Origin of the sequence: Mesorhizobium sp. M1163 (assembly GCF_040318415.1) — a bacterium.
Taxonomy (GTDB): Bacteria; Pseudomonadota; Alphaproteobacteria; order Rhizobiales; family Rhizobiaceae; genus Mesorhizobium.
Map to the genome: position 1 here is coordinate 1 of NZ_JAMYMF010000014.1, position 57,534 is coordinate 57,534.

Below are 57,534 nucleotides of genomic sequence, written 5' to 3' on the forward strand. Positions count from 1 at the left end.
ACCACCGTGCCATGGCCGCTCGCCCTTCAGAGCAAGCGCCGTTCTCTCTCCAAAACTTTTTGCAGAACCTTCAGGACACTATCCCGCCATTTGCCGCCGCATACGGCGCACGCGCCGGCCAGAGCACGCCAGCCCCTTTTGAGGCGATGACGGCTCGGCCCTCATTTTGCGACATTGTGGGGTCTGGTCGCACGTAAGCGGACATCACACTTCGGCGCCCACGACACCCCAGCGATCGGCCTAGGATTCCAACGTGCCCGCCCAACGACTATCAGTCTGCATTGATTGGGTCTGCACCTTGTGGCCGTTGCGAGAGTTCAGCGATCAGATGGTCGGCAACGACCCTAACGGAGGGGAGCTGCCCGCGACGATGCGGCATCAGCAGAGTCGTCGCCACGCCACGCGCTGTCCAGTCCGGTAAGATGCGGACAAGCGCGCCGGACTCGATCAGCGGCGCACAGAAGCTGCCCGCCAGGCAAGCCACGCCGAGCCCGGCCCTCGCGGCTTCCCGCAAGGAGACGGTTTCGTTGGCGATATAGCGCGGAGATGGCGTGACCTCCGCAACGACGCCTTGCCCATCGTGAAGCGTCCAGACCCTCTCCGACGACGATGCCATAATCCCATCGAGCCCGTTCGCTTCCTCGGGTCGAGAAGGCATGCCGTTCTTCCGAATATAGTCGAGCGAGGCGACGAGCCAGGCGGGGTCGTAATCGATGCGACGTTGCACGAGTTCGGTATCCGGCAACGGGGCGAAGTGGTTGCGGATGGCGATGTCGAAACCTTCCTGCACGATGTCCACGAACCTGTCGGAGACGTCGAGCATGATGCGGACCTTCGGATAGCTCGCTGCGAGACGCGGGAGGATCGGCGCTAGACGGAACTGGGCGATCGGCAGCGATGCCGTGATCCGCACCGTTCCGCTCGGTTCCGCAAGGCGACCCTTGATCACATGCTCGGCCGCCTCCGCTTCGATCAGCATGGCGGCGGCATGACGATGAAAATCTCGGCCGATCTCGGTCACGGTGAAGCTGCGCGAGGTCCGCTGGACCAGACGCACGCCAATCGCCTTTTCCAGCTCGGAGAGCCGCTTGCTGAGAGTGGACTTGGGGATGCCCAGGGCACGCCCCGCCGCAGCGAAGCCGCCATGATCAACTACTTGAACGAAAACGAGGAGGTCGTTGAGATTCAGCATCCGGAGCTCTCATCGTTCCTAAATGTGGACGATAGGTCTATAGATAACCCACTACTGCTTCTGCGTCCAATATTGCATCTCTTTGTAGCCGCCGCCGTGGGGCGGGGCTGCAATTCGGAACGTAGAAGGACGCACGTACATGGCCAATATCTCGATCCTCGGCCTCGGGGCCATGGGGCAGGCGCTGACCGCCCGATTTCTTTCGCAGGGCCACACGGTCACGGTCTGGAACCGCACGCCGGGCAAGGCCGCATCACTGGTTGCCAAAGGCGCGCGCGAGGTGAAGTCCGCCGCCGACGCGACCGCCGCAAGTGACGTCACCGTGATGTGCGTGCTGGACTATGCCGCGTCGGATTCGGTGATCGATGATGCGGCATCGGCGCTCTCCGGGCGTTCGCTGGTCAATCTCACCAACGGCACGCCGGCACAGGCGCGCGCCACGGCCGAGCGGATTGCCAAGTTGGGCGCCGTCTATCTCGACGGCGGCATCATGGCGACGCCTCGGATGATCGGCGGCGAACATGCGCTTATCCTCTACAGCGGCTCCAAAGCTGCCTTCGATGCGCACGCCCGGACGCTTGAGGCGCTTGGCGCCGCGAACTATCTCGGCGGGGATGCCGGGCTGGCATCGCTGCACGACCTGGCCCTTCTTAGCGGCATGTATGGCCTTTTCGCCGGCTTCTTCCACGCTACCGCGCTCGTAGATTCCGAAGGCATCGGCGCGGGCGCTTTCCTCAAGCTCCTTGGCCCATGGATGACCGCGATGATGGGCGAGCTGCCGGGATATGCGGAGAAGATCGACAGCGGCAGGCATGGCGTGAATGTGGTGTCGAACCTCGGGATGCAGGCCGCCTCACTGGACAACATCCTCACAGCTACCCGGGAGCAGGGGGTCGCCACCGATCTGCTCAACCCCATGCTGGACCTGTTCCGCAAACGGGTGGGAAGCGGATTCGGAGATGAAGATATTTCAGGTGTTTTCGAGCTGATCCGGCGAAAGAGCGGGAAAGGCGGGTGAAGCCGTCGTGGATGGCGCCATATCCCTCGCCGCTGCCGACATTCTCGGCCTCCGGGGGAGGCGGTGCACCAGCGTCCAAAATGAATCCAGCTTCGGAGTTCGCTGCCCGCCGGCAAGCGGCTCGTCATCCTCTCCTCGCGCGGCGATGCAGGATACACTCCCGGCGTCGGCTGGAATCCGAGTTTTGCACGGAATGATGGCTGGAACACTCGGTCAGGTTCCGCTTGACCCGGACGACTTCCCTGCGTCCTCAATGACGTCGTAGTGGCATACACGCGGATCGAAGGAGAGCAGCTCGGCGACAGCGCCCGGCTCGACGACCGCCTTTTCGACATCTGACCCGGCAAATCTGCCGATGGCCTCCATCGATTGCCACCGGGTCTGCACCTGAAATTCGATTTCGGCATCAACTTTGCGCACGCTCAACTGCGCTCCGAGAAATCCGGCCGTCTGGAGCAGTGCCGGAAGGACACTGGTTCTGAAGTGCTTGGGATAACCGTGCGGATTGGACGCCGCGGCGCGAGCGCGCCATTGACGAATAACCATCTTGCTCTCCTCGATGCGTTGCCGCCAAGCAGCGGCATGTGGACCTCAAATATCTATGCACAACTCTGGCCGCGCTGAGCCAGGCTGGGCAACCACGTCGGCGACGTCAGCCAGCGTATCGTCGTCGACGCGGCGCATAGGCGTCGCGGAACTCGATCGGGCCGGGGGGCGCGCTGCTGAGCAGTTCTGGTTTCGTAGACGCGTCTAAGCATCGGCACAGCCTACATATTGACTTGTATGATGCAACCCATATGGCCCGTCGCAGGCTGTGCCGCCTCGCTTTTGCGCACCTGGTTGGGGAGCCGCGACGGCGGCTCCCCAATTCCTCATACCCCGACGTGCACCGGCGCAGGGGCCGGCGTTCTGTCCCGCGAAAGAAGGAGCAGCGCAAGCGTTGCACCGGTGGCGGCGATGATCACGCAGGCCCAAAAGCCCGCCGCATACCCTGCGGTCAGTGCTGCGGGGTATCCGACGTCCCCGTCATCGAGACGGCGACGGTGGCGGTGATGGCTACCCCCAGAGCAGCGCCAATCTGGAACATCGCGCTGTTTATCCCGGACGCGAGGCCTGCGTCGGCTTCCTTGACCTTCGAGAGAGCTGCAACGGAACCGGCAACGGCAGCCATTCCGATACCAGGCCCGAAGGCAATCAAGCCCGGAAGCAGATGCGCGAGGTAGGTGCCTTCGGGAACGATGAAGGTGAAGAGTGCGCACCCAGCGCCCATCAAGAGCATGGCGATCACGGCAATCGCACGCGCCCCGGCCCGACCGATCCATTTACCCGTCAGTGTTGAGGAGACGATCGACAGGATTGCATAGATCATCGTGCCAAGGCCAACGACAAGCGGCGAGTAGCCCAGGACCTTCTGGGCATAAAGCGACACCAAAAGTGCCATGCCGAATACGAGCGCCCCGGCCAAGAGCATGGTCAGGTTCCCGCCGACAAATGAGCGAGACCGAAAGATGGCAAGGGGAACAAGCGGGTTATTCACCCGCCTTTCGATCAGCACGAATGCGCCGAGCAGTCCCAGCGTTGCACCCAACAGGCCCAGGGTTTGCGGATGGGCCCAGCCAACGCTGGGAACCTCGGTGATCGCCAGTACGAATGCCACGAGCGCCGCGGTAATCGTCACGGCGCCGCCGAGGTCGAAGCCACCGCGGGTGCCGCTAGCACGGCTCTCGCGCAGCGTGAACGGGCTGAGCCCCAGGATCACGGCGCAGATGGGGACATTAATGAAGAACACCCAGCGCCAACCGAGCCAATCGGCAAGCGGTCCACCCACCAGCAGCGCGGCGGTAGCCCCGCCGGCTCCCATCGCGGACCATAGCCCCAGGGCCCGATTCCGTTCATTTCCCTCGAAGGTTGTCATGAGGATCGATAGGGCGCTGGGGGTCAATACGGCAGCGGCAATTCCTTGAACAACCCGGGCACCGATGAGAAATCCTGGATTGCCGGAAAGCCCGCACGCCAGCGAGGCGACAAGGAAAGCAGCTGTGCTCGCCATGAACAGGCGCCGTCGACCCAACAGATCCGATACTCGACCCCCGAGAAGAAGAAGCCCGCCCAGAGCCAGCATGTAGGCGCTCATCACCCACTGCACCGCGGATGGGGTGAAACCGAGTTGTGCCTCGATCGAGGGTAAGGCGAGGAGGACGATCTGTCCGTCAAGGCAAACCATAAAGAAGGCTACGCAAAGTACCGCCAATGCAATCCAGCGTCGTGGATCGGGTGCGGCGGAAAAATTCTTGGATGGGATATCCATGGGAAAGTCCTTTTGCTTGCCTGCGGCGCGATAACGCCACGAGGGAGGCGCAAGGTGATTGACTTACCGCCGTTTTGGCAAGTACCTACTATTTTGTAGGTACCTTATCGGAGCGATGTGATGGCAACGAACTTACCTGAAGCCTGCGGCCTGGGGCCGGCATTCCTTGTGATCAGCGGCAAGTGGAAAGGCACGATCCTCTGGCTTTGCCGGAAGCAGCCGCGGCGGTTTGGCGAGTTGCGTCGCCTCATTCCCGACATGAGCGAGAAGATGCTCATCCAGCATTTGCGAGAGATGGTGGCGGACGGACTCCTTGACCGACACGATTTTGGGGAGGTTCCGCCTCGCGTCGCATACTCGTTGACTGACCTGGGTCTGGAGCTGGACGACGCTCTTGCTCCGCTTGCGCACTGGGGTCTCAAGCATTCGGATCGACTGACACGGGATCGACCAATGTCGCTGGTCAAGGCGTAGCGCCTTAGGTGCGGCGGTGTGCTGTGCGCGAGTATCGTTCCGACCTTGTTTGGGCCGACCCTCGAACAGCCGATCTTCGCCGAAAATGAGAGCAACTGCTCGGCCATTGCGGAGTTGATGTGGGGTGCGGCCGTCGGCCAAGACGACTTCGTGCTCCTCAAGGTCGATCTGGGCGTCGGCGGGCCATTGTCCAGCACGGCCGGCTGGTGAGCGGCATCGCCGGCGGCGCCGGCGAATTCGGGCACATCAGCATCGATCCCGGCGGTGACCTTTGCCGGTGCGGCAATCGCGGATGCCTGGAGCTCTATGCCAGCTTTGCCCGGCCGCTCGAGCAGATTTCGCGCATCGTGCGGCGGCCGGTCACGATGGACGACGTGATCATGATGGCCGAGCAGGGCGACGTAAGGGCGCTGCGGATGATCGAGGGACACCGCCGAGTTCGCCGTGGGCTCGGCTTGATCGGTTCGGTGCTCAATCCGCCGCTCACTATCATCGGCGGCCGCATGGCCTTGGCGGGCGACATTCTCCTGGCGCCACTGATCGCGTCATATGAGCGCCACACGCTCATCAAGTCCCGCGATGTGGCGCCCGCGCTGCGCACGCGGATAATCGTTGGCAAGCACACGGAGAACGATGCATTGCTCGGCGCGGTCGGCCTCGTGCTGCGCCACAACAGCCGACTGCGATGATCCGGCTTCGCATCGATCGGTGCTTTGAGACTCGTTGTTTCACATCGGTGCGCACCCGCAACACGGCCAAGTCCCTCCGGCCGTTGGACTGGTTCACTCTGGCGCGTTAGAGCGTGGCTGATGATGAGCGTGCCGAGAGGTGTTATAAGGGTCGCGTGCGTTTATGGTGTTAACGGGCAAGCTTGGGAGCGGTTGTCAATGCCATATTGCTGCAGCAGGCCAAGCCCCACCCCTCGCCCGGCCGAGAAAACTGCAAGATGAAGCAGAGCGGAGTTGTCTTGCCGCACGGTGGTGGGCGGGTGGTGCCGGCTCTCGGGATCGACGTCCATGTGTGGCGGGTCGCCCTCGATGCTCCCCTTTCGCAGTCGGACCTGGCCGTGCTCAATCCAGCTGAATTGACCAGGGGCGGCCGGTTTGTTTTCGAGCAGGATCAGCGGCGCCATCTGGCAGCTCATGCCGGCTTACGCGGGGTGCTGTCCATTTACACCGGTCGGGCGCCGGGAGAGCTCGATCTGCGGCAGACCCCGCAGGGAAAGCCGTTCCTTGCTGACGGGCGCCTCTCCTTCAATCTTTCGCATTCGGGGGAGCTTGCCCTTGTGGCCGTGGCTGCCGCCGGGCAAGTCGGCGTGGATGTCGAACGCGTCGCCTCGAGGAGCGGGGAGATGTCCATTGCCCGTTCTCTGTTCGCGCCTGGCGAGATCGCACAACTTGAGTCGCTGGCGCCAGAGGCCCGCCGCCTCATGTTCTGCCGGCTTTGGACTTGTCGCGAAGCCGCGCTCAAGGCTGTCGGCGTCGGCCTCTCCGGAGAGGGACTCGAGATAGGGATGGACGGGAGCGGCGAAGCCTATATCCTCTCGCCGCCGCTGGAATTGGTTGAACCCCTCAGGCTCATTGAGTTCCGCCCAAGCGGGCACCACGTGGCCGCTGTCGCCTGGAGTGCACGCGGTCCTCAGGCCGTCGCACGCCGCTTCGATTTCGACTTGGGATTGCCTTGACGCTCCGGAACCGGATCTCGGTGACCCCTGTTATTGGCGACGAGGATCGAGCGGACGGGTCCTCTTCAAAAGCAATCAGATCGGCTTAATAACTAGTCAAATTAGCCTAAAAAGTAGTCAGATCGGCTTAAATGACACATTTTGCGACAAAAATGCTAGGCTGGTGAATTTTGCTCTTGGACCTTCCGTTGGGACATGCACTTAAATACGCCGTGACTTAAATGCGCCGGGGGTTGGGCAATCCACGGTGTATACTAGGCGGGGGTCTGGGCATGAACATTCATCGTGGGGGCGATGCCCCTCAGCAGGTCATTGAGTCAACACAGCCAATCGCAGTTATCGGGATTGGCTGTCGGTTCCCCGGAGGGATCCAGGACGCGGACTCGTATTGGAACTTTCTCCTGGAGAAGAACTGCGGCATCGTCGATATCCCGGCAGATCGCTGGAATGTCGATGCTTTCTATGATCCGGAGCCCGATGCCCGGGGAAAGATGCGGACGCGCTGGGGTGGTTTTCTTGCCAGCGACGTTTTCGGCTTCGACCCGAGTTTCTTCGACATGTCGCCCCGCGAGGTGACAACGATGGACCCGCAGCAGCGCCTGGCGTTGCAAGTGGCCTTCGAGGCCGTGCAGGATTCCGATCTCACATTGGCCGATCTGCGCCGTGGACGCACCGGCGTGTTCATCGGCATCTCGACCAACGATTTCGCGCAGAACCTGCGCCGCGGACGTGTTGGCGGCGGCGACATCTTTGCCGGCACCGGTTCGGCGTTCTCGATCGCGGCCAACCGAATATCCCACCGTTTCGATCTGAAGGGGCCGAGTATCGCCGTCGACACGGCGTGCTCGTCGGCGCTCGTTGCCATCGACCAGGCAGTGCGCCACCTGAGCACCGGCACCTGTGAAACGGCGCTCGCCGGCGGCGTCAACTGCATGCTCGATCCAGGGCCGTTCATCGCATTCTCCAGCGCCAACATGCTCTCGCCGACCGGCGGTATCTACACCTTCGACGAAAGGGCGGACGGGTTCGTGCGCGGCGAAGGCTGCGGGTTCGTGTTGCTGAAGCTTCTCGACCGGGCAATTGCCGACGGCGACCGGATCTATGGCGTGATCCGTCATTCGATGGTCAATCAGGACGGGTATACGCCGACCCTGACGTCTCCGAGCGGGGAAGCACAGCAAGCGATGCTGGAGGCGCTGGTGGAAGGCGCCTCCATCGATCCGGCCGATGTCGACTATGTCGAGGCCCATGGAACCGGCACGCCGGTCGGCGATCCAATCGAGGCGGCTGCTATCGGCCGCGTATTCGGTGTGAATTCACGCCCAAAACCGGCCTATGTCGGATCGTTCAAGCCCAATCTCGGCCACCTCGAATCGGCGTCCGGCATTGCGGGTTTCATCAAGACGGTGCTGACGGCGGGAAAGGGCATCGTGCTGCCGAACCGGAATTTCGAGCGCCCGAATCCGAGCATTCCGTTCGACGCGCTCAACATCGCTGTGGCAACGAAGCCGACGCCGATCGACCACCACGGCCGGCCGATCCTGGCCGTCGTCAACTCCTTCGGCTTTGGCGGTACCAATGCCTCCATCGCCGTGGAAGGATGGCGGGGGTTGTCCGCCAACGCCAACCGTGCGCCAAGGCCGGTGATAGCCGGCCATCCGATAGCCGTCCCGATCTCGGCCGGCAGCACGGCGGGACTGGAACTGTGGGCCGGCCGTCTAGCCGATGCGCTGGAGCAGGGAGGCTCCCTTGCGGAGACGCCGGTCGAAGACATCACCGCCCATTTGAGCAGCGCGCGCGATAACTTCGCCCAACGGGCTGCGCTCATCGTCGAGCCGGAGCGCGCCGCGCTCCAGACCCAACTGCGCGCATTGGCTAAGGGAGCCATCGAGCAAAGCGCGGAAGGGCCAACCATCATCACCGGCAGGGCATCCAACCGTCGGCTCGCCATCGCCTTCTCGGGCCAGGGCGGCCAGTGGTGGGCCATGGCGCGCCGCCTGTTGAAGGAAGACCGTGCGTTTCGCCGAACCGCCGAGATGTTCGACGAAGTGCTGCGTCCGATGGTCGGCTGGTCGACCGTCGAGGAGATGCTGCGGGACGAGAAAAAGACCCGCATCAACGATGCCGACGTCACCCAGGCATCCATCTTCACTACGCAGATATCCCTCTACGAACGCTGGATAAAGGCCGGCGTACGGCCTGAGCTTCTGATCGGCCACAGCTTCGGCGAGGTCGCGGCCACTTACGTTTCAGGTATCATCGATATCGAGACGGCGGCTCGCATCATCGCCAAACGCGGCCTCATACCGCTGAAGAGCGAGCGGCGCGGTGCAATGGCCACGATAGGGCTGACGGTTCAGCAACTCGAACCTTTGCTCCCCGGTGACGAAAGCGTCGTCATTGCCGCCTACAACGGCCCGATCGCGCAAACGATTTCCGGCATGGAGGACGCGGTGCTTGGCGTACTGGCCAAGGTCGCGGAAGCCTATCCCGATGCGACGGCCCGCCGGATGACCATGGATTTCGGATGGCACAGCGCGCATCTGGAAGACTGCAAGGAATGGTTCCTCGGCGAACTGGGTCCGGTCGGCTGGAAAGAAGGCCGTCTGCCGATCATCTCGACCGTCACCGGCATATTCGAGACGAAATTCGACGCCGACTACTGGTGGGCCAATTTGCGCCAACCCGTCAGCTTTACCAAGGCATTGGATTTCACCCTCGATTTCGGCATTAATACTTTCCTGGAAATCGGTCCGCACCGCACGCTAACGCCGCTCATCCGAGGCATCTCGCAGGAGCGCGGCGCAGACGCCGCCGCGGTGAACTCGCTCGATCGCAAAACTGACGATTTCTGGACGCTGGCGCGGGCCGAGGGCAGCCTGCATGTTGCCGGCGTCGAATTCGACCGGCCGAAATCCTCGAGTGGCCACGTGGCCGTTCCCAAGTTACCCTGGAACAACCAGCGCCTGCTGAATACATCCGAGGAAACCAAGAGCTTCCTTTTCGAGTCACCCCGCCACGCACTGCTTGGATGGCGCGACTTCACCGCGGGGCCGTCCTGGACGAACGAAATCACGCTTAGAGGCTTCAAATTCCTGGCTGACCATCGCGTCAGCGGCGATTGCCTGTTCCCGGCCGTCGGTTACATCGAAATCATGGGGGCCGCGCTGCGCGACCATTTCGGATCTGACTCCGTGGAGCTACGTGATTTCAAACTGTACGAAGCGCTTTCCATCGCAGAGGACGACGTCATATTGTTTACGACGACGTTCGATCCGGTCGGTAGCAGGCTGCGCATCTCCACGCTCCATCGGGGTTCGGACGACGGCTGGAGGACTCGTGCCGAAGCTTATGGCTTCAGCCACAAATATGAACTTGCACCAGCTCCCGCCGACCTCCTGCTGGATCGCCCGAACCTTGTCGAAAAGACGGAATTCTACCGTCTCGCCGAACGGCACGGGCTTGAATACGGTCCCTATTTCCAGTCGGTGAACGCACTCGACATTGTCGGCGACCGCCTAGTTGCCAGGCTGTCGAGCAAGGACCCCAACTTGTCGAAGCAGTATTTCGCCTTCCCCGGATTGCTCGACGCGGTGCTCCAGGCCGGCATCGGCCTGGCTTCGCATCGAGACGGCGTGTGGGTTCCAGGTGAATCGCTGCCGCCGGCTAATGAAGACAAGGCCCAGTATCAGTTGCGCCTGCCAACCGGCGCGCGCAAGATCCTGCTGGGCGCTCCGATGACGCCCGAGGTGATCGTCGACATCCAGCCGGGTCTCGACCCGTACTCAATGCGGTTCAGCGTATTCTCGCCGGAAGGGCAGCCGCTCATCGTTCTCGACAACCTTCAGACAAAGGCGCTGGGCAAGGTCAGGGGCAGCAGGGCCAAGCAGGGTGCCGGCTCGGGCTCCAGTGTTTTTGAGGAGCATTTCGAGAAGCAGGAAGCCAAACCCGCAGCGCCTTCATTGCGTTGCGCCCACTGGTTGGTGGTGGGTGATGGAACGCAGCGCCTCGAAACGACATTGGCTGAGTTGGTTAGCCGTGGAGCGACGGTCGAGGTCGCAAACCCGGCGCCGTTCCTGAACCTCGATGCGGATGAAGCGCTCGCCACGATCCGGGCATTCATGACCCAATCGGGTGGGAAAGGCGGCATCCTGTTCAGCGCCGCCGCCCCCGAAAAACTCGACGACAAAGCAGGCGGGGACGAGCTTCTCGCCAGGATCACGCCTATCGTCCACCAATTAATCACGCTTGGAAAAGTCATCGACCGGCTGCACAGTTCGTCCGAACCGCGGCCCGAACTGGTTGTCGTCACGTCCGGCAGCCGGCTTGTGCAAGGTGACCAGCCGATGAGCCTTTCAGGCCTGAGTGAGAGCGCCTTAATCGGCATTGCTCGCACAATGGCAAACGAGTTCAAAGGTTTGGGCATCCGTCTTATCGATGCGGATCCCACATCGCTGCACTCGGGGGTGAGCATTTCAGGTGCCGTGCTGGAGGAAACCGCAGAGACGGAATTCGTCCTGCGCGGCGCCGAACGCTACGTCCCGCGGTTGGAGCAGCTGGCTTTGCACGAAGTGGCGCCGTTGCGGCGGACGCTGGAGACGGCGCGGGATTCTTCCAACTTCGCCGTCACCATGACGGGGCCTGGTACCATCGACAACATCGTACTGCGCGAAATCGCTGATCCCGAATTGGCTTCGGACGAGGTCATGGTCGAGGTCGCCGCGGTCGGACTGAACTTCCGCGACATTATGGCGGCCACCAGCATCTTGCCGGACGAGTTGGAGAGTGACGAGGCATATTGGCGCAATCTCGGGCTGGAGTTCGCCGGCACCGTCCGCAGGGTCGGCGAACGGGTGACCAACCTCAAGCCCGGCGATCGCATCATGGGTATGGGCAAGGGCTATCTCAGGCGCTTCGCCAAGCTCCGGGCGGATCTCGCCATGCGCGTACCCGACGGCATCGATCTGATCGAGGCCGCGACCCTCCCGACAGCGTTCCTTACCGCTCACTACGCACTCAAACATATCGGCCGATTGGCACAGGACGAAATCGCGCTGATCCATCTGGCTTCGGGTGGTGTCGGCCTCGCCGCCATCCAGGTCGCGCATGATGTGGGGGCTCGAGTCTTCGGCACTGCAGGTAGCGACACAAAACGCGCCTTCCTGAAGAAATGGGGCGTGGACGGGGTCATGAATTCGCGCGCTCTCGATTTCGCCGACGAGGTGCGGTCCCTGACGCGTGGCCGCGGCGTGGACGTGGTGCTGAACGCGCTGTCTGGCAACGGCATCGACAAGAGCCTGGAGTGCCTGGCGCCCTTCGGCCGGATGGTCGAAATCGGCAAGCGCGATCTCGCCGACGACAAGCCGATCGGGCTTCGCTCGCTTTATCGCAACAACGCCTATTCGGTCATCGACCTCTCGGCGCTCCCCGTGGAGAGGGAGAGCCTCTTCAGGCAATTGCTGGCGGAGGTCGAGGCAAAGGTTGCCGCCGGCGTCTACAAGCCGCTGGAGGCAACTCGCTTCCCGGCATCGCGCACGGCGGAAGCCATGCGCATGCTTTCGCGAGCGCTGCACATCGGCAAGGTGATCGTCACTTTCGACGAACCTTCCGTGGACATCGAACTTGACCTCGGCGCACAGTTCGCCGTCTCCGCTCGGGCCTCCTACCTCGTCACGGGTGGGCTCAAAGGCTTTGGCGTTGCGATCGCCGATTGGCTCAGTCAGAAAGGCGCGGGGACTATCATCCTTGCCAATCGAAGCGGTGTTCCAGATGCCGAAGCGGCTGTGGCTATCGAGATCATGGAGCAACGCGGCACGCGCATCGTTCGCGCGGCGCTGGACGTGACCGATGCTACCGCCGTTGCCAGGCTGATCGGCGAATATGCTGGGGGTGACGCTCCTCTGCGCGGCATCGTGCATGGCGCCGCGGTGATCGAGGACGCTTTCGTCTCGCAGCTCGATGCAGGCAAGATCGACCGCGTGCTGAGGCCGAAGATAGCCGGAGGGTGGAACTTGCATGTCGCCGTCGTCGAACACGATATCCCACTGGATTTCTTCGTCAATTTCTCTTCGATCGCGCAGGTTATCGGTTCGTCTGGGCAGGCCAACTACACAGCGGCCAACTCTGTTTTGAACGCAATCGCTACGTACCGCAGGGGTCGCAACCTGGCCGGCTCGTCGACCGCTTGGGGCATGATCGCCGGCAGTGGATTCGTTGCCAGGTCGGAAGCAATGACCAACTATCTCGATAGTGTCGGCATCAAGCCGGTTCAGGATTCTGAAGCGGCGGCGGCCCTGTCCTATCTCGTGCGCGCCAGATCGGAGAATCTCGGCTTTGCCAATATCGACTGGGCTGCGATCGCGCGCACGAACCCTGGCGCAGCGACGAATCCGAGGATTTCGCCGCTGCTTGGAGACAGAACCGGAGGGCGCTCTCGCATTCAGGCCGAGCTTGCAGCCGCGCCACGCGAGGCGTGGGACGACCTGCTCGCCGACATGATCCGGCGCGAAGTGGCGAAAGTCCTCAAGGTCGAGGCAAGCGCCTTGGCGGATGACCGCAAGCTCAGTGAGCTAGGTCTCGACTCCCTCTCATCATTCGAGCTGAAAAACCGCGTCGAGGCTCAGGTCGAAGTCGACATCCCTGTCGCCAAGTTCCTGCAAGCGCCGACGATCGCGGGACTGTCGCGCCTCGTCGCTTCCGCTTTCGAGGCGAAGCTGAAGGCGTCCGCCTTGCAGGTCCTGGCCGCACAATCGAGTTCCGATGGCGTTACAGCGCAGGAAGCCTTCCGGCCTCTGGGCCGCCAGGTCGATGCGATGATGCTGGATGGACGGCCGATGTCGTCGGCCGTCGCAAAGGCCGACAATCAGATCCTGGTCGAGACGAGTATTGAGCCCGGCGTGTCGCTGGCTGCGCTTGCGACAAGATTGGCGCGACTGGTCGAGAGACACGATGCGCTCCGGATGACGGGTGCGATATCGGCGTCCGGCGCCGTAGAGATCGGCTTCGAGGCTCAACCTGTTGTTGAAGTGCTTTCGCCGGGCGGTCGTTTGGGCGATGTGGCACTGCCTGGTCCGCTATGGCGGATCGGCGCGTGGCAGCGGCAGGATGGCGGTCACGACCTGCAAATCCGGGCTCATCGCGCGGCTGCCGACATGTTGTCGGTTCACCTTTTGCTCGCGCAGCTTGTGCAAGACGAAGCGGAAGCGGTCGAAGCAGCGCCTAGTTTTGCCGACTATGCGCGCGCAGTTCATCCAGTGCCCGGATCGAGCGAGTATCGTCGCGATTTCGCCTACTGGAAGGAGATCCTTCACCACGCGTCTGCGATCACACCGATCCCCGGCCGCAGTCGTGCCTCGTCTCCCGCCGGTATGGGAACGAACAGGGGCCGTGTCGGGTTGCTGGAAATTACGCTTCCCGCAGCAGCATTCGCGTCGAGATCGGAGTTGCCGGCCGCGCGCTTTCTGACCGCCTATGCCAAGGCCTTGGCAAACCGCCTCTCGCTCCAATCAATCGTCGTCGACCGCTGGTATAGCGAGCGCGGGGAGGGAGCACCAAGCGGATTGATAGGCCCCTTGGATGGGTCCTATCCGATTGTCCTGCGAGCCATGAATGAACTCGGTTACGATCTGCTGAGGAAGGTCGAGCGTGCCGACGCAAACGGCCACGCGCATCGGTCAATGGATACGTCGTCCCTGGAACTGGCGCTCGAAGAGGATCTGCGCATCCGCCATGTTTCGCTGCGCCAATTCGGCTTCGCTTTTCTCGACGGCAGCCAAGTTACGGCGCTCGCCGCCTTGGACCATCCTCTCGATGCGATCCCCGCATCCGCGCACGAGATTCAATTGTCCGCAGCGGCAAGCGACGCCGGTGTTGTCTGCCGGCTGAGCGTGGATCTCGACGTCGTCGAAGAAGCAACAGCGCGGTTGCTACTCGATCAGTTTCTGGACGAGCTTTCCTCCGAGTTCGAAACGTCAGGCCGCCTGCTGCCCACCGCAACGGGCTGGAGGCTGCGCGAGTGGTCTGGTCAGCCGAGTGGAAGCCAGGACGTCGAGCGCTCGCCGCTCGACGGCGTGCCCAACGTCGAAAGAGAGATTGCTGTGACCAGCACACAACTGGGGTTACTGCGTTTCCAGGAACATCCAGACGCGACTTCGCATGCGCGTGCCGCATTCATTGTAAGCAAGGAGTTCAAGATCCGGCCGCAGATGGACGCCGATCGTCTCAGACGAGCGATCGAAACGGTCATGGCGCGCCACGAGGTGATGCGTACCCGGTTCTTCCGCAAGGGGGCTAGATACGGCGCGTATCTGGAAAGGACGCCGACCGATTTCTTCAGGGTCGAGCAAGTCGCCGACGAGGCCGAAGCGATGGAGCGCGCAACCGAACTCGCGCAGGAAGGCATAGATATCGAGGCGCCGATGTTCCGTGTCACGATCATCCGGTTCGGCTCCGAGAGCGACCTTATCGTCGCCAAGGCACATCATCTCGTCGTTGACGGCTATTCCCTCGGCCTCATCGTCGAGGAGACAGTCAAGGCTTATCTCGGGCTGCCTCTTGATCCGGTGGAAATGAGTATCGACCGGTTCATCCGGGATTTCGACCATGTCGGAAAACCCGGTTCGTTCGAGCGGCGCGACGCATTCCTGCGCAAGGTATTCGTCGAGCCCTTGCCGCAGGTTCCCAATCTCGGGCGCAAGGCGAAAGGCTGGCGGACGAATGTCAATCTGATCGATTGCAGCCTCAGCGAGGACGTGACGCTCTCGATAGCCAGCGACCAGCAGGATGCGCTGCGCAAGCGTGCCAGGGCAGCCGGCACGACGGAAACGGCCATGATCATCGCGGCCTTTGCGCAGACCATCGGGGCGCGCGGCGGCGTGGACGACATGGTGATGCAGGTTCCAGCAGCCTTGCGCCACGACCGGCGGCTGGAGAACTATGTCAATTTCGTCGCCTCGGACGTGCCCGTGCGCGTGCGGCTGTCGCGGTTCGAGACGATCGAAGCGTTGGCCGGTTCGCTCGGAGAAGGGATCGAAGAGGCTATCCATTTCGCGCCCTTCATGGATTCGAACTACTTCGGAGACGTGCATGACGATGTCGTGGCCAAGGGGTCCTATACCTCCCTCTTCGTCGCCGGCACCCAAACAGTCGACAGATGGACACGCGCCACGCAGTCGGCCCCGCTTCAAAGGGCCCATGCCAGTGGCGAGCTTGATCTCGGCATGTTCAAAGTGACGCCCCTGCCTGACATGCGACGAGAAAAACCACGTACCAGCGAGATGGATCTGCGTACCTTTCCGACCGCGAACGGTCTCGGTCTGACCTTGATATTCGACCAATTAGGCTATGACCATGCGGAAGCAGAAGATATCCTAAGGGAAGTCATCGAACGGCTGTTGGCCGGGCAACCGGCGGTCGACGCCGCCGAGCAGGCGGCGATATAGCGATGCGTCGATCCAGGATCAGCGGGGCCGGTGGAAGCCGGTGCAGGTAAAGATACGTGATTCGCTTCATCTTAATTTTGTTTGCCGTTCTGGCGGCAGTCGGGCTCTTTTCTGGTTGGTATATCTGGCCTGCTCAGGTGGAGTCCTATGTCGCCCAGCGAAGGCTGATCGCGCGTGAAATCGCCGGACCCGGCCTCCTTGGTGCAACCAACCAGGTCATCGTGACGGCACGGATCCAGGCATTCCTGGCCGACGTTCGCGTCGACCGGAATGACGAGGTGAAGACCGGCGATATCCTCGCCACGCTAAACGCGACTGAAATCGAGTATCAGCTTGCCGCCGCGGTCGCCAACGACCGGGCTGCGGCGGAGAGCGTGCGCGAGGCCGAATTGGAGCGTGACCGGCTGGCTATCGCCGCCCGTACTGCAAAGGCAGATCTGGATCGCAGGAAGAGCCTGCTCGCCAGCAAATCGATTTCTCAGGCCGAGTTCGACCTCTTCGAAGGTACCCAGAAGCAAGCCGAGGCCGCATTGGCGCGAGCGACCGCTAGCATCGAGCGCGCAAAGGCCCAGGTCGCGGCCGCCTCCGCCGAGGTCGAGCAGATACGAAGCCGTTTCGGCGAAACCTCCATACGCTCGCCTGTCAACGGGGTGGTGGTTTCCCGCAGCCGCACGGTGGGGGACCTGCTTTCTCCGGGCGTCGAACTGATGCAGATTGTCGACCCGACGTCATTGCTGGTCATGGCACGCTTCGACGAATCCGCAATGGGGTCGCTTCGGCCGGGGCAAGTAGCCAAAGTCACCTTCTCATCGGATCCGCAACGACCCTACGCTGCTTCCATTGCGCGGATCGGCCGGCAGGTCGATCAAGAGACCCGCGAGTTTACGGTCGATCTTAAATTGCGTGAGGTGCCGGCGAACTGGGCTGTGGGTCAGCGTGCAAGCGTCACCATCCAAGCGGAATCGCCGTCACCAGGCATTGCGGTGCCACAGCGGTTCCTGGCGAGAAACCAGGGACGGGTGGGTCTATGGATTGCACATGACGGGCGGGCCTATTGGGCTCCTGTTTCACTGGGCTACTCCAGCGGCACCGATATCGAGATCACGCGCGGCCTAAAGGTAGGTGATGTCGTGCTCAGTCCGACAGGCCGCTTCCAGTACCAGGCGGTTAACCTCCAGGCATTGGGCAGGTGAATCTCGCGGTCAAAGATATCAGGCATAACCTGCTGAGGTTCATCCTGACCGTTTTCGGCGTCGGCCTGCTGATGGCGGCGACGATCGGCATGCTGGGCATGTATCGCGGCATCGTCTACGAAGCCTTGATCGTGATCGACGGCATTGGTGCCGACCTCTGGGTCGTCGAAGGGGGAAAGTCCGGACCGTTCGCCGAATCTTCCGCCGTTCCGGCCAATCTCGATCGCCGCGTGGCCGGTGTGGCCGGTGTGGCGGCAACGCGGCGGTTCATCCAATACAACCAGCAGTTCGAAATTGACGGGCTGCCGCTGCGCATGTCGGTCACTGGTGTGGACTATCCAAGCGACAGTGGCAGCTGGATACCGTTGATCGCCGGCCGGTACTTCCAATCAAATCGCTATGAGGCCATCGCCGACAAGACTCTCGGCCTGGTTGTGGGTGACGAGATCCGGCTTGGACGAGATAGCTATACGATTGTCGGCGTGTCGACCGGGCAGGTCGACATGGGTGGCGACGGATTGTTGTTCGTCACCATCCCGGACGCGCAGGTCATCAACCAACTGCTGCCCAGCGAGGCGATCCTCCTCAACCGTGCGGCCAAGGGCAAGACGCGCATGGGTCTCGGCGACGAGACCGGAAGTGTCGCTGCCGTCATCGTCGAAACTCTCCCGGGCGCGGACAAGGAGGTCGTGCGTGACTCGATCAAACGCTGGGGCGACGTCGAGGTCCTCACGCAGCAGGACCAGGAAACGCTTCTACTGGACGGCCGCCTCGGCAAGCTCCGCGTCCAGATCCTGGCTTTCACGACGATGACGCTGCTGATCTGCTGCGCCGTCATAGCACTGACCATCTATACGATGACGATCGAGAAGGTCGCGCAGATAGCACTTCTGAAGCTGATCGGCGCGCGTGACCGGGTGATCATCGGCATGATTGCACAGCAGGCGGGGTTGATCGGCTTTTGCAGCCTCGTTCTGGCCATAGCCATCTCGTTTACGATCTATCCGAGGTTTCCAAGAACTGTGCTGATCACCGAATCCGATCTTGGCGTGTTGTCGTTCGTGCTGATGGCACTCAGCCTTGCGGCCAGCTGGTTTGCGATTCGTCGCGCGCTCGCGGTCCGTGCCCAGGAAGTGTTGGCCTGATGTCGAAGCGCCGCCTCGCCACGCTGGAGGTTCGGAACGCCAGCAAGGTCTACCAGAGCGGGGGCTCGCCGGTCACCGCGCTGGCGGCAGGTTCGCTGACCTTGAGCCCCGGCAGCGTTACCGGCATCGTCGGGCCCAGCGGCTCCGGCAAGACGACCCTGCTGATGATCGCCGGTCTGCTGGAGACACCGACCACGGGAGAGGTCCTGTTCGACGGCAAGGTGATTTCGCGTCCCGGTGCGAAGCTCAACGAGCTACGAGCCTTCAGGCGGAGCCATCTTGGGTTTGTGTTCCAGAAAGCGAACTTGATCCCCTTTCTCACGGCCGCCGAAAACATTGCCATCGCCATGCAGGTCAACGATGTCGGTCGCCAGCAGGCGCAGGCGCGAGCCAGCCGGCTTCTCGCCGCATTGGGCATTGAACATCGCGGCTCCAATTATCCTTCCCAACTTTCCGGCGGCGAGCAGCAGCGCGTTTCAATCGCCAGGGCCTTGGCAAACGATCCCACCGTTATTCTGGCCGACGAACCTACCGCCGCACTGGATGGTACACGGGCGGAGATGGTGATGAAGGTTTTCAGGCATCTGGCGGACAGCCGCAATGTCGCGATCTGCGTTGTGACTCACGATACGCGCTGGAAAACTTATTTCGATTCGATGCTCGAGCTCGAGGATGGGCGGGAACGAGCGCCGTCTCCCTTTGGCTTGATGGCCGAACGGCATTAATCAACGGGCGGCGTGGGCCAAGGCGCGGTACAGAGCCGGCTTCAATGATCCGGCTTCGCTTCGGGTGGTGCTTTGATTCTACGAACTGCTCGCCGAAGCGGCGGAACTGAGGTTCGCTACGCGACACGCACCGTGCGCTGCCTCGGCTTGATCGCGGTGGCGAGCAGCAGGCCGGCGACGATGAAGGCGGCGCCGGCGAGATCGTAGTCGTGCAAGCTTTCGCCAAGGAACAGATAAGCGAGCACGGCGACGAAGGCGGTCTGCAGATAGAGCAGCATGCTGGCGCGCCCGGCGCCAAGCGTCTCGACGCTGCGGTTGTAGAGATAGTACATCAGAGCGCCGCCCGGGCCGGCAACATAGGCGAGGGCCAGAAGGCCGTTCGCATGCAGCGCCGAACGATCCCCGGAAAACAGTTCCCAGAGATAGAGAGGCAGTGCGGCCAGCGCGCCGGCTCCCAGCAGCAGGACCACCATCGGCAGAAGCTCAATGCCGAATTTCGCGCGACGCAGCAGCACGGTGTAGAGGCCCCAGCAAAGCGCGCTGCCGACGATCCACAACTCGCCGGGATTGAACCGTAGCTGCATCAGCGCGGCAAGGTCGCCGCGCGCCACGATCACCACCATCCCAGCCAGGGCGACCAGCGCTCCAAGCGCTTTCCAGACACCGAGGGGCTCGCCAAGCACGAAGCGTGCAAGCACCATGGTCATGATCGGCGACAGCGCCATGATGATGCCGGCGGTTGTCGCGTTGGTGTAGTTGAGGCCCGTGTAGATCATGCCCTGACACAAGGTCAGCCCGATGGCGCCGATGACCAGCACCTCGATCACCCGGGATTGGATCAGCACGAGCATCGCCCCGTGATGACGATGGACGATAGGCAGCAGGATCGCGCAGGCGAGCGCCAGCCGCCAGAAGCAGAGCGCCCAAGGCGGCATCTCGGGGGCAACCCACTTGGCGGCAATATAGACGCCGGCGGACAGGAGCCAGCAGAGCGTCGCGAGGGAATAGGCGAGCGGAAGTGATGCGCCGGGTGTCGCCTTAGCTACATTTGGCTGTGCTATCGGCAGTGATTGGATATCCGTCTCCTCCCATCGCAGACTTTAGCAGATTTGCAGCGTCTTGCTAAGCAGCAACAACAGCTGTTTCACCGGCTGGTGCAATCGGCGGGTCATTGTGGGTCCCGCCGTTCACGGTCTCGTTCCATTCGAACGCATGTTGGCCCATGAGCAACTCGATACCGAAAAGCGCAAGCCGTATCGATTTCGCGCGATACGAATCTGAGATTCATATTGCGCGACAGATATTCGCGCGGTTGCCACAATCTTCTCGCGCCATATTTCTGCCGAGAGCAGATCTGTCGCGAATTCCTGGCCCTCGGATCACGAGCGCCGCTGTTTTTTTCGAAGCAATTGGAAGAATAAGCCACTGACTTCCGTTTGCACAAAGAGCGCGACACATATCCATGCGGAGGACGTCCGATGCATGCCGGCTTCCGAGGGAGCGTACTCGTAGCGGTGTTGGGCGCCGTCATGGCAGGCTGCGCCGGCATCCCGGCGCAAAAAACCGGGGCAATAACTGGCTATGGCCCCAACCCCACTTTACCGAAACCAAGACCGACGCTGATCCCGACTGTTAACATCGCCGAGGCGAAAGGCTGGCAGAAAGGAGGTATGCCGACCCCGGCGAAGGGGCTGACAGTGAACGCCTTCGCCACCGGCCTCGACCATCCGCGCTGGCTGCATGTGCTTCCGAACGGCGACGTTCTGGTTGCTGAAACCAATGCCCCTGCCAAGCATGACGAAGGCTTCAGTCTTAGAAAGGTCTTCATGGACCTGGCTATGAAGCGGGCTGGCGCCGCGACCAAAAGCGCCAATCGCATCACGCTGCTGCGCGACACCGATGGCGACGGCATTGCGGATGTGGGCACGACGTTCGCGGAAGGCCTCAATTCGCCCTTCGGCATGACGCTGTCCAAAGGCAAGCTCTTTGTCGCGAACACCGACGTGCTCGTCGCTTTCCCCTACTCCAATGGCCAGACCCGAGTCAGCACGTCGCCGGAAAAGATCATCGACTTGCCGGCCGGGGACCTCAACCATCATTGGACCAAGGACGTGATCGCAAGTCCGGATGGACGCAAGCTCTATGTCACCGTTGGTTCCAACAGCAACGTTGGAGAAAACGGCATAGCCGCGGAGAAGAACCGCGCCACTGTCCTTGAAGTGGATCGGTCGACCCGCCGCACGCGGGTCTTCGCCTCGGGCCTGCGCAACCCGAACGGGCTCTCCTGGAATCCTGAAACTGGCGAGCTTTGGGTCGCCGTGAACGAGCGTGACGAGATCGGTGACGATCTCGTGCCGGATTACATGACCTCGGTTCGTGACGGCGCTTTCTACGGCTGGCCCTACAGCTACTACGGACAGAACGTCGACGAACGCGCTAAGCCGCAGCGCCCCGATCTCGTGGCGACGGCGGTCAAGCCCGATTACGCCCTGGGCTCTCATACCGCCTCGCTGGGACTGACCTTCTCCAAAGGCGCCCGGCTCGGTCCGACCTACGGCAACGGCGCCTTCGTCGGCCAGCACGGCTCGTGGAATAGAAGCGTGCACAGCGGCTACAAGGTGATCTTCGTGCCGTTCCATGGCGGCAAACCGAGCGGTCCTCCGAAAGATGTGCTCACTGGCTTCATCGGGCGTAATGGCGAGGCGATGGGCCGTCCGGTCGGCGTTGCTATCGATCAGACTGGCGCACTGCTCGTCGCCGACGACGTCGGTAACGTCATCTGGCGGGTCCGCCGGGCGAATGGCCGTTGAGCGCAGGTGCCTTTCTGATTCCGACCTCACCAGCCTTCGGCTACAGCGCCACGCCCGATATGGCTGCATTCGGCTACGATCTCGATGCATATGGCAGGCTGAGCGACCCGAGACATAGGTGACATTTTGTACCGGACACATGGGTAACACTTTTGGCTTTTGGCCGGAGGCATTTGGCTCGTCAGCTTCATGCACTATGATCTGGGATATCTCGACCTGGAACAGAGGACGTTGCAGACCATCGGCAATCCGTTCGGCACGAGATTGTCACCCATGTCTTAGGTACAAACTGTTACCCATGTCTCCGGGCTGGACAAATATCTGAATTTGGTAGCGGGAGACCGCTACATCGCAATACCCACTATCGAAGACGCGTCTTCCATTTTCGCCGGCACGCGGCGTAGCTGCAAACTACGAATCTGGGGTCAGGAATTCGAATCTCTCCGGGCGCGCCAACATTTCAATGACTTAGAAGGACATCGCAGACTAGAGAGAGAAATTAGTCTGCGGAGTTCATCGTCTTTCTCTGGTCTCGACACGTGAACGAAGGAGAGCCCCTGGCCAGGGGTCCAGTCGCTAGGCTGATGCGCTCACCTCTCGACGTGAACGGTGCGCTGAGGCTTCTAACCAGGATCACACCTGCCGTAGCAGTAGGGAAGCTGAACGTCCGAAGTTGGCGCAATCGCGCAGTTCCCGAAACGAAAAGTCTGACCCGCAGACGACGAACGTCTGCCGCGACGTCAACGTCGGCTTTGCGGGGGTCTCGCCCTACGCCGGAATCCGTTTCGGCGACAAGGCACGAGCCCGGGATCCCAAACAACAGCTGCAGAGGAGAGCGCTTTGATCCGGCGTTGCGTACAGGACCGAATGACGCAACGGATCGACAGCCGCACACTTGTGCCAGGAAGCGGATCGCCAGATTTGGCTCGAGAGCAGGCATTTCGGACTTTTGGGATAAGTCCGGTTCGGGGCACGTTCATGCCGATGCTCGCGGGGCGCTTGAAGGTCCGGCTCTGACCTTCCGAGCCACGGAGCCGCAACTCCACTTTCGGCTACAGAACTGCTGGCCAACTCCAAGTTCAGATTCTGCCCAAAATGAGCGCCGCCAAGGAGAAGATGACCTTCGCCGATTTGGAGCCGCTGATCTGTGACGCGGACAACGTGGCCGACGTCTTGCTGACCATGCTGGAGGTCTTTTCCACAGTACCTGACGGGAATTTCGTTCTGACCCAAGCGAGGGGGAGCGCCTTTTCTTCATTGCCACCATTGCAGAGCAGATGACGCGGAAGGTTAAGAACGCCTACTACGAAACCCTCGGGGGCGCCGCGTCATGACCGCGCCTTCAGATGACCTCGACGACCTGCAATTCGATACTGGGAACCTGCACCACTTGCTCGAAGTGCTCTATGGCCAGACCATGGAACAGGAGTTCGAGCGCGACGGGAAGAGGGTCGCTTTGGCGGACCAAATAAGCGCGCTGGCCATGATCGCCCGCGACCTCGCCGAACGTCTGAACGAAGCGGCTGGAGCGTGTATCGACAACGCGATGGCCGACGCCAAGGCCAGAAAGGCGGCATCATGAGCGCCGTCCCGACCGTCGAACCGTTCTGCGTCTCTGACACGTTCGTCACTGGTGCCGGCCCACTCCAATTTATGGGCGACAATCTCAGGCTGACGCTGCATGTCCTGCAGCGCTCGACTTATGACGGCGGCACAGAAAATGCCGTGGTGTCAAAGATTGTTGGAAGTCGCACCGATATGCTGAAAATCGCCGCCGCCATTCTCAGTGCTTGCAACTCCCGGTCAACGCCAGCGGACAGAGCGGTGGAAAACTTCATGGAGTTCCTTGAAGGGCCCGCTGGGCGCCACTGAACCGGCACCCAGACGGAACTGCTAAGCCCGCCGCCTCACGGTGGCGGGCTTTTTCCTTGCGTGTTCCTGTCGCTTTTGTCACTCCCCGCCTGCAGCAGCGTATTTTTTCGCCACTAAATCTCCGTCCTTAAGCTTCTTAACGGTAGTGGTAACATACCCGCTCTTTAGATCCGGCTTTGATCCATCATAGTGGACAGACCAAAGGTCATATATCCTTTTTCCAGAACGCCAAAATTTGTTGCAGTCCCTGTAGATTTTTGGATCACCCTTTGGCTTATTCTTGGCGCACATCTCATTACCACTTACGCTCCAAGTGCCCTTAAAAGTTGCCGTTACCTTAGGTTTGCCAAAGATTCCTTTGGTTGTGCCGTCAGATGCATAGTAAATGCTAGAGACGTCATAAACACCCGTCTTGCCTGAATATATCGCCTTGACCTCGGCTGCGGTTAATTCGACCGCGTCCTTCGGCAGCTTGCCGGCCCATGCGGACGCACACACAAAACTAGTCAAAGCGCCGCCTAACAGAAAAATTGCAAATGCACGCATAAAGACCTCCCTCTCTTTGCCCAAGCAATGACTAATTTAGCATTTCCTCAGAGGAGAATCGAGGCAGGAAATCGCCGACGTGAGGCACTTGCGCCGGCACACCCCGCTGCGCTGCGGCGCCTGCGGGTCGGGCATGTCGGTCAAGGACAGGATGGGTCGCCTGACGCGCATCATGTGCACGCGCGCCAAGGAATCGCGCTCATGCACCAATGTCAGGCCCTATGCGCTCGATCATATCGAAGCGACGGTCATCGACGGGTTGCGCGCCAGGTTGAACGACAAGGCGCTGATCGACCACTATGTCGCTGCCTACAATGACGAGCATCAAAAGCTCTATTCGGGGCAGGGCGCCTCGCGAAAAGGCCGCCCAGCGGCTCGACGCCGCCAGGCGCGAATACGACCGCGTGCTGAACGCCTATGTCAAGGGCATGATTTCGGAAGCCGAAGCCGAGCAGCGCTTGCCAGTGCTACGCGAGGAGCGCCAGCACCTCGAGGCCGAGCTCGCCGTGCTGCCGCAGCCGCCGAAGGTCGTGACGCTGAAGCCGGCGCTTGTCGCCCGCTACATCCGCGATCTGGAAGCGCTCGCCGCCGCGATCGGAGAGAATGGCTTCGTCTCGGAAGAAGCCAAGAAGATCGTCCGCGACGTCGTGTCGACCGTGACAGTCTACCCGCCGAAGGCAGGCGAGCAGCCATCGATCCTGATTGATGGATACCTGTCAAACATGGTCGACCAAGGCCTTGGCCACCTCGTCTCCGTTCGGGGGGCGATGGTAGCGGGAGAGCGCTACCGCCTTTCCCCAGACCCTATAATTTACCAGTTCAGGCTTCGTTGCTGCGGTTGAGTAGAGCCGTCTGCTGGGAATCAAATTCGGGGGCCAGCAGTCTAATCTCTTCGGTCGTGCCAGATATCTTAAACGAATCAAAATCCAGCGCTTTGGTCCGGTGTTGAAAGGCAGCTTCGCGCCTGATTTCGGTCAGAGAGATCAGCTTCGCCGCGTCCTGAAAGCAGACATCGCAAGCGAGGACTCCGGAGGTCGCGGTTGTCGCGCAGATCGTGGCCGTTACCGCGCCGCCGATTTTCTGGAGTGATAAGCCGCGCCCGACGCGGCGAATTCGTAACCCTACTCGGCGGCCGTCTCCGATGGCGCCTCTGCCGGCCCCGAAGGCTCGGCCTCGGCACCGGGCTTGCGCCGTGAAAACAGCGACCTGAGCGTGACGTAGAACACCGGCGTCAGGAACAGGCCGACGAAGGTGACGCCGAGCATGCCGGAGAACACCGCGGTGCCCAGCGACTGGCGCATTTCTGCGCCCGGGCCCGTTGCGATCATCAGCGGCACGACGCCGAGGATGAACGAGAAAGCGGTCATCAGGATCGGCCGCAGCCTGAGCCGGCAGGCTTCGACGGCAGCTTCGGCGGCCGACAGGCCGCGTTCCTGCGCCTGGCGCGCGAATTCGACGATCAGGATCGCGTTCTTGGCGGCAAGCCCAATCAGCACGATGAGGCCGATCTGCACGAGGATGTTGTTGTCCAGCCCTCGGAAAGACACGCCGAGCAACGCCGCGAGCACGCCGAGCGGCACCACCAGCACAATGGCGAACGGCAGCACCCAGCTTTCATATTGCGCCGCCAGCGCCAGGAACACGAACAGCACCGACAGTCCGAAGATATAGACAGCGGCATTGCCGGTGTTGCGCTCCTGATAGGCGAGCTCGGTCCATTCATAGGAGGTACCGGCCGGCAGCGTCTTTGCCGTGATCCCTTCCATCAATGCCAGCGCGTCGCCCGTGGAAACGCCGGGCGCGGCGTTGCCCTGCAGCGGCACCGAGACGTACATGTTGTAGCGCTGGACCAGCGCCGGGCCGGTGACGTCGCGGATCTCGATCAACGTGCCGAGCGGAACCAGCGCGCCGGTCGCCGAGCGCACCTTCAGTTTCAAGATGTCGGCGCGATCGAGGCGGAACGCCTGGTCGGCCTGCGCCCGCACCTGGTAGACGCGCCCGAAAGCGTTGAAGTCGTTGACGTAGGCGGTGCCCAAATTGATCGACAGCGTCTCGAAGATGTTGGGGATCGGCACGTTCAGGATGCGCGCCTTGTCGCGATCGATCGCCAGGAAGAATTGCGGGCTCGACGCGGAGAACGTGGTGAACACGCCCGTCAGCCCCGGCGTCTTGTTGGCCATGCCGGCGATTTCGTTGGCAAGCGCCAGGATCTGCCGCATGTCGGCGCTGTTGCGCTCCTGGATCTGCAGCTTGAAGCCGCCGGCATTGCCGACGCCGCGGATCGGCGGCGGCGGCAGTGCGATAATGAAGGCTTCCTTGATGCTTTGCAGGCTGCCGAACAGATTGCCGATGACCTGGGTCGCCGACTGGCCGGCTTTCAGTCGCTCGTCAAACGGCTTGAACCTGGCGAAGATCACGCCCGCGTTGCTGGCGTTGGTGAAGGTCGCGCCGGAGAAGCCGGCGAAGGCGACTGCGTAGTCGACGCCTGGCGTTTTCTGGATGATCTGCGACGCCTGCTGGATGACCGCATCGGTCCTCGACAGCGAGGCGCCGTCCGGCAACTGGACGACGACGATCGCATAGCCCTGGTCGAGCGACGGAATGAAACCGCGCGGCACCGCCTGCACCATGTAGACCGTGGCGTAGATGAGGGCCGCGAAAACGGCCAGCATGGCGGCGATCGTTATCCACGACCCGACCAGCACGCGGATGATGCTCGAATACCAGTGGGCGACGCTGTCGAAGCCGCGATTGAAGCCGTCGGCGAGCGCCCGTCCGAACCGCGCCAAGAAAAAGCGCGGCGGCGCCGCGGCGTGATGCGGCTTGAACAGCAGTGCCGCCAGCGCCGGCGAAAGCGTCAGCGAATTGAATGCCGAGATCGCCGTCGACACCGCGATGGTGATCGCAAACTGCAGGTAGAACTGCCCAGAAATGCCGGGGATGAAGGCTGTCGGTACGAACACGGCTATCAGCACCAGCGAGATCGCGATGACCGCCGTTCCGACTTCGTCCATGGTCAGGTGCGACGCCGGATTGGGCGCCAGCCCTCTGGCGATATTGCGCTCGACGTTCTCGACCACGACGATCGCATCGTCGACGACGATGCCAATCGCCAGAACGAGGCCGAACAGCGTCAGCATATTGAGCGAGAAGCCGGCGGCGTAAAGCACCGCCAGCGTGCCGATCAGCGACACGGGGATCGCCACGATCGGCACGATCGCCATGCGCCACGATTGCAGGAAGACGATGATGACGATGATGACCAGCAGCATCGCCTCGAGGATTGTCTTGTAGACCTCCTGGATCGACTCGGCGACGAACTCGGTCGGATTGTAGACGATGTCGTAGCTCAACCCCTTCGGGAAGTCGCGGGAAAGCTCCTTCATCTTGTCCTGGATCTCCGCGGCTGCGGCGAGCGCATTGGTGCTCGGCCGCTGGAAGATGGCGAGCGCCACGGCCGGTTTGCCGTTGAGATAGGAGTTGGTGACGTAATCCTTGGCGCCGAGCTCGATGCGCGCCACGTCCTGCAGCGAGATCAGACGGCCGTCGTCGGTCGATTTGACGATCACGTATCGGAAGTCGCGTGCGTCGTTGAAGCGGCCTTGCGTGGTGACCGTGTACTGGAACGCCGTGCCGGTGCTGGTCGGCGGCGCGCCGATCGAGCCACCCGACACCTGGACGTTCTGGTCGCGCAGCGCCTGCACCACATCGCCCGAGGTCATCCCCAGGGCGGACAGTTTTTCCGGATCGAGCCAGATGCGCAGCGAATATTCGCGTTCGCCGAAGATGATGAGGTCGCCGACGCCGTCGAGTCTGAGCAGTATGTCGCGCACCCGCGAGCGGGCGTAGTTCGAGACGTAGAGCTGGTCGTAGGTATTGTCGGGCGACAGCATGTGCACGACCATCATCAGGTCGGGCGAGGTCTTGGTGGTGGTGATGCCGAGGCGGCGGACTTCTTCGGGCAGGCGCGGCTCGGCGACCGACACGCGGTTCTGCACCAGCACCTGCGCCTGGTCGAGATCGGTGCCCAGCTTGAAGGTGATGGTCAGCGCCATCGCCCCGTCGCCCGATGAATAGGACGACATGTAGAGCATGCCCTCGACGCCGTTGATCTCCTGCTCGATCGGCGTTGCCACCGTCGCTGCGACCGTCTCGGCGTCGGCGCCCGGATACTGCGCGCGAACGACGATGGTCGGCGGCGCGATCTCGGGATATTGCGCGACCGGGAGCTGGGTATAAGCAATCCCGCCGAGGATCAGCAGGACGATCGAAACGACCGATGCGAAGATCGGACGGTCGACGAAGAAATGTGCGAACCTCATTGCTGCAACTCGGCGGTCTCGGCCTTGGGCGGCAACGTCACCATCTCGACCTTCACCTTGGTGCCGGGCCTGGCGTGCATCAGCCCGTTGACGATGATCGTCTCGTCGCCGGTCAGGCCCGCGCGGATCACTCGGTAGCCGTCGAGAAGCGGGCCGGTGCGCACAGGCTTGGCCGACACCATCCCGGCCTCATCCACCAGGAACACGATGCGGCGATCCTGATCGGCGCCGATCGCCTTGTCGGGCACCAGCACGCCGCTATGCGGCAGCGACCCCGGCACGTTGATGCGCCCAAACATGCCTGGCTGGAGAATGCCGTCGGCGTTGGGAAAACTTGCACGCACCCGCATGGTGCCGGTCGCGTTGTCGATCCGGTTCTCGGCAAAATCGAGCTTGCCTTTGAATACCGCCTCTGCGCGGTCGGCGACGCGAACCACCACCTCGAGCCCGCCGGCGCCTTCCTGCATGCTGCCGCCACGCTCCTTCGCGTCGCGGGCGTAGCTGAAATACAGGCGCTCATCGACGTCGAAATAGAAGTCGATCGGATCGCGCGTAACGATGGTCGTCAGCAAGGTGGAATCCGGCTGCACGAGGTTGCCGACCGACACCAGCCGGCGGTCGATGCGGCCGGACAAGGGCGCCTTGATCTCGGTGAATTCCATGTTCAGGCTGGCCGTCGTCAGCGCAGCCGTCGCGCCCTGCATCTGCGCCTGCGCCGAAAGGTATTCCCGCCGGCGGTCGTCGACCGTCGCGGTTGAGATATTGCCGGTCTTGGCGAGTTCGTCGGCGCGATCCAGCTGCATCTTGGAGAATTCGAGCAGACTCTTGGCGACGTCCACTTGCGACTTGGCGGCATCATAAGCCGCCTGGTACGGACGCTGGTCGATGGTGAAGAGCAGGTCGCCCTTGTTGACCAGTGCGCCGTCCTGGAAGCTGACCTTGTCCAGATAGCCGCTGACGCGCGAACGGATGGCGACCTGGTCGACGGCTTCGAAGCGCCCGACGAACTCGTCGTCCTCGACGATTTCACGGACCACCGGCTTGGCCGCCGTCACCACGGGAAGCTGCTGGTCCTGCGCAAACACAGTGCTGCTGAAAGCCATGCCGAGCAGGAATGCCGTCGACATGGCGGCGCGGGCAAGCCAGCCGGCCGATCGACGGGGTCGCCCGCCCGCGTCGCGATGCAATTGCCCATTCTCTGGGGTGTCCATTTGCGTCCTCGCTCGCTGGACCGGAGGTCGGTTGATCCGCTTCTACGCTCAGGCTTCTCGTCGAGATCAGAGCACTGCAGTGTTGTGCATGGCAACATGATCATTTTCCATGTGGGCTGAAATGTCCACCCTGTGGCTGCCCCGCCACCGGGCTAAAGTCAGTCGCGAATTAAGGGATTCAGGATTCCTTTGATGGACGGCTTATGATTCATATTGGTCGAAGGAGACCGATATGGGCATTACCACGCCGGCCGGATTCTAATGGACTGCAACACTTCGGCATCGAGCAGTGCGTTGACATATCCCTCCCGCTGCAGCCGTTGTTCCGTCTCGCTCGTTGAAGACGATACATCGACACAAACACCAGTTCGAGATCCACCGAGGAAACCTGCTCCGCCGTGGCCGAGAGCGACGTTGTCAGGCTCACCGCCACAGCGAATAGCACGCCTCGTGCCCGTTCGGGTTTTCTCCGACCAGCGAAGCGTGGAATGAAGGACATCATCTCGGCGCGTCCATCCGGTTGGTCAACGGGAGAATGCTGCGGTGGCAATTGCACTCGGCGTCAGCCGCGAAACCGCGCGCACCCAGCTCGGCGACGGAAATGAAAAACCCGCCAAGGGGCGGGTCTAAATTACGTTTATGGTAGCGGGAGCCCGTTTTGCTGCTTCCCCCCGAATGTTCCAATACCATTCGGCTGGCAGGACTCGGTCAGGAAGTAGACCTCCATGCGCCTTCAGAATCCTGGCTTCTTGCAGCAGCGATGCACGATCGGTGCCAACCATGTCGATCAGGTCTCGAGCAAATCAGTTATGTGCGCGGCCGTCTCAACATCGTGCCGATGCGGAGGCGGACATGAGCGTGGCCCTACTGATGCCGCGCGAGCCGGTCCATGGGTGCGTTTGCTTCGGCCAACCTAGCCAGCGCTTGCTCGACTTTTTGAGCCGAGGCGTCTGTGCGCTGGATATGCCTCACCATTTCCCGCCTCAGCTGCGCGAGCCTTGCTGCGCGAAATACGTCGCCGTATCTCGCAGTTTCAAGGTGGAGGGTCGCGAGCCTCATGGGCGACGATTCCAATTATCTCGCAGTAGAATTCGCGGAGCCGACTTTCGTTCCGATGTCCGACCTTACGCTCGCAAAGGGCTGGCCGGAAGGCCGGGACGAGATCGTCCGATGATGCTGCTCAGTCGACCTGCTCAATCTCCGGACCTGGTTCAGTCGGCAGACCTGCCCGCAAAAGGCAAAGACAAACCTTCCGACCAGTGGAAGACCGTGACGCGGGAACGTGTCGAGCGGCTCGTCAACGCCTATCGCTCGGCAGAAAAGTCAGGCAACTAGAAAGCGCGTTCTGGTCTGCGGTCCAAGTCGAGATGATCAGGCAGTCCTGTCGTGGCAGTCAGCCCGGAGGGACCGCTGCGTGACCCGTGCGAACTCTGTCAGCGCTGCAGGGATCGATCTTCGTCAGCCGCGATCTCGCCTCTACCACGCGCCGTTGCGCGGCCTGTATTCTTCTGCACATCGCGAGATTCTCGGCCAGCATTTCTTCAGTGCGTTGAAGCGCGAGCTCGGTCCGATGAATGCGCTGCCTGGCGTTGGCAACTTCTGACGTCAAAATATCGGCCGCCATCCCGTGGCCGTGGGGTTCCATAGTGTCCATTGGTTTCTAATACATGGGGGCCGATATCGTTCCCTGATTTCGGGCGAAACGGCGGGCCGCAGACGGGCGGCGACACATTTTGAATCATTACCGTTAGGAGCCCGGAAGAAGAAAGTAGACGACGAAGTGATTGTTCGCCTCATTGATAGGTTGTCCGTTTAGCCCGCACTAAGCTGTGTCAGAGCGGGGCGGTTAGAATGCCGGCGTGACAGGCCAGTGAAAAGGCCATTCTGATCAACGACAGTTTCGATTGTTCGTCAGGCCGAATTCGCACGAAAATGGACAAAAGTTGAAACCAGAACCCCCAGGCCATGGTCTATCAAAGACCGAGGCCAGTGTTAGCGGCAATCAATCTTCGACCATCTCAAAATTGGAGCCGGAGATGTTGCGAACTCGCCAGTTGTGGCCTGCATTAGCCAATTCTGTGTTTAGCCACTTGGCAGGAGGAAGCTCTAGTCCTGCCATCATACGAGAAGTTATGCCGTCGTGGCTTAGGACGTACAGTCCGGCAAATTGCCGGACGATTTCAACGCGATTGGCGATTAGGTCCTTTTGAGCAGCATCTTTATCAACGGCCTTCGTCGTCGCGCTCAATCTCTCTTCAACTTCGGCCTGCAGTTTCGCGGGCACAGTAAGAAGTTTCGACACAAAGAAAATCGCCGCCAGCACCGTTGTCATACCTACGGCCGCCACAAGCTTTACTAGCGCTCCGGACATATCGCCAAGGAAATACCAAGTGGCAAAAAACACAGCGAAAAGCGGAGCCAGAGTAACTAGAATGCGCTCCCAATTGTTCCATCTGACCGATGCGAGACTTTCCCGCCAGGCGCGCTTTGCAATGGTCTTCCAGTAGGTCTTGGTCATTGCCGGTTCATAGCAGAATCGAGTTTCCAATTCAAACTGAGGGCAGATAGGCGTTCAGCTTGGGAAGCTAGCCCTTTCGACCCGATTCCAAGGACTTGCCTGTAAAACAGGCGGAAAGTCGCTTGTATGATATCAACGGGTTACGGCGGGATTGTAAAACCGTCGCGGCATCAGCACCGGTACTTATCAGTCTCGGCGATGAAGCACGTGAACTCGCGCTCGACCTCGAAGGCCGCCTCGTCTCTTGTGGCGGCGGTTCCTCGTCTCTTGTGGCGGCGGTTCCTCGCTGCCCGCGGCGCTGGCGCGCCTCGTCGAGGCCCTTGCGCGTCAGGCGGCGCGCGACGCTTATGAGCGCCGCCAGGAGAACACCCATGAAACGAGCGGCACTCTATGCCCGCTATTCAAGCGACCTGCAGACCGACAGGTCGATTGAGACCAGGTAGCGCTCTGCTCGGACTATGCCGCCAAGCAGCAGCTGACCGTCGCCACCGTCTTTCACGACCGCGCCCGCTCCGGCGCCTCGATCATGGGCCGCGACGGCGTGCTGTCGATGATGGACGCCGCGCGCGACGGCCTGTTCGACGTCCCCATCGTCGAGGCGCTTGACCGCCTGTCGCGCGACCAGGAAGACCTCGCCGGCATCTACAAGCGGCTCACCCATCTCGGCATCGAAATCCGCGCCGTGCATGACGGCCGGGCAGACATCGTGCAGATCGGCATCCGCGGCCTGGTCGGCGCGCTATATCTACAGGATCTTGCGCAGAAGGTGCGGCGCGGCACGGCCGGCGTGGTGCGCGACGGCCGCAGCGCCGGCGGCAAGGCCTATGGCTATGCGCCGGTGCCGGGAAAGCTTGGCGAACTGTCGATCTTGCCGGAAGAAGCGGCGATCGTGCTGCGCATCTTCGAGGAGTATGCGGCCGGCCGAACGCCGCGCGACATCGCCGGCGGGTTGAACGATGACAACATTGCCCCGCCGCGCGGTCGCTACTGGTCGGGTGGGACTATCAACGGCAACCCAAAGCGAGGCTACGGCATTCTGCAGAATGCCATCTATGACGGCCGCATCGTCTGGAACCGTGTCCACATGGTCAAGGATCCGGATAGCGGCCGGCGCCAGTCGCGCGTCAATCCGAAGTCCGAGTGGCAGGAGCATGCCGCCGAGCATCTGCGCATCGTGCCGGCCGAGCTGTTCGCCGCGATCAACAACCGCAAGCCGCGCAATCGTTGCGAGACGCCGCAGCGCAAGAACACGCGGCTGCTTTCAGGTCTGCTTCGCTGTGGCGCCTGCGGCTCGGGCATGTCGGTGAAGGACAAGATGGGACGGCTGACCCGCATCGTCTGCACGCGCGCCAAGGAATCGCGCTCGTGCACCAACACGCGGCCCTATGCCGTCGATCATATCGAGGCGACGGTGCTGGACGGTTTGCGCGCCAGGCTGAACGACAAGGCCCTGATCGACCACTATGTCGCCGCCTACAATGATGAGCATCAAAAGCTCTATTCGGGGCAGGGCGCCTCGCGCGAAAAGGCAGCGCAACGGCTTGACGCTGCCAAGCGCGAATATGACCGGGTGCTGAACGCCTACGTCAAAGGTATGATCTCCGAAGCCGAGGCCGAGCAGCGCCTGCCCGAGCTGCGCGCTGAGCGCCAGCGCCTCGAGGGCGAGCTCGCGGTGACGCCGCAGCCGCCCAAGGTCGTTACGCTGAAGCCGGCGCTGGTCACCCGCTATATCAGAGATCTCGAAGCGCTCGCCGCGGCGATCGGCGACAACGGTTTCGTCTCTGAAGAGGCCAAGAAGATCGTCCGCGACGTCGTGACCACAGTGACGGTCTACCCGCCAAAGGCGGGTGAGCAGCCGTCGATCCTGATCGATGGATATCTGTCCAACATGGTCGACCAGGGCCTGAGCCACCGCGTCTCCGTTCGGGGGGGAGCGATGGTAGCGGGAGAGGGACTTGAACCCCCGACCCCAGGATTATGATTCCCGTGCTCTAACCAACTGAGCTACCCCGCCAGGGCGGCGAAGGCCCGAAATCCAGCTTAAATCGGCAGGCATATCGGCGCGTTCGCCAAGGTCGCGCGGATATAAGGTTGCGAGGCCAAGCCTGTCAAGCATCGAAGTGGCTGCCGCGCCGGCATATTGCTGGCGCCTAAAGCTTTGCCAGGCAGACATTTGGGCGCACAGGCCGGGGTTGAGTTCGGCGAGGCACGTCGCTATGTCTCGCCCACGAAAGCCATGGTCAGAAATTGATGAAACCGCGCATTGCAGTCCTCGGTTGCGGATACTGGGGCAGCAACCACATCCGCACCCTCAAGGCGCTCGGCGCGCTGCACGCGGTTTCGGACGTCAACCCTGCGCGTGCGGAAGGTTTTGCCAGCGAGCAGGATTGCCTGGCGATCGAGCCGGAGGCGCTGTTTGCCCGCGACGATGTCGACGCCATCGTCATGGCGCTGCCGCCGCAGTTCCATGCCGACATGGCGGTGCGCGCCGTGCTCGGCGGCAAGGACGTGCTGGTGGAGAAGCCGATCGCGCTGACGGTGGCCGATGCCGAGCGCTCGGTCCAGGCGGCCGCCGACAATGGCCGTGTCTTCATGGTCGGCCATGTGCTGCGCTTCCATCCCGCATTCGAGACGCTGAAGGCGCTGATCGACAATGGCGAGCTCGGCGAGGTCCGCTACATCCATTCGCATCGGCTCGGCCTCGGCAAGTTCCACACCGAAAACGATGCGTTGTGGGATCTGGCGCCGCACGATCTGTCGATGATCCTCGCCATCACCGGCACCGAGCCGGTCGAGGTGCGCGGCGAAGGCGCTGCCCTTCTCGACAATCTCAGCGACTTTGCGCATCTGCACATGCGCTTTCCCAACGGCCTGCGCGGCCATCTGTTCGCCTCGCGGCTCAACCCTTACCGCGAACGGCGGCTGACCGTGGTCGGCACCAAGGCGATGGCGGTGTTCGACGATGTCGAGCCGTGGGAGCGCAAGCTTGCCGTCTACCGCCACGCGGTGTGGCAGGACAGCGGCCAATGGGCGTTCACCGCCAACGAGCCGTCCTATGTGGCGGTCGGCGAGGGCATGCCGCTGACGCGCGAGCTGGAGCATTTCATCCACTGCATCGAGACGCGGGCCGAACCGCGCACCAGCGGCGAGGAAGCCATCCGAGTGCTGCGCATCCTGACCGCCGGCACCGTCGCCCACACCAGGCCCTAAGCGAAAAGCGCCGTCTATTCGGCGGGAACCCGCGCCGGCTGGACGGCAAGCCGCCTCAGCATCGCCTCGGCTTCGGCGCCGCGCTCGGAGCGCTCGATGAAGCCGCCGCCGAACACGCGCGCCTCGTTGCCGTCGTCGGAATAGAGCACGCAAGCCTGACCGGGCGCGATGCCGGACTCGCCGTCGACCAGCTCCACCGAAGTGACGCCCGCGCGGTGATGCAGCACCGCCGGGCGCGGCGGTCGCGTCGAGCGCACCTTGGCGAAAAGCTCAAGCCCGGCCGCCGGGATATCGGTTAGCGGGCCATCGCCCAGCCAGTTCATGTTGCGCAAGAAGATCTTGTGGGTTTCCAGCGCCTCGCGCGGGCCGACCACGACGCGGGCCCGGTCGGCGTCGAGATGGACGACGTAGAGCGGCTCGCCGGAGGCGATGCCGATGCCGCGGCGCTGACCGATGGTGTAGCGCAAAATGCCTTCGTGGCGGCCGAGCACGCGCCCGTCTATATGGACGATGTCGCCCGGATTGGCGGCAGCCGGCTTCAGCTTGGCGATGATGTCGGAATATTTGCCCTGCGGCACGAAACAGATGTCCTGGCTGTCCTGCTTGGCGGCGACCGTCAGTCCCATCTCCTCGGCGATGGCGCGAACCTCAGGCTTCGACAGGCGGCCGAGCGGAAAACGCAGATAGTCGATCTGCGCCTGGGTGGTGGCGAACAGGAAGTAGCTCTGGTCGCGGTCGGCGTCGACCGGCCGGTAAAGCGCGCGGTGGGCGCCATTGGCGCCGGAACGGATATAGTGGCCGGTGGCCAGCGCATCGGCGCCGAGTTCCTTGGCGGTCGCCAGAAGATCGGCGAATTTCACCGTCTGATTGCAGGAGACGCAAGGGATCGGCGTCTCGCCCGCGACATAGCTCTCGGCGAACGGGTCGATCACCGCCTTGCGGAAGCGCTCCTCGTAATCGAGCACGTAATGCGGGATGGCGAGCGTCTCGGAGACGCGGCGGGCATCGTCGATGTCCTGGCCGGCGCAGCATGAGCCGGCCCGGTGCGTTGCCGCGCCGTGGTCGTAAAGCTGCAGCGTGACGCCGACGACGTCGTAGCCCTCGTGCTTTAAGAGACCGGCAACAACCGACGAATCGACACCGCCCGACATGGCGACGACGACACGGGTGTTTTCGGGGCGTCCGGGAAGATCGAGGCTGTTCATGGTTCTTTCGTTCTGCGCGGCGCTTCAATGCCAATGGCCGGAATATAGGTCAAGCGTCCCGGCCGCGCCAGCTTTGCAGGCCGGCTCATTTTTCCAGCCGGGTTCAATGCGCGTGCCGGCAGATATCTCAAATGCCGATGAAAAGACTAACGCGGCGTTCATGATCCTTACCTATCCATTAGGGTCTGCTTAGCCAAATTTTAAAGCTGTGGCGGTAATGTGGTGGGGATTGGGTCTTTGAGTTTTTTGTAGAGAGTACGATGACCGATCTAATTAGACCGCGAGTCAAATACGTTATCGGGCCTGACGGCAGCCCACTTACCATCGCCGATCTGCCGCCGACGAACACACGTCGCTGGGTTATCCGGCGCAAGGCGGAAGTGGTGGCGGCGGTGCGTGGCGGGCTTTTGAGCCTGGAAGAGGCGTGCCAGCGCTACAAGCTCACCACCGAGGAATTCCTGTCCTGGCAGGCGTCGATCGACGAATACGGCCTTGCCGGGCTGCGCACCACGCGCATCCAGCAATACCGGCATTAGTCCGATAAGGGCGCTGATCCGCGCCCTTAAAGTTTGCCGGAGCGACGATCTGGGATTTCAGACCGTCAGCACCACCTTGCCGATCGGCCTGGTGGCGAGAAAGGCATGGGCGGCACCGGCCTGTTCGAGCGGAAACGCCTTTGCCACGTGGACGGCCAGCTTTTTCGCGTCGATCAATTTGCCGAGTTCCACCAGAGCGGCACGGTCGGGCACCACGGACATGCGCTCGACGCGGATGCCTTGCGTCCTGGCCTTTGCCTTGGTGGCATCGCTGACATCGAGCAGCGACACCAGAACACCGCCGGCCTTGAGCACTTTTAGCGATTGCTCCGCATGCTCGCCGCCGAACGGCTCCAGAACGAGATCGATGTCGCGAGCCTTTCCGGTGAAATCATCCTCTGTGTAGTCGATCACCTCGTCGGCGCCGAGCGAGCGGACGAAATCGAGCTTTTCCGGGCTGGCGGTCGCGACGACGTAAGCACCGCGCGCCTTGGCGATCTGCACCGCCAGATGGCCGACGCCGCCGGCTCCGGCGTGGATCAGCACGCGCTGGCCAGGATTGAGCCGGCCATGGCGGACAAGGCCTTGCCAGGCCGTCAGGCCGGCCAGCGGCAGCGCGGCGGCTTGGGCGTGGTCTATGCCTTCAGGTTTCGGCGCAAGCTCATCAGCCGGGACAGTGGCGAGTTCGGCGTAAGCTGCCGCCTGTTTGGGAAAGCGCGACATGCCAAAGACGGCATCGCCGACCTTAAGGCCGGACAGGCCGGAGCCCAGCGCCTCGACAGTTCCCGAAACGTCCCAACCAAGGATGAAGGGCGGCTCGCCAAGCAGCGGATAGTGGCCGCCGCGCACTGCGCCGTCGACCGGATTGATGCCGGCCGCCTCGATGCGGACCAGCACTTCGCCGGCCTCGGGTGATGGCGCGGGACGATCGGCAATGACGAGGACGTTGGGTGCGCCGAAGGAATTCTGGATAATGGCACGCATGGGAGGCTCTCTCCTGCTGGTTTGATATGCCACTATCATTTGGATAGTAATATTCTCTTGTCTAGTATGTACCTTTTTGATATATACACACCCCATGGATAGCGAAGATTTTTTCCCTTCCGGTTATGACGCGTTCCGACGGACGTGCCCCTCGCACGCGGTGCTCGAGACGCTCGCCAGCAAATGGGTCCACCTGGTGATTTGTGCGTTGCGCCGGGGCCGGCTCCGCAACGGCGAACTGGCGCGCAAGCTCGAAGGCATCACGCCGAAAATGCTGACGCAGACGCTGCGTATCCTGGAACGCGACGGCCTGGTGCGGCGCGAGGTGTTCCCGGTCATTCCCCCGCGGGTCGAATACGAGCTGACCGAACTTGGCCAGAACCTGGCAGGACTGCTCAATCAGATCAGAGCCTGGTCGGAGCAGCATGTGCCCGACATCAAGAACGCCCGCGCGCGGGCGGCGGAACAGTAAGAGATCTGGATGCCTGAGGCCGGCACCGTTCGGTGCACAGCAATAGCGCTCAAGCGCGACGCGCGTTAAAGCCTTGTTTTCAGCCGATCATGGCGCTGCGGCCGCCGGCTTCCGTGTCGCGCGCCTTGGTGTCGCGCGATTCGAGCATCTCGGCCTTGGAAAGCTCCGCTTCGGCTTCGCTCAGCAATGATTCGGCGACATTTCGCTGCTGGGCGAGGTCGCTTTGCGAATTTCTGAGGTTGTCGCGGCGCAGGCGTGCCGCCTTGGCGAAGGTCGGATAGGCAAAATGATTGATGTCGGTGATGCCGGCCTTCTTCTCTTCGGCCGCGATCTGAAGTTCCAGCTCGACGGCCATGCGCTCGAACTCGGCGATCATCATGTCGAGCTGCAGCAGCTGCCGCCGCTTCTCGCTCACCTGAAATTGCTTCAGCCGAACGAGGTTTTCACGTGACTTCATGATTCGGTACTCCCGGAAACGCACACCTGCACATATCGTCCAATTCACCCGGCAAGGCCCAGGCTTCACCCGTTTCCACCGGCTTTCCCGGAACTATGGGAAACAAACTCCTAAAGTTTTTTGCCGGCGGTAACCATTCGTTTACGGGCATTGTTAATCATACGGCTCAGGACTTAAGGGCGGGTAAAAATTCTGCTACTCGTCGCGAAACCCGGCCAACGAGTCCGAAGAGTCACTTAGTCTGGCTTATTAATGTGCTGCATTAACGGTTTGGGTCTGTGATTCATTATTGGATTCAACAAGGTGTAGAAAGGGGTTAAAAAATCTGATACCGTCATGGACGGGGAATTAGGTTTTATTAACCATTCGATGGCAGCCTCTGCTCAGGCAATCACTGCTCCGGTCCTGGACGGGTCGTGAAATGGTCCGGCAGCAGAAAAGGGGAATGAAATGCGCGTTCTGCTGATAGAAGACGACAGTGCAACCGCACAAAGCATCGAGCTGATGCTGAAATCGGAAAGTTTCAATGTCTATACGACCGACCTTGGTGAAGAGGGTGTCGATCTAGGCAAGCTTTACGATTACGACATCATTCTCCTCGACCTCAATCTCCCGGACATGTCGGGTTATGAAGTTTTGAGGACACTTCGCCTGTCCAAGGTGAAGACGCCGATCCTCATCCTCTCCGGCATGGCCGGTATCGAGGACAAGGTGCGCGGCCTCGGCTTCGGCGCCGACGATTACATGACCAAGCCCTTCCACAAGGACGAACTGGTCGCCCGCATCCATGCCATCGTGCGGCGTTCCAAGGGCCATGCCCAGTCGGTCATCACCACCGGCGACCTGGTGGTCAATCTCGATGCCAAGACCGTTGAAGTCGGTGGCCAGCGCGTGCATCTGACCGGCAAGGAATATCAGATGCTGGAGCTGCTCTCGCTGCGCAAGGGCACCACGCTGACCAAGGAAATGTTCCTCAACCATCTCTATGGCGGCATGGACGAGCCGGAGCTGAAGATCATCGACGTCTTCATCTGCAAGCTGCGCAAGAAGCTCGACGCCGCATCGGGCGGGCAGAATTACATCGAGACCGTCTGGGGCCGCGGCTATGTGCTGCGTGAGCCGGAAGATATCCGCGTCAGCGCCTGATCCCGAAAAGTGAATGCCGGTTTTCGAAAAAGAACGCAATAAAACAATAAGATAGAGCCTCATCCCGATTTCATCGGAATGGAACGGGCCCTGATCAGGCGGCAATCTTCAAGGCGCGGAAGCACTCGAGCAATTGCGGCCGGTTGAACGGCTTCAGCAGGTAACCCTGGGCCCCGGCGCGTTTTGCCCGCATGATCGCCCCGACGTCGACCTCGACCAGCGAAATCAGAACTTGCGGCAATACCGGGCTTTCCATGGAGCGCACGCGGCGGATGAGGTCCTGCGCCTGCATGTCCGGCAAGGCGCCGTCGACGACGATGATGTCCGGCATGTCGGCAGTGCACATCTCGATCGCCTCATGGCCGCTGGCGGCTTCGATCACCATCATGCCGGAGCCGCCCAGGATACGCTTTGCAACCTTCCTGATGACGCTCGAATTGTCGACGAACATGCAGCGTTTCATTCCCGGACCCTCTTTGCCATGCGGCGAACCGGCAGCGTCGTGGCATCTGCCGGGGAACATAGGCCGATCTGGTAAAGAAGCCGAAAAGCCGTTAGGTAAAATTTTCCTGAAGGTGTTGTAAGCGAAATCTTCTTTCGCAATGCTTCACGCGATCAATCTGCAAGCCGATCTCACAGATGTTAAGACGACGCCGCAAATATGACCTGGAGAAAATACTTTCCCCGCTCTTAGCAGAACTTCAGGCTGCAGAAAGGACGATCTCGTCAGCCGTCGCATGGATCCATATCGTCATGTTGGCTTCGCGGGCCAAAAGCAGCGTGTAATAGGGTTGCACCGAATGCGCGTCGATCGGCTCTTCCGGTCTGTGGCCGGAATGCAATTCCAGGAATTTGGGCGGCACGCGCAGCATCGGGCCGCTCGCCGCGAGCGCAAAGCGCGGCTCGGTCTCGAGGTTCTCCAGGGTGACCACCAGCCTGCCGCCGCGCGGAATGGCGGCGTTGGCGACGAGGATGAGGTTGAGCAGCAGCTTGACCTTGTTCTTGGGCAACAGCGCGCGGGTTCCGTTCCAGACCAGTTCCGGCTTCTCGTTCTTCAGGAAGGCGATGGCGACAGCCTCTGCGTCCCCGGTGTCGATCAGCATGCCAGCGGAACCGGCGGCGCCGAAGGCGATGCGGGCGAATTGCAGGCGGGCGGAGGCGTTTTTGGCGCTTTGGCGGATCAGCTTCATGGCGTCTTCGTCGGCGCCGCCTTCGTCGAGCAGCTCAAGCCCGTTGTTTATGGCGCCGACCGGCGAAATGATGTCGTGGCAGACCCGGCTGCACAGCAGCGCTGCCAGGTCGGGTGCGGAAAGGGTGAAAAGCTCGGCCATCGGCAAAAATCCCTGCAAATTTCACAACAAAATGACCGGGCGATCATGATCACGCCTGTCCACACGAATCACGCTCTCTCCCAAGCATTGTGAATACACAGCGCTTGTGCGTGCAGCAACAAATCCAAAATTATCATTGTCGAAAATGGTGTGTTCACGCAGCCTGGGTGCTGCGCGGGCATGCGAAAACAGCCTTCGAACCGCCATGTTCATGTGAGAGTTTAATGGTTGAAAAAGGATTACGGCATAGTTTGCCCCTAACAGTCATCCTTAACGGCCGCCAAAGAGCCGTACGGGTGCGAGGCGTCGGCGAAAGTGCTCCCTGACGGAGATTGGAAGCATGGTTTCCCGATTCTACGACCGGACTTTTTTCCGTGTCATCTCAATGACGATCGCGCTCATCGGCCTTGTCGCCTTTTCGACATCGGCCGCGCGGGCGCAGGAGTACACCGCCCAGGAGATCGTTGATTCCGGTCATAAATTCTTCGGCGCGACATCGGGCGGGCTCGCCACGGTCGTCGAGAAGATTTTCGCCACCTATGGCCTGCCGAACGGCTATCTGCTCGGCGAAGAGGGGTCCGGGGCGCTGATCGGTGGCCTGACCTATGGCGAAGGCACGCTCTACACCAAGAATGCCGGCGATCACAAAGTGTTCTGGCAAGGCCCGTCGCTCGGCTGGGATTTCGGCGGCGAGGGCTCGCGCGTGATGATGCTGGTCTACAATCTCGACGATGTGAGCAGCCTCTATAACCGCTTTGGCGGCGTCGCCGGCTCTGCCTATGTCATCGCCGGCGTCGGTTTCAACGTGCTGAAGAACAACAATGTGCTGCTCGTGCCGATCCGTACCGGCGTCGGCGCCCGTCTTGGTGTCAATCTCGGCTACCTCAAGCTCACCCAACGCGCGACCTGGAATCCGTTCTGACCTGCACGATGGCGCCACTGCGGTTGGCCCTGTGATCCCACGGTCTGAGCTTTGCCGCGGCAGACCCTTGCCGCGGCGCCGGATTTCCGTCATGCGAAGATGGCAAAGTCGAACTTTGACCATTGCCTGCCGCCCATAACGGCCGGCCATGCATAACGGATAGTCATCTTGGTCCAGTCGATCCTGTTCTTTGTCCTCGGCTTTCTCTGCGCGGGCTTTCTGGCGCTGATGATTGCCCCGGCCGTCTGGCGGCGGGCGGTGGCGCTGACGCGCAGGCGCGTCGAGGGTTCGATGCCGCTGACGCTGGCCGAGATCCAGGCGGACAAGGATCGCGTCCGCGCCGAGTTCGCCGTTTCGGCGCGCCGGCTCGAAATGACCATCAAGTCATTGCGCGAGAAAGCCGCCGAACAGCTGGTCGAGATCGGCCGCGACCGCGAAGCCCTGAAGGAATTGGCGGCCGAGCGGCAGGACAAGAACCGGGTCGTCGCCGACCTCACAACCAGGAGCGAGGAGCTTCGCAAGCGCGATGAGCAGCTGCAGCAGCTGTCGGAGAGGCTTGCGGAGACCGAGCGCGCGCTCGAAAAGCGCGGGCTCGAACTGCGAAAACTGGAGCACATGTATGACGACGCCAGTTTTTCGTCCAGCAGCCGGCAGATCGAGCTGGTGGCGCGCGAATCCGAGCTGCAGAAGCTGGCAAGCGACATTTCGCTGCTGCGCGGCCAGCGCAAGGAGGCGGACAGGCGCAGCCAGGAATTGACAGCCGAAAGCAAGGTTTTGCGGGACGCGCTGAAGGCCGAGAAGAAAAGAACCGGCGACTTGGAAAAGAAGGTCGAACGCCTGCTCGCCACGCTGGCCGATCGCGAGGACAGGCTGGAGCGCCGCGAAAAGGCACTGGTGCGCCTTCGCGAAAGGGCGAAAGGCGCTGAAAGCCCGCCTGCGGCGGCCCTTGCCGGCATGCCAGGAAGCCAGGTCAATGCGACCGCCAACGGCGACATCGAAAAGGCAAGCGCCAAGCTCGATGCCGACCGCGAGCGGCTGGAGGCCAGGCTGACATCGCTGGCACGCGAGAACAGGAGGCTGAAGACAGATCTTGCTGCCGTCGAAACATCGAAATCACACGCCGGAGACGATACCGGCAGCGCCAGCGCGGCATTGCGCGAAGAGATGAACGATCTGGCAGCGCAAGTCGTCGCCTTGACGGCCAAGCTCGACGGCCCGGATTCGCCGATCGCCCAGGCGCTTGCAGCGCCTGAGGATGCGCGGCCGGAGAGCGGCGGACGTAGCCTTGCCGATCGCGTGCGGGCGCTGCAGAAGGCCGCATCGACCAACTGAGACGCCGCAAGCGCAAGAGCGAGACGCCCGGCTCTAAAGCGCGTCGTGTTCGACCGGCCTCATGCGACGCGCTTTATGTTCTTGTTTTGATGCATGTCGTTACCGCAAAACCGCTGCACACTTTTGCGCGCCATGCATCAGGCCCCGGAAAAATGATGAAGTGCGATGGCTGACGCCGCTGCGACATTCAGGCTGTCGAAATCCTGCGCCATACCGATCCGCAGCGTCTGCAGGCGAGCAAGCAGGCTTTCCGGCAGGCCTTCGCCCTCGGTGCCGAGATAGAGAGCCAACCGCTCGTTTCTCTTGGCATCGCGAATGTCGATTTGCCCGCGCGGCGACAACGCGAATTGGCTGAAGCCTTGCTGGTCGAGTATGGCGATGCAGCCGGCGGCGTCGGCAAAGGAGGCGAAGGGGACTTTCAAGGCGGCGCCCACCGAGACGCGGATTGCCTTGCGGTACAGCGGATCGCAGCAGGTCGGATCGAGAAGCACGGCATCCGCGCCAAAGGCGGCGGCATTGCGGAAGATCGAGCCCATATTGTCATGATTGGCGATGCCGACCAGCACAACGATCAGCGCGCGGGCGGGCAGCGCGCCGAGCAAGGCCTCAGCGGAGATGGCCGCACCTTTGCGGCCGATCGCCAATATGCCGCGATGCATGTGGAATCCGGCGATCCTGTCCATGATTTCGCTGGATGCGACATAGATCGGGAGCCCGGCAGGCGCCTTGCGGAGGACGTCATCGAGGCCGGCCAGCCGGTTTTCGAGTACCAGCACCGATTCTGCCTCGAAGCGCCGGGCGGCGAGCAGCGTGTCGAGCACCACCTTGCCTTCGGCGACGAAACGGCCTTGCCGGCCGGCAAGATCTCGCTCCCGGATGTCGAGATAGGCGGCGACGCGGGGATCCTGCGGGTCGTCTATGCGGATCGGATTCATGGCTTCCTCGGCCGACCATGGCATCGGCCGCGAATCGGGATTCGGTTTCGGAAGGCATGATGCCGGATCCGAAGCTCGGACCGTATCTCAGCGTCCAAATGGATGCACGCCGTTCGAACGGTCAAGCCCAATCACTGGACGCCGGGCCGAGGCCCCCTGGCGACGAGAAATACTTGATTCCGCGGCACGGCCCTTCGGCCAAGCCGCTTCAATTCAGAATTTCGATCGGGCGAAGGAACCACACAGGGCCATGCCGCGTCATAGAAGCGGGCTCCTGCTGCAGTCCTGGGAGGACATCGATGATCAGGCTCCTCCTCGTCTTCGCCGCCACGCTTGCCCTCGCATGCGGCGTGGCTCGCGCAGCCAAGCTCGATCCAGCCACCGTCAATCAGGCCCAATTCACTATCGGCGAACCGAAGGGTGTCGATCCGATGCTGCTGAAGGCGCAGATCCTTCTGGATCGCGCCCGCTTCTCGCCGGGCCTGATCGACGGTCGTCTTTCCCAGAACTTCGCCAAGGCCGTCGCCGCGTTTCAGGCGGCAAACGGACTTCCGCCCGACGGCAAGCTCGATCCACAGACCTGGAGCAAACTCATCGCAACCTCCGCCAGGCCGGTGCTGGTGACCTATGAGGTGATGCGCAAGGACGTGCGCGGACCTTTCACCAAGCGTATTCCGGCCCGCTTGGAGAGGATGGCCCGCTTGCGGCGGCTCGGTTACCGCAATGCGGTGGAGAAGTTGGCCGAGCGCTTCCATATCAGCGAACAATTGTTGAGAATGCTTAGTCCTGGCACCAGTCTCAGGAAACCAGGCAGGACGTTGGTGGTGCCTGATGTCGGCAGGGGCGACCCTGCCGCCGGGGTTGCCGCCGTCGAGATCGACAAGGGCGCTCGCCTGGTGCGTGTGCTCGACCGTGCCGGCAAATGGCTGGCGGTCTACCCCGCCTCGATTGGGAGCGATGAGAAACCGGCGCCAAGCGGCACGGCAGAGGTCAAGCGCGTGGTGCACAACCCTACCTATCACTACGATCCGGACTTCGCTTTCAAGGGGGTCAAGACCAAGCGGCCCTTCACCATCGCTGCCGGGCCGAACAATCCCGTGGGATTGGTCTGGATCGATCTCTCCATCGAAAGCTACGGCATCCACGGTACGCCCGAACCGGGCAAGATCGGCACGACCTTTTCCCATGGCTGCATCCGGTTGACCAATTGGGATGCCGAAGACCTTGCTTCCATGGTGCAGCCGGGCACGAAGGTCGAGTTCAAGGACGAGATTGCGCAGGCCGCCGACGAGCGCGCTGAGTAGCAGGCGGACTTGGCAGCAAAGCGGACTTGCCGGCCAAACGGACTTGGCGGGGCATCCTCCGCTCCGGCCGCCCCGGCCAATCAGGTCCCGGCGCGACGCAGCCGGTGAGCCATCTGCGACAGTTCACCTTCGCCGAAAATGCCGTCCAGCATGTGCAGCAGTTCGCGTACCGCGCCGGATTTGCAGGAATAATAGATCATTTGCCGGTCGCGACGGGTCTCGACAAGGTCGGAAGCCCTGAGCTTGGCCAGATGCTGCGACAAAGCGGATTGGCTGAGCGACACTTTCTCGGCTATGGCGCCGACCGACATTTCGCCCTCGGCCAGATAGCTCATGATCAACAAACGTTTTTCGTTGCCCATCAGCGTCAGAAACGCGGCCGCGGCTCCGGCGTTGGCGACTAGCTTGTTCGAGACCATAGATCCCCCATGCCTTCCTGCTCATCCGCCGCTATGGGGGCAATAGCGTCGGATTCCATAGACTTTCCCTATAGATGCACGCCAGCGATTCAGCGTCACTCGCAAAGGTAGAACATTTCGCTCAAATCTCAAGGCTTGCTTTCCATGCAAGCCGATTAACTGTGCGGCTGTGATCAATTTGCCGATCGGGCAGCCTTTGCCATGTCGACCAGGACAGGCCTGAGGTCGCGTGCCGCCTGCAGCGGATTGGGAAAAAAGACCCGGCAGACATTGTCGCCGGATACGAGATCCATCCCGTCGGCGTCGAAGCCGGTGACGATCCAGCCGTCGCGCTCGGCCCCGCCGAAATGACTTGCGTAGAGGGCAATCGCATCGAGATGGTCGGCGTTCATGTGGTCGAGTGCCGATTGCTCGCCGGCGGCAAGCTCTTCAACGATTGCTCCCGTCGCGACCAGATCGGCGCGTTCGAGCAGATAGGCCTTGCCGAAGCCGCCGTTCAGGCTGGCGCGCTCCGGTTCGAGCCGGAAGATCGAGAAGTCGCCGAGCCCGGCATAGAGCTTCGCCTTGGGATTGCGGTTGAGGTAGCGCCGCTCGGCGCGGGCGTGTTCGTTCGATCCGCGTTCGAGCCGTACGGCGCGGCAGACGAGCGTCAATCGCGGATGCGCCAGCGGATCGCCCTTGCCGGGTTCGCCGACGAGCAGCGAGCAGCGCGGGTCGGCAAGGATAGCGCCGGTATGGGCGGACAGCATCGACACCAGGATCAATGGCGTGCCGTCGATGTCGGTGGCGACACCGACCCTGCTGGCCAGCGGCGAACCGGTTCCTGGCTCGAGCACTGCCAGCGCGCCGAAACGGGCGCTGCGGATCAGCGTCTTTGCCAGCCTGATCGCCTCGGCGTCGGTCGCGCGGATCACGTCTTTCCTGGGTTCGTCCAAAGCACCACCGTCGCGTTTACTTCGGCGCCATGCGGATGGCGCCATCGAGGCGAATGGTCTCGCCGTTGAGCATCTGGTTCTCGATGATGTGCAAGGCAAGTGCGGCATATTCCGAAGGCTCGCCCAAACGGGAAGGGAAGGGCACTGCCGCACCGAGCGAATCCTGCACCTCCTGCGGCATGCCGGCCATCATCGGCGTCCTGAAGATGCCGGGCGCGATGGTGCAGACGCGAATGCCGGAGCGGGCGAGATCGCGCGCCACCGGCAGCGTCATGCCGACGACGCCGCTTTTGGATGCCGAATAGGCCGCCTGGCCGATCTGGCCGTCATAGGCGGCGACCGATGCGGTGTTGACGATGACGCCGCGCTCGCCGCCCTGCAGCGGCTCGAGCTTCGCGGTCCGGTCGGCAACCAGGCGGATCATGTTGAAGGTGCCGATCAGATTGACCTCGATCACCTTGCGGTATTGGTCGAGCGGATGTGGTCCGTCCTTGCCGATCGTCTTCATGCCGATAACGATGCCGGCGCAATTGACCAGGATGCGCGGCTCGCCGAGCGTCTCAGCCACTTCCGCGACAGCAGCGGCACCGCTTTCCGCGTCGCTCACATCGCATCGGACGGCAATGCCGCCGATGTCGGCCGCCACCTTGGCCGCCCGCTCGATGCCGAGATCGAGGACGGCAACCCTGGCGCCGCCGGCGGCAAGAGCGCGCGCCGTCGCCTCGCCAAGGCGGGAGCCGCCACCGGTGACGATCGCAATCTGGCCGTTCGGGTTCATCTCGACGTCCTCCTCCGAGCCCAGACTATTCTGCCAAGCCACCGTGCGACAGCGCCGGCATGGTCACGCCATCGCCGCGATGTGCTCGCCAATCCTCGCCTGGTCGGCGTGGCAAACCTCGCCCACCAGCCTTGCCACTGCGCCCGGCACGATCTCGTGCGCCAAAAGCCGGTCGAGGTCGACCGGACGCGGCATCGAGATCTGCCCACGCGGCAGCCTCTTGAAACCGAGCGGACCGTAATAGGGTTCGTCGCCGACCAGCATCACGGCCGGCGCGCCGGCTTTGGCAGCGGCTTCGAGCGCGATTGCCACCAGCCGGCGGCCGATGCCGAGGTTCTTGAAGGCCGGCTGCACGGCGAGCGGCCCTAGCATCAGCGCGCGGCCGGCGCCCGCGGCGATGCGTGTCATCCGTACCGAGGCGACGACGGTTGCGCCGTCGACGGCCACGAAGGACAAAGCCCGTTCATGCGGGCCACCTTGGCGGATCCTGTAGGCAGCAAGCACGAAACGGCCCGGCCCGAAGGCTTCGTCATTGATGGCTTCGATTTCAGGATCATGCGCCGGAGTTTCCGGCAGGTATTTCACGTCGGCAAGGCTCATGGTCTTTGCGTTCCGGTATGCGAGGAAAGGTTTGCTGCAAGCGGCAGCGTTCGCCAGTCAGCGCTTCATCAAGCGCGGGCGCTCTTTCGTCGTCGGTCGAACCGGATCAGGGCAAAGTCGAACATGCGGATTGTCCGCTAGCACCAATTTTCAGCCGCCGCAATCGGCCGGTTGCGCTCGACGACGCAGCTGTTGACGATCTGTTCAGCGCTGGCGATTTCGGCAGGTCCATTTCATGCCCTACATCAGGCAGGAACGCGAAAGGACATTTCATGGGATTGCTAGTCGAAGGCCAATGGCAGGACCGCTGGTACGATACCGGGGAGAGCGGCGGCAAATTCGTGCGGGCGCAGTCGCAGTGGCGCGACTGGGTGACCCGCCACGGCTTCCCGGCCGAAGGGCGAAAACGTGGCTTCAAGGCCGAGCCCGGCCGCTATCACCTCTATGTCTCGCTCGCCTGCCCGTGGGCGCATCGGACGCTGATCTTTCGCGTGCTCAAAAAACTCGAGGACGTGATTTCCGTCTCGGTCGTCCATCATTTCATGGGCGCCGACGGCTGGACGTTCCTGGCCGAGGACGGCGCGACCGGCGACACGCTCTACGGCCTCGATTTCCTGCACCAGATCTACACCAGGGCCGATCCCGGCTATTCGGGCCGGGTCACCGTTCCCGTGCTGTGGGACAAACGCGAGCAGACCATCGTTTCCAACGAATCCTCCGAGATTATCCGCATGCTCAATTCGGCCTTCGACGAATGGGGCGATGCCAAGCTCGATTTCTATCCGCAACCGCTGCGCGGCGAGATCGATGCGGTCAATGCGCTGGTCTATCCCGCGGTCAACAACGGCGTTTATCGTGCCGGCTTCGCCACCACGCAGCCAGCCTACGAGGAGGCGTTCGGCGAATTGTTCTCCACGCTCGACATGCTGGAGGACCGTCTGTCAAGGCAGCGCTATCTCGTCGGCGGCCGCATCACCGAGGCGGATTGGCGGCTGTTCACGACACTGGTCCGCTTCGACCCGGTCTATGTCGGCCATTTCAAGTGCACTCTGCGCCGCATCGCCGACTATCCGAACCTGTCGAATTATCTGCGCGACCTCTACCAGGTGCCGGGCGTCGCCGGCACGGTGAATTTGCACCACATCAAGTCGCACTATTACGGCAGCCACGAGACCATCAACCCGACGCGCATCGTGCCGGTCGGGCCTGAGCTCGACTATGGCGCGCTGCACGACCGCAACAGGTTCAGGAAGGCGGCGTGAGACCGGCGCCCTAGCGGAAGGTTTCTGAGTCCATCTTTGCCCTTCTGACGAGATCAGCTTTCAATGTGGTATTTCCAAATCGATTGGAGTAGCCGAGCGACGTTGCCAGGAACGCCACGATGCCGCCGATCATGACGATCTGGACCGACATCTGGAGCGGGATTGCGCGAAACGATCCCGACAGCAGAAGCACGGCCATTCCCAAACCCATTTCTATCAGGCTTGAGAAGCCGACCATTTTCCAGAATTCAGTGCGAGTAAAAAGCCGAGCATGTCGCTTTATAAAAACGAAATATGTCACGAATGCCGCAAAAAGTTGTATTGCGAACTGGATGCCTCTTCCACTTTTTTCCAACCTGGATGGATCTATCCCAAGGACCATTGTCGAAATTAAGGCTGTAGCAAGAATTGTTGTCACAGTAATTACCGTGTAAAGTGAGATATATAGTACGATTCTAAGCCTGTCGTTTTGGCTATGTTTCATTTTTCTCTTATCGCCTAATATATATATTCCTCTCGGAGAACAATGGATGTTGCCGGCCTAAACCGAAGCAGCCAAAGCTGTTGGAGAGATGATCTACCAGTAAGGCGATGCCGAATTCCCCTCAAAAACTTCGGCAATCCGCCGCAGCGTCGCCGGTGTCGTGCCTTCCGGCAAGCGGTCGAGCGGAAAGAAGCCGGCTTCGGCGATCTCGCGGTCGGGCAGCTTGGGTGCTGGCTGATCGAACTCCTCGACCAGATAGAGACCGACATGATCGCGGCGGCTGGCGCGGCGGTTGAAATGCAGGGACTTCAGCACCGGCGGTCCGGTCAGCGCGATGTTGCCTTCCTCGAAGACTTCGCGCGTCAGCGCTTCGATCATCGTCTCGCCCAACTCGACGCCACCGCCGGGCAGGTGCCAGCCAGGGACATAGGTGTGGCGGATGAGGAAGATGGAATTGGAGGGGCGGTCGTGGATCAAGCCGCGCACGCCGAGCGTCATCGGCCGCCGCAGTACGAAGTACAGGTGAAACAGCCTTGCCCTGAAGCCTGGCCAGCCGGTCTGGCGCAGGGCTTGCTCCGGATCCGGCGTCATCGTCCGCGAAACCGTGAGTGGAAAGCCGCGCGCGCCTCGCCTATGAAGAAAAGATGTTCAGGCTCGCGCATATTTCCGATGTCCATCTGGGGCCGCTTCCCGATGTAACCTATCGCGATCTCGCCTCCAAGCGCGTGGTCGGTTACGTCAATTGGCAGCGTAACCGCCGCCGCCACATGCACGACGCCGTCATCGACACGATCGTCGCCGACATGAAGGCCAGCGGGCCGGACCATCTCGCCATCACCGGTGACCTGGTCAATCTGGCGCTCGACGGAGAGATCGAGATGGCCAAGCACTGGCTGGAGACGCTGGGCTCGCCGAATGACGTGTCGGTCGTGCCAGGAAATCATGATGCCTATGTGCCGGGCGCCTTCGACAAGACCTGCCGGTCCTGGGCAGCATGGATGACCGGCGACGGCGTCAATACGCCGGTCGACCGCAACACCTTTCCCTATCTGCGCGTGCGCGGCGATGCTGCGCTGATCGGCGTCTCCACGGCGCGCGCCACGGCTCCGTTCATGGCCAACGGCTTCTTTCTGGAAGGCCAGGCGGAAAGGCTGCGCGACATGCTCGACGCCACAGGCAAGCGCGGCCTGTTCCGGGTGATCATGATCCACCACCCGCCGGTGCGCGGCGCCGTTTCGCAGAACAAGCGGCTGTTTGGCATCTCGCGCTTCCACAAGGTTCTTCACCGGCACGGCGCCGAGCTTGTGCTGCACGGCCATTCGCATGTGCCGTCGCTCTTCTTCATCGGCGCCCGCAAGGCCAAAATCCCGGTGGTCGGGGTCGCCGCCGCCGGGCAGGCCCCCGGCAGTTCGCATGCACCGGCGCAATATAATCTGCTCGACATCGACGGTGAAAAGGACAATTGGCGGATCAGGCTGACGCGCCGCGGCCTGACCGGGCCGGCATTGCCGCCCAGCGACCTGCAGACAATGGAGCTTGGCGTCGAAGCCGAGGCGTCGATGGCTGGAGCAATTCCAGGAAAAGTGTGAAACGGTTTTCCGTCCGGAATTGCGTCAAAACAAAGAGATAGAGCGGTTCAGCGTTTCCGTGAAACGCTGAACGGCTCTAGAAGCTGATTTTCATTGCGACAATACGGTCCCAGAACAGCACGAGCGAAATCGCCAGGCCGACCAGGGCGCCGGCGGCGATCAGGCCCAGGCCCGAGAAGAAGGCCGACCAGCCGTTGCTGCGCGCAGGGACATGCAGCGGCGGCTCGGCTTCCACCACTAGGGCGCGTTTCAGGCCGGCGACGGCCTGCTCGATGCCGCCTTCCATCATCCTTTGGCGTTCGACGACGCGCTCGGCGACATAGCGCGTCACCTGATCGGCAACGACCTTCATCTCGGTCGACTCGGCGAGCACGACGCGGCCGATGCGCGTGTCCTTGAGAAAGCGGTAGGTGCGGCGGTCGCGTCCCATGGCGACATGGCTGACGGCGTCGATCCACAGCCTTGGCTGCAGGCCGGACGAGACGGCGAAGTCGAAACTGTCCATGTCGGTGGGTACGTCGCCGAACACCGGGGCGAGTTCGGCGGCAAGCAAATCGAGCCGCATGCGATGCGCTTCGCGCATGTCGATGACGACGTCGTCGCGGTCGGCGAAGGCGTTCTTGACGTCGCGAATGGCATCGGACAGTTTTCGCGACTGATCGATCTGGGTGATGTTCTCGCCTGCATCCTTCATCGGCGTTGCCTCGCGGGTTTGGTTAACACCGAATTAACACAGCCGCCGGCAAAATGCACTTGCGAGATCGATGGGTGGGCAAGGGTTCGCTGGAGCAGCACCAGCGCCGCCGCCGTGCCTGTGCGAAGACCGATCAGCTCGCCGCAGCGGCGAATCCCGGACGAAGCCGCCTGCTGCGGCGTCGCATATTGCGACGGATGGCCTCGGCGATCAGGCCGGGCGCTTCCTCGACCAGCATATGGCCGGCTTCCAGCACGTGGTGCAGATGAAAACGCTTCGGCAGGCCGTCCGCTTGGCTGACAGGCAGCACCGCGTCGTCCGTCCCCCAAACCACCATCACCGGCATGTTCAGCGTTTCAAGCCGCTCGCTCGGGATGACACCTTGCCGATCATCCCTGGTCATTGCAGCTGCGAGCTCGACAAGTGTCCCCAACTGGCCGGGACGCTGGCGCATCTCGTTGAGGAGATCGACCCGGTGCTGCGGGGGGTGGCTTTGCGGTCCCGACATGGCGGCAAGGCAGGCGCGGATTTCGTCGGTGCCGGCAGCGGCGGCGTAGCGGCGCAGCAGCGGGCCATTGATCTCAGGACCAAGACCGCCCGGTGCCAACAGCGTCAGCGAGGCCATTCTTTCGGGCTCGCTCAATGCCATCAGGGCGGCCACGGCGCCGCCCATCGAATGGCCGACGAGATGGGCCCGCTTTATCCCGCGTGCGGAAAGGTCCGCAAGGACGGCACTGGCTGCGATCCTGGCCGGACCGCCGTCCGGAAAATCGAGCGACAGCCCGTGAGCCGGCAGATCATAGGCCAAGGTCCGCGCGCCGGGCGCCAGGGACGCGACCACATCGCGCCAGTCGTCGTGGCAGCCACCGAAGCCATGCAGGAAGACAATCGTCGTCGGGCCGGTGCCCCGTTCGGCAGCGTAAAGGGATCGGGTCATGCAAACTTAATGGGTTTGTGCCGGGATCAGTCCGGATGCCGGGGGGATCAGTCTTTGTGCCGCGATTGGTCTTTATGCCGCGATGGGTTTGGGCCGGTTCAATCGTGTCTGAATTGCGCTTTGGCCGTGCGGATGGCCAGTAAAATTTTCGCGATCAGCTGACGTCGTTCGCGCGCCGGAAGACGTCAGCTGGCACCGCCAAGCCCGGCGGCGCGCAGGGCCTCTACCAGTCGGTTGGTCAGATCGGCGGGATATCTGCGCTCGACGAACGTTGCACGCGGATCGGCTGCGAATTTCGGGAATTTTGTGGTCAATTCCTGCAGCAGCCTGCTTGCCAGCTTTTCGCGGCCGGCAGCGTTGGCACCGATCAGCCGCGCCGCCAGATAATGCGATTTCATTTCCGTCGTTCGCAAGCCGTCGCTGGCAAGCGTCGCCTTGTTCATGTCGCCCATCATGAACTCTCCTGCGAACAGCCCGTAATCCCACCATGTCGGATGGGCGCTGGCGATATCCACCGCGTGAGCAAGGATCGGGGTGCCCTCGCTGTACCTGCCGGCGAAAACGAGCCCGTAGCCATAGGCGGCGGCCATTGCGAGATCGTAAGGATTGAGTTCGTAAGCCTTGCGCATCCAGCGGATCGATTCCTCGGAATTGCCGATGCGCGAATTGAGATAACCAAGGGCGCGGTGCGCATAGGGGCTGGTGGGGCCCATCTGGATGGCGCGATGGGCAAACATCATCGCCTTTTCCATCGTCGCGTCGGCGGGGTAGGGATAATGGTCGGTGACCGCCTCCAGATGCAAGGACGCGAGTTCCGAATAGACGAGCGACGACTTCGCCTCCCGGTTGGCAAGATCTTCGAGGCAGCGGTAGGCGGCTTCGTGCGTCTGCGCGTTCTGGTCGAGATAATATTTGCCGTTGAGCACCAGACACGCCGTCAGCCCGGTCTGGATGCCGCTCTGCTCGATGTAATTGTAGATCGTGCCCGAGGCGGGAAGAGCCGAGCTCAAAATGCCGGAGATTTGGTCCTCGATAGCGGTGTTTGCGCTGTCGCCGGCGGTCAGGTTGCGTGACAGCAGCACGCGGCCGGTCGCCACGCTCTGCAGCTCGAGCATAATGTCGCCGCTGCGCGGCCCGGGCAGGACATCGAACACGAAGCTGGCGGCGTCGGTAAGTGGATCGGGCGGGCTGTCGGCATCACGACCGATGAAGTTGATGGTATCGAAGCCGCTAAGGCCGGCGCGCAGTGATGCAGCGACACGGCGAGCCACGTCGCTGTCGGCCTTGATGGCAATGTAAACCTGGGGGAGGGTTTCAACCGGAGGCGCCGCTATGCTGCCGGTCGCCACCGCGGTCTCGACCGCCGTGTCGCCGCCGGTCAGCAACACCACGCTGCCCTGGCGAAGGATCAGCACACCCAGCATGAGGATGACCAGCGCGATCGCCAGCCAGAAGAACTGCAAATGGCGCTGCAGCGACGGTGCAGCGGGGCTGAGCGCTGGAACGCTCAGCAATGCAGCCGGATGTGCCCGGTTGCGGGCATCCTCCGAGGATCCGGGCGGGGCGCTCGTCGCCGCCTCCTCTGTCGCCGGCTGCGGCTTGCTCTCTGCCTCGGCCTCCGCCGGCAAGCGAATGGCATTGAGTTCGTAGGATGGAACATAGCCGCCGCGCGGAATGGCGATGCGGACCGGTTCGGCAACGCCCTCGTTGGCGAAGTACTGCTGCAGCAGCTCGCGCAGCCTGCCGGCCTGCACCCGCACCACCGCATCGGTCGACGGATCGAAATCGCCGTCCTTGCCGAAGACGTCCATCGCTATGGAGAAGCCCTTGAGCCGGTCGGCTTCGCCTGCCTGCTCGCGCTCGACCAGGTAGCGGAGCAGCTTGCGCGCGCGCTCGGATCGTCCGAACGTTTCGCTGGCCAGCAATCGCTCCAACGTTTCGCGCACTGCGGGGGCGGCAGGCGTGGTATGCTGCAAGTGTCGATCCCTTCGAATTCGGCACAGGTTGAGGTACGATCATATAGCGCTGGCGCCGCCTTACAAGCATGTGCTTATGGTGCGATAGCGTACCCACCGGATAAATATCCGGTGGCTGATGGCGCGGGCCTGGCAGTTTCGGCTAGCCGCCCTTCCGGCCGACGATGCGGTTGGCGGCCGAAACCACGGCTTCGAGCGAGGCGGCGACGATATTGGTGTTGATGCCGGCGCCGAACAGCTTGCCGCCCGGATGTTCCATCTCGACATAGGAAATGGCCGAGGCATTCGAGCCGCGCTGCATGGAATGCTCGGAATAATCGAGCACCGACATCGGCACCCCGACGTGGCGCGACAGCGCATCGACGAAGCCGTCGATCGGGCCAGTACCGGTGCCGGATATGGTCACCTCCTTGCCCCCGTCGAGGATCACCGCTTCGACCACGCGCCGGCCCTTGACCTCGGTGTCGGGGTAGGTGTGGTGGTCGAGGAACTTCAGCCGCGCGCCGGGCTGGTCGACATAGGTGTCGAGAAAGCGCTCGTAGATGCGCTTGGCCGGCACCTCCTTGCCTTCGGCGTCGGTGATCGCCTGGATGGCCTGGCTGAACTCGATCTGCAGGTTGCGCGGCAGGTTGAGGCCGTAATCCGCATGCAGCACATAGGCGATACCGCCCTTGCCGGACTGCGAGTTGATGCGGATGATGGCTTCGTAGCTGCGGCCGACATCGGCCGGGTCGATCGGCAGATAGGGCACCTCCCAGTGCGGCGTGTTGGCCTTGCGCAGCGCCTTCATGCCCTTGTTGATGGCGTCCTGGTGCGAGCCGGAAAAGGCAGTGTAGACGAGCTCGCCAACATAGGGATGGCGCTCGGGGATCTTCAGCTGGTTGGAGTATTCGTAGACGTCCTTCATGCGGTTGATATCGGAGCAGTCGAGCCCGGGATCGACGCCTTGCGTGTACATGTTGAGCGCCAGCGTGACGATGTCGACATTGCCGGTGCGCTCGCCATTGCCGAACAGCGTGCCTTCGACGCGGTCGGCGCCCGCCATCAGGCCGAGTTCGGTGGTGGCGATGCCGGTGCCGCGGTCGTTGTGCGGATGCAGCGAGATCAACAGGTTCTCGCGGTTGTCGAGATTGCGGCACATCCATTCGATGCGGTCGGCATAGATGTTGGGCGTCGACATCTCGACCGTGGAGGGCAGGTTGATGATCAGCTTGTTTTCCGCCGTCGGCTGGACGATTTCGGTGACGGCGTTGCAGATCTCCAGCGCCACTTCGAGCTCGGTGCCGGTAAAACTCTCCGGCGAATATTCAAAACGATAGCCGCCGCCGGCCTTCGCCGCCATGTCGGTGATCATCTTGGCCGCATCGGTGGCGATCCGCTTGATGCCGGCGACGTCTTTCTCGAAGACGACGCGGCGCTGCAGCTCGCTCGTCGAATTGTAGAAATGGACGATCGGGTTGGTGGCACCCTTGAGCGCCTCGAAAGTGCGGGTGATCAGTTCCGGCCGGCACTGCACCAGCACCTGCAGCGAGACGTCGGTGGGCACGTTGCCTTGTTCGATGCACCAG

At 62.0% G+C, this 57,534-nt stretch carries 48 protein-coding genes, 1 tRNA gene and 3 pseudogenes (1 of these 52 only partly in view); 26 read left to right on the plus strand and 26 right to left on the minus strand.

What is annotated here, in order from left to right; genetic code table 11:
- Positions 1-271 precede the first annotated feature (271 nt).
- Entirely contained in the window at positions 272-1,192 is a 921-nt protein-coding gene (locus NKH43_RS15045) for a LysR substrate-binding domain-containing protein (RefSeq protein WP_352858846.1), read from the minus strand.
- Positions 1,193-1,331: 139 nt separating this feature from the next.
- Here NKH43_RS15045 and NKH43_RS15050 point away from each other — a divergent pair, with 139 nt between their 5' ends.
- Positions 1,332-2,210: an NAD(P)-dependent oxidoreductase gene (locus tag NKH43_RS15050; RefSeq protein WP_352858847.1), complete on the plus strand. Its 879-nt coding sequence runs from the start codon at positions 1,332-1,334 to the stop codon at positions 2,208-2,210.
- Between the two features lie 213 nt (positions 2,211-2,423).
- On the opposite strand, the gene NKH43_RS15055 is transcribed toward NKH43_RS15050, so the two are convergent.
- Positions 2,424-2,756 (minus strand): antibiotic biosynthesis monooxygenase family protein, encoded by a 333-nt coding sequence (locus NKH43_RS15055; RefSeq protein WP_352858848.1) that lies wholly within the window; start codon positions 2,754-2,756, stop codon positions 2,424-2,426.
- Positions 2,757-3,207: 451 nt separating this feature from the next.
- Entirely contained in the window at positions 3,208-4,518 is a 1,311-nt protein-coding gene (locus NKH43_RS15060) for an MFS transporter (protein WP_352858850.1), read from the minus strand.
- A gap of 120 nt (positions 4,519-4,638) precedes the next feature.
- Here NKH43_RS15060 and NKH43_RS15065 point away from each other — a divergent pair, with 120 nt between their 5' ends.
- From NKH43_RS15065 to NKH43_RS15095, 7 genes and pseudogenes are all read left to right on the plus strand, one after another.
- On the plus strand, positions 4,639-4,992 hold the full coding sequence (locus NKH43_RS15065) for a winged helix-turn-helix transcriptional regulator (RefSeq protein WP_023720297.1): 354 nt from the start codon (positions 4,639-4,641) through the stop codon (positions 4,990-4,992).
- A gap of 117 nt (positions 4,993-5,109) precedes the next feature.
- Positions 5,110-5,681 (plus strand): annotated as a pseudogene (locus NKH43_RS15070) (ROK family protein).
- Between the two features lie 257 nt (positions 5,682-5,938).
- A complete protein-coding gene (locus tag NKH43_RS15075; RefSeq protein ID WP_352642734.1) occupies positions 5,939-6,676 on the plus strand; it encodes a 4'-phosphopantetheinyl transferase family protein in 738 nt (245 codons plus the stop codon).
- Between the two features lie 272 nt (positions 6,677-6,948).
- Complete coding sequence (locus tag NKH43_RS15080; protein WP_352858852.1) at positions 6,949-16,116, plus strand: SDR family NAD(P)-dependent oxidoreductase; 9,168 nt, start codon at positions 6,949-6,951, stop codon at positions 16,114-16,116.
- Between the two features lie 56 nt (positions 16,117-16,172).
- Positions 16,173-17,309: an efflux RND transporter periplasmic adaptor subunit gene (locus NKH43_RS15085; RefSeq protein WP_352642738.1), complete on the plus strand. Its 1,137-nt coding sequence runs from the start codon at positions 16,173-16,175 to the stop codon at positions 17,307-17,309.
- Complete coding sequence (locus tag NKH43_RS15090) at positions 17,306-18,454, plus strand: ABC transporter permease (RefSeq protein WP_352858854.1); 1,149 nt, start codon at positions 17,306-17,308, stop codon at positions 18,452-18,454. Before NKH43_RS15085 ends, NKH43_RS15090 begins: the two co-directional genes overlap by 4 nt.
- 101 nt (positions 18,455-18,555) lie before the next feature.
- Positions 18,556-19,179, plus strand: coding sequence for an ABC transporter ATP-binding protein (locus NKH43_RS15095; protein WP_352715402.1), 624 nt, complete (start codon positions 18,556-18,558; stop codon positions 19,177-19,179).
- Positions 19,180-19,295: 116 nt separating this feature from the next.
- Here the strand turns inward: NKH43_RS15095 and NKH43_RS15100 are convergent, their stop codons facing one another.
- Positions 19,296-20,255: a DMT family transporter gene (locus NKH43_RS15100; protein WP_352858927.1), complete on the minus strand. Its 960-nt coding sequence runs from the start codon at positions 20,253-20,255 to the stop codon at positions 19,296-19,298.
- Positions 20,256-20,657: 402 nt separating this feature from the next.
- On the opposite strand from NKH43_RS15100, the gene NKH43_RS15105 reads away from it, so the two are divergent.
- From NKH43_RS15105 to NKH43_RS15120, 5 genes and pseudogenes are all read left to right on the plus strand, one after another.
- Positions 20,658-21,989 (plus strand): PQQ-dependent sugar dehydrogenase, encoded by a 1,332-nt coding sequence (locus NKH43_RS15105; protein WP_352858855.1) that lies wholly within the window; start codon positions 20,658-20,660, stop codon positions 21,987-21,989.
- Positions 21,990-22,157: 168 nt separating this feature from the next.
- Positions 22,158-22,271, plus strand: a pseudogene (locus tag NKH43_RS35335) (transposase); the annotation flags it as partial.
- Positions 22,272-23,084: 813 nt separating this feature from the next.
- Positions 23,085-23,270: a hypothetical protein gene (locus NKH43_RS15110; protein WP_023720306.1), complete on the plus strand. Its 186-nt coding sequence runs from the start codon at positions 23,085-23,087 to the stop codon at positions 23,268-23,270.
- A 49-nt stretch (positions 23,271-23,319) separates the two neighbouring features.
- Positions 23,320-23,571: a hypothetical protein gene (locus NKH43_RS15115; protein WP_352482027.1), complete on the plus strand. Its 252-nt coding sequence runs from the start codon at positions 23,320-23,322 to the stop codon at positions 23,569-23,571.
- Positions 23,568-23,861, plus strand: coding sequence for a hypothetical protein (locus tag NKH43_RS15120; protein ID WP_352482028.1), 294 nt, complete (start codon positions 23,568-23,570; stop codon positions 23,859-23,861). The genes NKH43_RS15115 and NKH43_RS15120 overlap by 4 nt, the downstream gene beginning before the upstream one ends.
- Positions 23,862-23,939: 78 nt before the next feature.
- On the opposite strand, the gene NKH43_RS15125 is transcribed toward NKH43_RS15120, so the two are convergent.
- Complete coding sequence (locus tag NKH43_RS15125) at positions 23,940-24,407, minus strand: DUF995 domain-containing protein (protein ID WP_352858857.1); 468 nt, start codon at positions 24,405-24,407, stop codon at positions 23,940-23,942.
- 79 nt (positions 24,408-24,486) lie between these two features.
- Between NKH43_RS15125 and NKH43_RS15130 the strand changes: the two are divergent.
- A pseudogene (locus NKH43_RS15130) lies at positions 24,487-24,660 on the plus strand (recombinase zinc ribbon domain-containing protein); the annotation flags it as partial.
- A gap of 61 nt (positions 24,661-24,721) precedes the next feature.
- On the plus strand, positions 24,722-25,249 hold the full coding sequence (locus tag NKH43_RS15135; RefSeq protein WP_352858935.1) for a hypothetical protein: 528 nt from the start codon (positions 24,722-24,724) through the stop codon (positions 25,247-25,249).
- Between the two features lie 279 nt (positions 25,250-25,528).
- Here the strand turns inward: NKH43_RS15135 and NKH43_RS15140 are convergent, their stop codons facing one another.
- The 3 genes from NKH43_RS15140 to NKH43_RS15150 form a co-directional block, all read right to left on the minus strand.
- On the minus strand, positions 25,529-28,729 hold the full coding sequence (locus NKH43_RS15140) for an efflux RND transporter permease subunit (protein ID WP_352858858.1): 3,201 nt from the start codon (positions 28,727-28,729) through the stop codon (positions 25,529-25,531).
- Positions 28,726-29,856, minus strand: a complete 1,131-nt coding sequence (locus tag NKH43_RS15145; protein WP_352858929.1) for an efflux RND transporter periplasmic adaptor subunit — start codon at positions 29,854-29,856, stop codon at positions 28,726-28,728. The genes NKH43_RS15140 and NKH43_RS15145 overlap by 4 nt, the downstream gene beginning before the upstream one ends.
- 323 nt (positions 29,857-30,179) lie before the next feature.
- Positions 30,180-30,380: a DUF1194 domain-containing protein gene (locus tag NKH43_RS15150; protein ID WP_352858930.1), complete on the minus strand. Its 201-nt coding sequence runs from the start codon at positions 30,378-30,380 to the stop codon at positions 30,180-30,182.
- Between the two features lie 730 nt (positions 30,381-31,110).
- Here NKH43_RS15150 and NKH43_RS15155 point away from each other — a divergent pair.
- Positions 31,111-31,275, plus strand: coding sequence for a hypothetical protein (locus NKH43_RS15155; protein ID WP_023719283.1), 165 nt, complete (start codon positions 31,111-31,113; stop codon positions 31,273-31,275).
- Positions 31,276-31,942: 667 nt separating this feature from the next.
- On the opposite strand, the gene NKH43_RS15160 is transcribed toward NKH43_RS15155, so the two are convergent.
- The gene (locus NKH43_RS15160) at positions 31,943-32,458 is read right to left on the minus strand and encodes a hypothetical protein (RefSeq protein WP_023719281.1); all 516 of its coding nucleotides are present in this window, start codon (positions 32,456-32,458) and stop codon (positions 31,943-31,945) included.
- Positions 32,459-32,933: 475 nt separating this feature from the next.
- On the opposite strand from NKH43_RS15160, the gene NKH43_RS15165 reads away from it, so the two are divergent.
- On the plus strand, positions 32,934-34,439 hold the full coding sequence (locus NKH43_RS15165) for a recombinase family protein (RefSeq protein WP_352858931.1): 1,506 nt from the start codon (positions 32,934-32,936) through the stop codon (positions 34,437-34,439).
- Here the strand turns inward: NKH43_RS15165 and NKH43_RS15170 are convergent.
- Positions 34,396-34,472, minus strand: a tRNA-Met gene (locus NKH43_RS15170). The genes NKH43_RS15165 and NKH43_RS15170 overlap by 44 nt on opposite strands.
- A 236-nt stretch (positions 34,473-34,708) precedes the next feature.
- On the opposite strand from NKH43_RS15170, the gene NKH43_RS15175 reads away from it, so the two are divergent.
- Positions 34,709-35,668, plus strand: coding sequence for a Gfo/Idh/MocA family protein (locus tag NKH43_RS15175; protein ID WP_352466761.1), 960 nt, complete (start codon positions 34,709-34,711; stop codon positions 35,666-35,668).
- Between the two features lie 14 nt (positions 35,669-35,682).
- Here NKH43_RS15175 and mnmA read toward each other — a convergent pair whose 3' ends face one another.
- Positions 35,683-36,873 (minus strand): tRNA 2-thiouridine(34) synthase MnmA, encoded by a 1,191-nt coding sequence (gene mnmA, locus NKH43_RS15180; RefSeq protein WP_352858860.1) that lies wholly within the window; start codon positions 36,871-36,873, stop codon positions 35,683-35,685.
- A 260-nt stretch (positions 36,874-37,133) separates the two neighbouring features.
- On the opposite strand from mnmA, the gene sciP reads away from it, so the two are divergent.
- A complete protein-coding gene (sciP, locus tag NKH43_RS15185) occupies positions 37,134-37,409 on the plus strand; it encodes a CtrA inhibitor SciP (protein ID WP_023679563.1) in 276 nt (91 codons plus the stop codon).
- A gap of 57 nt (positions 37,410-37,466) precedes the next feature.
- Here sciP and NKH43_RS15190 read toward each other — a convergent pair whose 3' ends face one another.
- Complete coding sequence (locus tag NKH43_RS15190; RefSeq protein ID WP_023719277.1) at positions 37,467-38,393, minus strand: NADP-dependent oxidoreductase; 927 nt, start codon at positions 38,391-38,393, stop codon at positions 37,467-37,469.
- 94 nt (positions 38,394-38,487) lie between these two features.
- Between NKH43_RS15190 and NKH43_RS15195 the strand changes: the two genes are divergently transcribed.
- Positions 38,488-38,865, plus strand: a complete 378-nt coding sequence (locus NKH43_RS15195; RefSeq protein ID WP_352858861.1) for a winged helix-turn-helix transcriptional regulator — start codon at positions 38,488-38,490, stop codon at positions 38,863-38,865.
- A 79-nt stretch (positions 38,866-38,944) separates the two neighbouring features.
- On the opposite strand, the gene NKH43_RS15200 is transcribed toward NKH43_RS15195, so the two are convergent.
- Positions 38,945-39,322: a flagellar export protein FliJ gene (locus tag NKH43_RS15200; RefSeq protein ID WP_023719275.1), complete on the minus strand. Its 378-nt coding sequence runs from the start codon at positions 39,320-39,322 to the stop codon at positions 38,945-38,947.
- A gap of 450 nt (positions 39,323-39,772) precedes the next feature.
- On the opposite strand from NKH43_RS15200, the gene ctrA reads away from it, so the two are divergent.
- Positions 39,773-40,468 carry a response regulator transcription factor CtrA gene (gene ctrA, locus NKH43_RS15205; RefSeq protein WP_006203583.1) on the plus strand — a complete coding sequence of 232 codons (696 nt, stop codon included), beginning with the start codon at positions 39,773-39,775 and terminating at the stop codon, positions 40,466-40,468.
- Between the two features lie 94 nt (positions 40,469-40,562).
- Here ctrA and NKH43_RS15210 read toward each other — a convergent pair whose 3' ends face one another.
- Together NKH43_RS15210 and chpT are read right to left on the minus strand one after the other, a co-directional pair.
- Positions 40,563-40,931, minus strand: a complete 369-nt coding sequence (locus NKH43_RS15210) for a response regulator (protein WP_023719274.1) — start codon at positions 40,929-40,931, stop codon at positions 40,563-40,565.
- 238 nt (positions 40,932-41,169) lie between these two features.
- A complete protein-coding gene (gene chpT / locus NKH43_RS15215) occupies positions 41,170-41,799 on the minus strand; it encodes a histidine phosphotransferase ChpT (protein WP_352858862.1) in 630 nt (209 codons plus the stop codon).
- 385 nt (positions 41,800-42,184) lie between these two features.
- Here chpT and NKH43_RS15220 point away from each other — a divergent pair, with 385 nt between their 5' ends.
- Positions 42,185-42,721 (plus strand): DUF1134 domain-containing protein, encoded by a 537-nt coding sequence (locus NKH43_RS15220; protein WP_245278600.1) that lies wholly within the window; start codon positions 42,185-42,187, stop codon positions 42,719-42,721.
- Positions 42,722-42,889: 168 nt separating this feature from the next.
- Positions 42,890-44,053, plus strand: a complete 1,164-nt coding sequence (locus tag NKH43_RS15225) for a coiled-coil domain-containing protein (protein ID WP_352858864.1) — start codon at positions 42,890-42,892, stop codon at positions 44,051-44,053.
- A gap of 137 nt (positions 44,054-44,190) precedes the next feature.
- Here the strand turns inward: NKH43_RS15225 and NKH43_RS15230 are convergent, their stop codons facing one another.
- Complete coding sequence (locus NKH43_RS15230; RefSeq protein ID WP_352787795.1) at positions 44,191-44,988, minus strand: TrmH family RNA methyltransferase; 798 nt, start codon at positions 44,986-44,988, stop codon at positions 44,191-44,193.
- A 299-nt stretch (positions 44,989-45,287) separates the two neighbouring features.
- Between NKH43_RS15230 and NKH43_RS15235 the strand changes: the two genes are divergently transcribed.
- Complete coding sequence (locus NKH43_RS15235; protein WP_352787793.1) at positions 45,288-46,292, plus strand: L,D-transpeptidase family protein; 1,005 nt, start codon at positions 45,288-45,290, stop codon at positions 46,290-46,292.
- Between the two features lie 80 nt (positions 46,293-46,372).
- Here the strand turns inward: NKH43_RS15235 and NKH43_RS15240 are convergent, their stop codons facing one another.
- The 4 genes from NKH43_RS15240 to NKH43_RS15255 form a co-directional block, all read right to left on the minus strand.
- A complete protein-coding gene (locus NKH43_RS15240) occupies positions 46,373-46,711 on the minus strand; it encodes an ArsR/SmtB family transcription factor (RefSeq protein ID WP_023719268.1) in 339 nt (112 codons plus the stop codon).
- A gap of 173 nt (positions 46,712-46,884) precedes the next feature.
- Positions 46,885-47,691: a HugZ family pyridoxamine 5'-phosphate oxidase gene (locus tag NKH43_RS15245; RefSeq protein ID WP_198030492.1), complete on the minus strand. Its 807-nt coding sequence runs from the start codon at positions 47,689-47,691 to the stop codon at positions 46,885-46,887.
- Positions 47,663-48,424, minus strand: a complete 762-nt coding sequence (locus NKH43_RS15250; protein ID WP_352858867.1) for a 3-hydroxyacyl-CoA dehydrogenase — start codon at positions 48,422-48,424, stop codon at positions 47,663-47,665. Before NKH43_RS15250 ends, NKH43_RS15245 begins: the two co-directional genes overlap by 29 nt.
- Before the next feature lie 63 nt (positions 48,425-48,487).
- A complete protein-coding gene (locus NKH43_RS15255; RefSeq protein ID WP_352482039.1) occupies positions 48,488-49,024 on the minus strand; it encodes a GNAT family N-acetyltransferase in 537 nt (178 codons plus the stop codon).
- A 272-nt stretch (positions 49,025-49,296) separates the two neighbouring features.
- Here NKH43_RS15255 and NKH43_RS15260 point away from each other — a divergent pair, with 272 nt between their 5' ends.
- A complete protein-coding gene (locus NKH43_RS15260; protein ID WP_352858869.1) occupies positions 49,297-50,286 on the plus strand; it encodes a glutathione S-transferase family protein in 990 nt (329 codons plus the stop codon).
- Between the two features lie 10 nt (positions 50,287-50,296).
- On the opposite strand, the gene NKH43_RS15265 is transcribed toward NKH43_RS15260, so the two are convergent.
- On the minus strand, positions 50,297-50,770 hold the full coding sequence (locus tag NKH43_RS15265; protein ID WP_280940419.1) for an ABZJ_00895 family protein: 474 nt from the start codon (positions 50,768-50,770) through the stop codon (positions 50,297-50,299).
- 93 nt (positions 50,771-50,863) lie between these two features.
- On the minus strand, positions 50,864-51,361 hold the full coding sequence (locus tag NKH43_RS15270; RefSeq protein ID WP_023719262.1) for an NUDIX domain-containing protein: 498 nt from the start codon (positions 51,359-51,361) through the stop codon (positions 50,864-50,866).
- Between the two features lie 53 nt (positions 51,362-51,414).
- On the opposite strand from NKH43_RS15270, the gene NKH43_RS15275 reads away from it, so the two are divergent.
- Complete coding sequence (locus NKH43_RS15275; protein WP_023719261.1) at positions 51,415-52,359, plus strand: metallophosphoesterase family protein; 945 nt, start codon at positions 51,415-51,417, stop codon at positions 52,357-52,359.
- A 76-nt stretch (positions 52,360-52,435) separates the two neighbouring features.
- On the opposite strand, the gene NKH43_RS15280 is transcribed toward NKH43_RS15275, so the two are convergent.
- The 4 genes from NKH43_RS15280 to leuA form a co-directional block, all read right to left on the minus strand.
- On the minus strand, positions 52,436-53,053 hold the full coding sequence (locus NKH43_RS15280; protein WP_352482042.1) for a hypothetical protein: 618 nt from the start codon (positions 53,051-53,053) through the stop codon (positions 52,436-52,438).
- Between the two features lie 133 nt (positions 53,054-53,186).
- Positions 53,187-53,990 (minus strand): alpha/beta fold hydrolase, encoded by an 804-nt coding sequence (locus tag NKH43_RS15285; protein ID WP_352482044.1) that lies wholly within the window; start codon positions 53,988-53,990, stop codon positions 53,187-53,189.
- 185 nt (positions 53,991-54,175) lie between these two features.
- Positions 54,176-55,966, minus strand: a complete 1,791-nt coding sequence (locus tag NKH43_RS15290) for a tetratricopeptide repeat protein (protein ID WP_023719258.1) — start codon at positions 55,964-55,966, stop codon at positions 54,176-54,178.
- Between the two features lie 142 nt (positions 55,967-56,108).
- Positions 56,109-57,534: the 3' portion of a 2-isopropylmalate synthase gene (gene leuA, locus NKH43_RS15295; protein ID WP_352640817.1), read on the minus strand. The gene runs 251 nt beyond the window's last position; only the last 1,426 of its 1,677 coding nucleotides appear in the window; the start codon falls outside the window, past its right edge; it ends in the stop codon at positions 56,109-56,111.

Excerpts from the sequence above, each read along its gene's own strand:
- NKH43_RS15220 (WP_245278600.1), top strand. The coding sequence starts at position 42,185 with ATGACGATCGCGCTCATCGGCCTTGTCGCCTTTTCGACATCGGCCGCG.
- NKH43_RS15145 (WP_352858929.1), bottom strand. The coding sequence starts at position 29,856 with ATGTCGACGGCATTCCTGCTCGGCATGGCTTTCAGCAGCACTGTGTTT.
- NKH43_RS15105 (WP_352858855.1), top strand. The coding sequence starts at position 20,658 with ATGCATGCCGGCTTCCGAGGGAGCGTACTCGTAGCGGTGTTGGGCGCC.
- NKH43_RS15265 (WP_280940419.1), bottom strand. The coding sequence starts at position 50,770 with ATGAAACATAGCCAAAACGACAGGCTTAGAATCGTACTATATATCTCA.
- mnmA (WP_352858860.1), bottom strand. The coding sequence starts at position 36,873 with ATGAACAGCCTCGATCTTCCCGGACGCCCCGAAAACACCCGTGTCGTC.
- ctrA (WP_006203583.1), top strand. The coding sequence starts at position 39,773 with ATGCGCGTTCTGCTGATAGAAGACGACAGTGCAACCGCACAAAGCATC.
- NKH43_RS15285 (WP_352482044.1), bottom strand. The coding sequence starts at position 53,990 with ATGACCCGATCCCTTTACGCTGCCGAACGGGGCACCGGCCCGACGACG.
- NKH43_RS15135 (WP_352858935.1), top strand. The coding sequence starts at position 24,722 with ATGACGAGCATCAAAAGCTCTATTCGGGGCAGGGCGCCTCGCGAAAAG.
- NKH43_RS15060 (WP_352858850.1), bottom strand. The coding sequence starts at position 4,518 with ATGGATATCCCATCCAAGAATTTTTCCGCCGCACCCGATCCACGACGC.
- NKH43_RS15195 (WP_352858861.1), top strand. The coding sequence starts at position 38,488 with ATGGATAGCGAAGATTTTTTCCCTTCCGGTTATGACGCGTTCCGACGG.
- NKH43_RS15280 (WP_352482042.1), bottom strand. The coding sequence starts at position 53,053 with ATGAAGGATGCAGGCGAGAACATCACCCAGATCGATCAGTCGCGAAAA.
- NKH43_RS15235 (WP_352787793.1), top strand. The coding sequence starts at position 45,288 with ATGATCAGGCTCCTCCTCGTCTTCGCCGCCACGCTTGCCCTCGCATGC.
- NKH43_RS15055 (WP_352858848.1), bottom strand. The coding sequence starts at position 2,756 with ATGGTTATTCGTCAATGGCGCGCTCGCGCCGCGGCGTCCAATCCGCAC.
- NKH43_RS15175 (WP_352466761.1), top strand. The coding sequence starts at position 34,709 with ATGAAACCGCGCATTGCAGTCCTCGGTTGCGGATACTGGGGCAGCAAC.
- chpT (WP_352858862.1), bottom strand. The coding sequence starts at position 41,799 with ATGGCCGAGCTTTTCACCCTTTCCGCACCCGACCTGGCAGCGCTGCTG.
- NKH43_RS15270 (WP_023719262.1), bottom strand. The coding sequence starts at position 51,361 with ATGACGCCGGATCCGGAGCAAGCCCTGCGCCAGACCGGCTGGCCAGGC.
- NKH43_RS15065 (WP_023720297.1), top strand. The coding sequence starts at position 4,639 with ATGGCAACGAACTTACCTGAAGCCTGCGGCCTGGGGCCGGCATTCCTT.
- NKH43_RS15255 (WP_352482039.1), bottom strand. The coding sequence starts at position 49,024 with ATGAGCCTTGCCGACGTGAAATACCTGCCGGAAACTCCGGCGCATGAT.
- NKH43_RS15240 (WP_023719268.1), bottom strand. The coding sequence starts at position 46,711 with ATGGTCTCGAACAAGCTAGTCGCCAACGCCGGAGCCGCGGCCGCGTTT.
- NKH43_RS15210 (WP_023719274.1), bottom strand. The coding sequence starts at position 40,931 with ATGAAACGCTGCATGTTCGTCGACAATTCGAGCGTCATCAGGAAGGTT.
- NKH43_RS15155 (WP_023719283.1), top strand. The coding sequence starts at position 31,111 with ATGATGCTGCTCAGTCGACCTGCTCAATCTCCGGACCTGGTTCAGTCG.
- NKH43_RS15260 (WP_352858869.1), top strand. The coding sequence starts at position 49,297 with ATGGGATTGCTAGTCGAAGGCCAATGGCAGGACCGCTGGTACGATACC.
- sciP (WP_023679563.1), top strand. The coding sequence starts at position 37,134 with ATGACCGATCTAATTAGACCGCGAGTCAAATACGTTATCGGGCCTGAC.
- NKH43_RS15110 (WP_023720306.1), top strand. The coding sequence starts at position 23,085 with ATGAGCGCCGCCAAGGAGAAGATGACCTTCGCCGATTTGGAGCCGCTG.
- NKH43_RS15245 (WP_198030492.1), bottom strand. The coding sequence starts at position 47,691 with ATGGCGCCATCCGCATGGCGCCGAAGTAAACGCGACGGTGGTGCTTTG.
- NKH43_RS15250 (WP_352858867.1), bottom strand. The coding sequence starts at position 48,424 with ATGAACCCGAACGGCCAGATTGCGATCGTCACCGGTGGCGGCTCCCGC.
- NKH43_RS15115 (WP_352482027.1), top strand. The coding sequence starts at position 23,320 with ATGACCGCGCCTTCAGATGACCTCGACGACCTGCAATTCGATACTGGG.
- NKH43_RS15045 (WP_352858846.1), bottom strand. The coding sequence starts at position 1,192 with ATGCTGAATCTCAACGACCTCCTCGTTTTCGTTCAAGTAGTTGATCAT.
- NKH43_RS15080 (WP_352858852.1), top strand. The coding sequence starts at position 6,949 with ATGAACATTCATCGTGGGGGCGATGCCCCTCAGCAGGTCATTGAGTCA.
- NKH43_RS15050 (WP_352858847.1), top strand. The coding sequence starts at position 1,332 with ATGGCCAATATCTCGATCCTCGGCCTCGGGGCCATGGGGCAGGCGCTG.
- NKH43_RS15075 (WP_352642734.1), top strand. The coding sequence starts at position 5,939 with ATGAAGCAGAGCGGAGTTGTCTTGCCGCACGGTGGTGGGCGGGTGGTG.
- NKH43_RS15160 (WP_023719281.1), bottom strand. The coding sequence starts at position 32,458 with ATGACCAAGACCTACTGGAAGACCATTGCAAAGCGCGCCTGGCGGGAA.
- NKH43_RS15230 (WP_352787795.1), bottom strand. The coding sequence starts at position 44,988 with ATGAATCCGATCCGCATAGACGACCCGCAGGATCCCCGCGTCGCCGCC.
- NKH43_RS15190 (WP_023719277.1), bottom strand. The coding sequence starts at position 38,393 with ATGCGTGCCATTATCCAGAATTCCTTCGGCGCACCCAACGTCCTCGTC.
- NKH43_RS15125 (WP_352858857.1), bottom strand. The coding sequence starts at position 24,407 with ATGCGTGCATTTGCAATTTTTCTGTTAGGCGGCGCTTTGACTAGTTTT.
- NKH43_RS15120 (WP_352482028.1), top strand. The coding sequence starts at position 23,568 with ATGAGCGCCGTCCCGACCGTCGAACCGTTCTGCGTCTCTGACACGTTC.
- NKH43_RS15200 (WP_023719275.1), bottom strand. The coding sequence starts at position 39,322 with ATGAAGTCACGTGAAAACCTCGTTCGGCTGAAGCAATTTCAGGTGAGC.
- NKH43_RS15275 (WP_023719261.1), top strand. The coding sequence starts at position 51,415 with ATGTTCAGGCTCGCGCATATTTCCGATGTCCATCTGGGGCCGCTTCCC.
- NKH43_RS15140 (WP_352858858.1), bottom strand. The coding sequence starts at position 28,729 with ATGAGGTTCGCACATTTCTTCGTCGACCGTCCGATCTTCGCATCGGTC.